The organism is Selenomonas sp. oral taxon 136 (genome assembly GCF_001554015.1).
GTDB classification, from domain to species: Bacteria; Bacillota; Negativicutes; order Selenomonadales; family Selenomonadaceae; genus Centipeda; species Centipeda felix.
In genome coordinates, this window is sequence record NZ_CP014239.1 from 1,127,672 (window position 1) to 1,185,342 (window position 57,671).

The 57,671-nt window shown below is 58.1% G+C and carries 55 protein-coding genes, 1 tRNA gene and 2 pseudogenes (2 of these 58 running past the window's edge); 23 read left to right on the forward strand and 35 right to left on the reverse strand.

Features of this window, described 5'->3' with window-relative positions:
* On the reverse strand, positions 1–733 hold the 5' portion of the coding sequence (locus AXE86_RS05425; protein ID WP_335338509.1) for a DUF2232 domain-containing protein. Its footprint begins 44 nt before the window's first position; 733 of the gene's 777 nt are visible here — the first part of the coding sequence; the start codon lies at positions 731–733; its stop codon lies beyond the left edge, outside the window.
* A gap of 366 nt (positions 734–1,099) precedes the next feature.
* Positions 1,100–2,881: a MutS-related protein gene (locus tag AXE86_RS05430; protein WP_061945382.1), complete on the reverse strand. Its 1,782-nt coding sequence runs from the start codon at positions 2,879–2,881 to the stop codon at positions 1,100–1,102.
* Positions 2,882–3,010: 129 nt separating this feature from the next.
* Between AXE86_RS05430 and AXE86_RS05435 the strand changes: the two genes are divergently transcribed.
* The 12 genes and pseudogenes from AXE86_RS05435 to AXE86_RS05490 all read left to right on the forward strand — a co-directional run bounded on the left by AXE86_RS05435 (position 3,011) and on the right by AXE86_RS05490 (position 14,754).
* The gene (locus tag AXE86_RS05435) at positions 3,011–3,211 is read left to right on the forward strand and encodes a hypothetical protein (RefSeq protein ID WP_061945384.1); all 201 of its coding nucleotides are present in this window, start codon (positions 3,011–3,013) and stop codon (positions 3,209–3,211) included.
* A gap of 56 nt (positions 3,212–3,267) precedes the next feature.
* The gene (locus AXE86_RS05440; protein ID WP_232294930.1) at positions 3,268–3,669 is read left to right on the forward strand and encodes a type II toxin-antitoxin system RelE/ParE family toxin; all 402 of its coding nucleotides are present in this window, start codon (positions 3,268–3,270) and stop codon (positions 3,667–3,669) included.
* Positions 3,653–3,958 carry a helix-turn-helix domain-containing protein gene (locus AXE86_RS05445; protein ID WP_061945394.1) on the forward strand — a complete coding sequence of 102 codons (306 nt, stop codon included), beginning with the start codon at positions 3,653–3,655 and terminating at the stop codon, positions 3,956–3,958. The genes AXE86_RS05440 and AXE86_RS05445 overlap by 17 nt, the downstream gene beginning before the upstream one ends.
* A 323-nt stretch (positions 3,959–4,281) precedes the next feature.
* Positions 4,282–4,557, forward strand: a complete 276-nt coding sequence (locus tag AXE86_RS05450; protein ID WP_039981208.1) for a hypothetical protein — start codon at positions 4,282–4,284, stop codon at positions 4,555–4,557.
* Between the two features lie 133 nt (positions 4,558–4,690).
* Positions 4,691–5,374, forward strand: coding sequence for a hypothetical protein (locus tag AXE86_RS05455; RefSeq protein WP_061945396.1), 684 nt, complete (start codon positions 4,691–4,693; stop codon positions 5,372–5,374).
* Between the two features lie 708 nt (positions 5,375–6,082).
* Positions 6,083–6,748, forward strand: coding sequence for a D-sedoheptulose-7-phosphate isomerase (locus AXE86_RS05460; RefSeq protein ID WP_061945398.1), 666 nt, complete (start codon positions 6,083–6,085; stop codon positions 6,746–6,748).
* Between the two features lie 374 nt (positions 6,749–7,122).
* Positions 7,123–8,631: a phosphoglucomutase gene (locus tag AXE86_RS05465; protein ID WP_061945400.1), complete on the forward strand. Its 1,509-nt coding sequence runs from the start codon at positions 7,123–7,125 to the stop codon at positions 8,629–8,631.
* A gap of 224 nt (positions 8,632–8,855) precedes the next feature.
* Positions 8,856–10,610 (forward strand): GGDEF domain-containing protein, encoded by a 1,755-nt coding sequence (locus AXE86_RS05470; RefSeq protein WP_061945403.1) that lies wholly within the window; start codon positions 8,856–8,858, stop codon positions 10,608–10,610.
* A 287-nt stretch (positions 10,611–10,897) separates the two neighbouring features.
* Positions 10,898–12,616: pseudogene (locus AXE86_RS05475) on the forward strand (diguanylate cyclase).
* A gap of 223 nt (positions 12,617–12,839) precedes the next feature.
* Positions 12,840–13,346: a DUF805 domain-containing protein gene (locus tag AXE86_RS05480; protein WP_061945405.1), complete on the forward strand. Its 507-nt coding sequence runs from the start codon at positions 12,840–12,842 to the stop codon at positions 13,344–13,346.
* Positions 13,347–13,355: 9 nt separating this feature from the next.
* Positions 13,356–14,510, forward strand: a complete 1,155-nt coding sequence (locus AXE86_RS05485) for a DUF805 domain-containing protein (RefSeq protein WP_061945407.1) — start codon at positions 13,356–13,358, stop codon at positions 14,508–14,510.
* Positions 14,491–14,754 carry a zinc ribbon domain-containing protein gene (locus AXE86_RS05490; protein ID WP_198145307.1) on the forward strand — a complete coding sequence of 88 codons (264 nt, stop codon included), beginning with the start codon at positions 14,491–14,493 and terminating at the stop codon, positions 14,752–14,754. The genes AXE86_RS05485 and AXE86_RS05490 overlap by 20 nt, the downstream gene beginning before the upstream one ends.
* A 92-nt stretch (positions 14,755–14,846) precedes the next feature.
* Here AXE86_RS05490 and AXE86_RS05495 read toward each other — a convergent pair.
* The 3 genes from AXE86_RS05495 to AXE86_RS05505 form a co-directional block, all read right to left on the reverse strand.
* A tRNA-Arg gene (locus AXE86_RS05495) sits at positions 14,847–14,923 on the reverse strand.
* A 270-nt stretch (positions 14,924–15,193) separates the two neighbouring features.
* Positions 15,194–15,412 carry a DUF2922 domain-containing protein gene (locus AXE86_RS05500; RefSeq protein WP_061945412.1) on the reverse strand — a complete coding sequence of 73 codons (219 nt, stop codon included), beginning with the start codon at positions 15,410–15,412 and terminating at the stop codon, positions 15,194–15,196.
* Between the two features lie 47 nt (positions 15,413–15,459).
* A complete protein-coding gene (locus AXE86_RS05505) occupies positions 15,460–15,675 on the reverse strand; it encodes a DUF1659 domain-containing protein (RefSeq protein ID WP_009753423.1) in 216 nt (71 codons plus the stop codon).
* A 252-nt stretch (positions 15,676–15,927) separates the two neighbouring features.
* Here AXE86_RS05505 and AXE86_RS05510 point away from each other — a divergent pair, with 252 nt between their 5' ends.
* The 3 genes from AXE86_RS05510 to AXE86_RS05520 all read left to right on the forward strand — a co-directional run bounded on the left by AXE86_RS05510 (position 15,928) and on the right by AXE86_RS05520 (position 17,472).
* Complete coding sequence (locus tag AXE86_RS05510; RefSeq protein WP_061945414.1) at positions 15,928–16,440, forward strand: hypothetical protein; 513 nt, start codon at positions 15,928–15,930, stop codon at positions 16,438–16,440.
* A gap of 66 nt (positions 16,441–16,506) precedes the next feature.
* Positions 16,507–16,944, forward strand: coding sequence for an Rrf2 family transcriptional regulator (locus AXE86_RS05515; RefSeq protein ID WP_198145294.1), 438 nt, complete (start codon positions 16,507–16,509; stop codon positions 16,942–16,944).
* 84 nt (positions 16,945–17,028) lie between these two features.
* A complete protein-coding gene (locus AXE86_RS05520; RefSeq protein WP_061945418.1) occupies positions 17,029–17,472 on the forward strand; it encodes a metal-dependent hydrolase in 444 nt (147 codons plus the stop codon).
* A gap of 65 nt (positions 17,473–17,537) precedes the next feature.
* Here AXE86_RS05520 and AXE86_RS05525 read toward each other — a convergent pair whose 3' ends face one another.
* Positions 17,538–18,722 carry an iron-containing alcohol dehydrogenase gene (locus AXE86_RS05525; protein WP_061945420.1) on the reverse strand — a complete coding sequence of 395 codons (1,185 nt, stop codon included), beginning with the start codon at positions 18,720–18,722 and terminating at the stop codon, positions 17,538–17,540.
* 173 nt (positions 18,723–18,895) lie between these two features.
* Between AXE86_RS05525 and AXE86_RS05530 the strand changes: the two genes are divergently transcribed.
* Together AXE86_RS05530 and AXE86_RS05535 are read left to right on the forward strand one after the other, a co-directional pair.
* Positions 18,896–20,443, forward strand: coding sequence for an SLC13 family permease (locus tag AXE86_RS05530; RefSeq protein ID WP_061945422.1), 1,548 nt, complete (start codon positions 18,896–18,898; stop codon positions 20,441–20,443).
* A 64-nt stretch (positions 20,444–20,507) separates the two neighbouring features.
* The gene (locus AXE86_RS05535; RefSeq protein WP_061945424.1) at positions 20,508–21,017 is read left to right on the forward strand and encodes a DUF3601 domain-containing protein; all 510 of its coding nucleotides are present in this window, start codon (positions 20,508–20,510) and stop codon (positions 21,015–21,017) included.
* Between the two features lie 61 nt (positions 21,018–21,078).
* Here the strand turns inward: AXE86_RS05535 and AXE86_RS05540 are convergent, their stop codons facing one another.
* From AXE86_RS05540 to AXE86_RS05560, 5 genes and pseudogenes are all read right to left on the reverse strand, one after another.
* A complete protein-coding gene (locus AXE86_RS05540) occupies positions 21,079–21,555 on the reverse strand; it encodes a deoxycytidylate deaminase (RefSeq protein WP_061945426.1) in 477 nt (158 codons plus the stop codon).
* A gap of 596 nt (positions 21,556–22,151) precedes the next feature.
* Positions 22,152–22,823, reverse strand: coding sequence for a cyclically-permuted mutarotase family protein (locus tag AXE86_RS05545; protein WP_232294931.1), 672 nt, complete (start codon positions 22,821–22,823; stop codon positions 22,152–22,154).
* A 54-nt stretch (positions 22,824–22,877) separates the two neighbouring features.
* A complete protein-coding gene (locus AXE86_RS05550) occupies positions 22,878–24,533 on the reverse strand; it encodes an FAD-binding protein (RefSeq protein WP_232294932.1) in 1,656 nt (551 codons plus the stop codon).
* A 77-nt stretch (positions 24,534–24,610) separates the two neighbouring features.
* Positions 24,611–25,294 (reverse strand): MgtC/SapB family protein, encoded by a 684-nt coding sequence (locus tag AXE86_RS05555; protein ID WP_050342216.1) that lies wholly within the window; start codon positions 25,292–25,294, stop codon positions 24,611–24,613.
* Between the two features lie 255 nt (positions 25,295–25,549).
* A pseudogene (locus AXE86_RS05560) lies at positions 25,550–26,052 on the reverse strand (CYTH domain-containing protein).
* A gap of 376 nt (positions 26,053–26,428) precedes the next feature.
* Between AXE86_RS05560 and AXE86_RS05565 the strand changes: the two are divergent.
* The gene (locus AXE86_RS05565; RefSeq protein WP_061945428.1) at positions 26,429–27,739 is read left to right on the forward strand and encodes an LCP family protein; all 1,311 of its coding nucleotides are present in this window, start codon (positions 26,429–26,431) and stop codon (positions 27,737–27,739) included.
* 127 nt (positions 27,740–27,866) lie between these two features.
* The gene (locus AXE86_RS05570; RefSeq protein ID WP_061945430.1) at positions 27,867–29,111 is read left to right on the forward strand and encodes an NAD(P)-dependent malic enzyme; all 1,245 of its coding nucleotides are present in this window, start codon (positions 27,867–27,869) and stop codon (positions 29,109–29,111) included.
* Between the two features lie 64 nt (positions 29,112–29,175).
* Here the strand turns inward: AXE86_RS05570 and AXE86_RS05575 are convergent, their stop codons facing one another.
* The 4 genes from AXE86_RS05575 to AXE86_RS13200 all read right to left on the reverse strand — a co-directional run bounded on the left by AXE86_RS05575 (position 29,176) and on the right by AXE86_RS13200 (position 32,233).
* The gene (locus AXE86_RS05575) at positions 29,176–29,982 is read right to left on the reverse strand and encodes a hypothetical protein (RefSeq protein ID WP_061945432.1); all 807 of its coding nucleotides are present in this window, start codon (positions 29,980–29,982) and stop codon (positions 29,176–29,178) included.
* A 10-nt stretch (positions 29,983–29,992) separates the two neighbouring features.
* Positions 29,993–31,717 carry an O-linked N-acetylglucosamine transferase, SPINDLY family protein gene (locus tag AXE86_RS05580; RefSeq protein ID WP_061945434.1) on the reverse strand — a complete coding sequence of 575 codons (1,725 nt, stop codon included), beginning with the start codon at positions 31,715–31,717 and terminating at the stop codon, positions 29,993–29,995.
* 21 nt (positions 31,718–31,738) lie between these two features.
* Complete coding sequence (locus AXE86_RS13195; RefSeq protein WP_071884733.1) at positions 31,739–31,864, reverse strand: secretion protein HlyD; 126 nt, start codon at positions 31,862–31,864, stop codon at positions 31,739–31,741.
* A 243-nt stretch (positions 31,865–32,107) separates the two neighbouring features.
* On the reverse strand, positions 32,108–32,233 hold the full coding sequence (locus AXE86_RS13200) for a secretion protein HlyD (RefSeq protein ID WP_071884746.1): 126 nt from the start codon (positions 32,231–32,233) through the stop codon (positions 32,108–32,110).
* Positions 32,234–32,450: 217 nt separating this feature from the next.
* On the opposite strand from AXE86_RS13200, the gene gyrA reads away from it, so the two are divergent.
* The 4 genes from gyrA to AXE86_RS13510 all read left to right on the forward strand — a co-directional run bounded on the left by gyrA (position 32,451) and on the right by AXE86_RS13510 (position 36,767).
* Positions 32,451–34,898 (forward strand): DNA gyrase subunit A, encoded by a 2,448-nt coding sequence (gyrA, locus tag AXE86_RS05585; protein WP_061945436.1) that lies wholly within the window; start codon positions 32,451–32,453, stop codon positions 34,896–34,898.
* A 59-nt stretch (positions 34,899–34,957) separates the two neighbouring features.
* Positions 34,958–35,179 (forward strand): type II toxin-antitoxin system RelB family antitoxin, encoded by a 222-nt coding sequence (relB, locus tag AXE86_RS05590; RefSeq protein ID WP_006690790.1) that lies wholly within the window; start codon positions 34,958–34,960, stop codon positions 35,177–35,179.
* Complete coding sequence (locus AXE86_RS05595) at positions 35,176–35,442, forward strand: type II toxin-antitoxin system RelE family toxin (RefSeq protein WP_061945438.1); 267 nt, start codon at positions 35,176–35,178, stop codon at positions 35,440–35,442. The genes relB and AXE86_RS05595 overlap by 4 nt, the downstream gene beginning before the upstream one ends.
* Positions 35,443–35,936: 494 nt before the next feature.
* Positions 35,937–36,767 (forward strand): CatB-related O-acetyltransferase, encoded by an 831-nt coding sequence (locus AXE86_RS13510; RefSeq protein WP_269465285.1) that lies wholly within the window; start codon positions 35,937–35,939, stop codon positions 36,765–36,767.
* 57 nt (positions 36,768–36,824) lie between these two features.
* Here the strand turns inward: AXE86_RS13510 and AXE86_RS05605 are convergent, their stop codons facing one another.
* The 20 genes from AXE86_RS05605 to dnaN all read right to left on the reverse strand — a co-directional run.
* Positions 36,825–37,667: a MurR/RpiR family transcriptional regulator gene (locus AXE86_RS05605; protein ID WP_061945440.1), complete on the reverse strand. Its 843-nt coding sequence runs from the start codon at positions 37,665–37,667 to the stop codon at positions 36,825–36,827.
* Between the two features lie 141 nt (positions 37,668–37,808).
* Positions 37,809–38,939: a cyclically-permuted mutarotase family protein gene (locus tag AXE86_RS05610; RefSeq protein ID WP_061945442.1), complete on the reverse strand. Its 1,131-nt coding sequence runs from the start codon at positions 38,937–38,939 to the stop codon at positions 37,809–37,811.
* 237 nt (positions 38,940–39,176) lie between these two features.
* The gene (locus tag AXE86_RS05615) at positions 39,177–40,076 is read right to left on the reverse strand and encodes an ROK family protein (protein ID WP_071884690.1); all 900 of its coding nucleotides are present in this window, start codon (positions 40,074–40,076) and stop codon (positions 39,177–39,179) included.
* Positions 40,077–40,094: 18 nt separating this feature from the next.
* Positions 40,095–40,544, reverse strand: coding sequence for a YhcH/YjgK/YiaL family protein (locus AXE86_RS05620; protein ID WP_061945444.1), 450 nt, complete (start codon positions 40,542–40,544; stop codon positions 40,095–40,097).
* A gap of 101 nt (positions 40,545–40,645) precedes the next feature.
* Positions 40,646–42,151 (reverse strand): sodium:solute symporter, encoded by a 1,506-nt coding sequence (locus tag AXE86_RS05625; protein WP_061945446.1) that lies wholly within the window; start codon positions 42,149–42,151, stop codon positions 40,646–40,648.
* Between the two features lie 102 nt (positions 42,152–42,253).
* Positions 42,254–43,129: an N-acetylneuraminate lyase gene (locus AXE86_RS05630; RefSeq protein ID WP_061945447.1), complete on the reverse strand. Its 876-nt coding sequence runs from the start codon at positions 43,127–43,129 to the stop codon at positions 42,254–42,256.
* Positions 43,130–43,217: 88 nt separating this feature from the next.
* Complete coding sequence (locus AXE86_RS05635) at positions 43,218–43,889, reverse strand: N-acetylmannosamine-6-phosphate 2-epimerase (RefSeq protein ID WP_061945448.1); 672 nt, start codon at positions 43,887–43,889, stop codon at positions 43,218–43,220.
* Between the two features lie 63 nt (positions 43,890–43,952).
* On the reverse strand, positions 43,953–45,101 hold the full coding sequence (nagA, locus tag AXE86_RS05640; protein ID WP_061945449.1) for an N-acetylglucosamine-6-phosphate deacetylase: 1,149 nt from the start codon (positions 45,099–45,101) through the stop codon (positions 43,953–43,955).
* Positions 45,098–45,844: a glucosamine-6-phosphate deaminase gene (gene nagB, locus AXE86_RS05645; protein WP_198145295.1), complete on the reverse strand. Its 747-nt coding sequence runs from the start codon at positions 45,842–45,844 to the stop codon at positions 45,098–45,100. The genes nagA and nagB overlap by 4 nt, the downstream gene beginning before the upstream one ends.
* A gap of 309 nt (positions 45,845–46,153) precedes the next feature.
* Positions 46,154–46,627: an IS200/IS605 family transposase gene (tnpA, locus tag AXE86_RS05650; RefSeq protein ID WP_061945451.1), complete on the reverse strand. Its 474-nt coding sequence runs from the start codon at positions 46,625–46,627 to the stop codon at positions 46,154–46,156.
* Between the two features lie 242 nt (positions 46,628–46,869).
* Positions 46,870–48,588, reverse strand: coding sequence for a hypothetical protein (locus tag AXE86_RS05655; protein ID WP_061945452.1), 1,719 nt, complete (start codon positions 48,586–48,588; stop codon positions 46,870–46,872).
* 364 nt (positions 48,589–48,952) lie between these two features.
* Entirely contained in the window at positions 48,953–49,582 is a 630-nt protein-coding gene (locus AXE86_RS05660; protein WP_061946952.1) for an NAD(P)-dependent oxidoreductase, read from the reverse strand.
* Positions 49,583–50,616: 1,034 nt separating this feature from the next.
* Positions 50,617–51,309: a DUF6882 domain-containing protein gene (locus AXE86_RS05665; RefSeq protein ID WP_061945453.1), complete on the reverse strand. Its 693-nt coding sequence runs from the start codon at positions 51,307–51,309 to the stop codon at positions 50,617–50,619.
* Between the two features lie 356 nt (positions 51,310–51,665).
* Entirely contained in the window at positions 51,666–53,723 is a 2,058-nt protein-coding gene (gyrB, locus tag AXE86_RS05670; RefSeq protein ID WP_061945455.1) for a DNA topoisomerase (ATP-hydrolyzing) subunit B, read from the reverse strand.
* A gap of 222 nt (positions 53,724–53,945) precedes the next feature.
* Entirely contained in the window at positions 53,946–54,341 is a 396-nt protein-coding gene (locus tag AXE86_RS13570; protein ID WP_083501205.1) for a HepT-like ribonuclease domain-containing protein, read from the reverse strand.
* Entirely contained in the window at positions 54,235–54,576 is a 342-nt protein-coding gene (locus tag AXE86_RS05675; protein WP_061945457.1) for a nucleotidyltransferase family protein, read from the reverse strand. Before AXE86_RS05675 ends, AXE86_RS13570 begins: the two co-directional genes overlap by 107 nt.
* A gap of 12 nt (positions 54,577–54,588) precedes the next feature.
* Entirely contained in the window at positions 54,589–55,497 is a 909-nt protein-coding gene (locus AXE86_RS05680) for a DUF721 domain-containing protein (protein ID WP_061945459.1), read from the reverse strand.
* Between the two features lie 196 nt (positions 55,498–55,693).
* Complete coding sequence (recF, locus tag AXE86_RS05685) at positions 55,694–56,812, reverse strand: DNA replication/repair protein RecF (protein ID WP_061945461.1); 1,119 nt, start codon at positions 56,810–56,812, stop codon at positions 55,694–55,696.
* Between the two features lie 2 nt (positions 56,813–56,814).
* Positions 56,815–57,027: an RNA-binding S4 domain-containing protein gene (locus AXE86_RS05690; protein ID WP_442983645.1), complete on the reverse strand. Its 213-nt coding sequence runs from the start codon at positions 57,025–57,027 to the stop codon at positions 56,815–56,817.
* 4 nt (positions 57,028–57,031) lie between these two features.
* On the reverse strand, positions 57,032–57,671 hold the 3' portion of the coding sequence (dnaN, locus tag AXE86_RS05695; RefSeq protein ID WP_061945466.1) for a DNA polymerase III subunit beta. 503 nt of this gene lie beyond the right edge of the window; 640 of the gene's 1,143 nt are visible here — the last part of the coding sequence; its start codon lies off the right edge, out of view — the gene reads right to left on this strand; it ends in the stop codon at positions 57,032–57,034.

A 57,671-nucleotide genomic window follows, 5' to 3' on the forward strand; every position in this document is an offset into this window, starting at 1 on the left:
CGAAAAGCCCCGTCCACGAGATGATCTGTGTCATCACGCCGTTGACGAAAATGAACACGTAGATGAGCGCGCGCACAAAGGGCGAGACACGGAAGCGCAGGAGCAAGAAATGCAGGAGTGCAAGGCCCTGCACGAGCCCTGTGAGAAACGCAATCACATAGCCGTTGAGCGCCACCTGATAGAGCAGCACGATCTCGCGCGTCGAGCCCCAGTAGATACCGATCAGAGAGAAGGCAAAGAGATAGGGGAAAACGACGGGCAGATGCCACGCGGCAAACGGCGGAAGCGCCGTAACGGCGACACCCATGCGGCGCAGCACCTTGCGCATGACAGCATAGCAGACGCCCACCTCGATCAGCGCACTGCCCACGAAGAGCGCAGGCAGCATCAGGAGAAAGAGCTCCAGCACCTCGCTCGCCGCCGCGCGCGTCTCCTCGATCTGTACCTCGGTCATGCCGAGCGAGCGGTAGATCCCGAGCGTCTCATCCATCGCCTGCTGCATGACGGCAGGATCCATCGCAAACGGATTGATGCCGAAGAGCAGGAGGATGAGCAGGCCTGCCGCCGCCTTTCCGAGGAGCGAGGCGAGCGTGCCGCCCACGAGTGCACGCAGGGTGCCGCCCTGACGGCGCAGGAGCAGCCCGAGGGCAAGCCCCGTCGGCGCAAAGGAGAGGACAAACGTCGCCCCCGCCACGGGGGTGGCAAAGAGCATCGTGAGGAGGAGTGCCGCCACGGCCGCGAGCGCGCCGAACCGCCCCCCGCGCGCACCGTCACGAGCGCGATAAACACGGGCCAGAGCATTCCCATCATCATGGTCAACATGGGCAGATAGATCGCCGCGAGCGCATAGACCACGGCGGCGGCAGTCATGACCCCTGCCGTGGCAGTGGGGCGTGCAGCATGCTCGTTCATTCTGTATCCTTTCAGCGGAGGGATCCCCCGCACTGCCATTCAGGAAGCACGGATAAATGCAGCGCCAATCCGAGGGTCTGTTTTATCAGCGATTCCTTCATTCTCTTATCGCAGGAAAGTATTCCCCATTATAACAGATTTCCGCCGTGCTGTCACCGTGTCCGCAAAGCCGAGGGAAATCCCCGCCTCACTCCCCCATAATGCCCGCCATGCGCAGGAGATACTGCGCGTTCGTCGTGTGGCAGCGCCCTGGTCGCATCTTGAAGTCAAAGAGGATCTTATCCCCCTCGTAGTGCTCCTCAAAATGCGCATTCGTCACGGGGATGCCCTCGCGTCCGAGATCGCAGAGCTCAAAGTCGTGCGTCGTCACCACCGTAATCGCATGCGGCAGCGTCAGACGACGGATCGCCTCGCGCGCACCGACAATGCGGTCGGCGGAGTTCGTCCCGCGGAAAATCTCATCAATCAAGATCAGCATCGGCTTGCCGCGCTTGCTGTAGACCATCATCTTCTTGATGCGCAGGAGCTCCGCATAGAACGTCGAAATCCCGCCTGCGAGATCGTCGCTGATCTGAATCGACGTATAGACCGCCATCGGCGTGAGCGTAAAAGAGCGCGCACATACCGGCGCACCTGCATACGCGAGGACGGCATTCGCGCCGAGGCAGCGCATATAGGTCGTCTTGCCGGACATATTCGACCCCGTGATGACGAGCGTCCCTGCCGTGAGCTGCGCGTCGTTCGGCGTCGCCGTCTCCTCCGTCAGGAGCAACAGCGTCGCGTCCTCCGCCACGAGCTGCGGCGCGCCCTCCTCCGCAAAGCGCGGGAACACATGCACCTCACGCGTATGCCCGACGCGCGCGAGCGAGAGCAGCACCTCCGTCTCCGCCCACACCTTCAGCCAGTCGGCCGCCGCCGCACCGTACCCCTTGCGCCAGTGGGAAAAATACGCCATGCAGTGAAAATCCCAGAGCAGAATCCCATTCGCCAGCAGAAAGAAAAAGAAATTGCGCCGCATCGCCGCACAGTCGGCGAGAATCGTCAGACGGCTCAGCCCGACGGTCGCGCGCACGGGCGCAAAGAGCGGCGACAGAATCGCGTGAAACGCAGCGCTGCGCAGCGGGGCGCGCTCGAGCGCACGAAAGATCCGCCCATAGAGCCGCAGTGCACGCGCCATGCGGCCGAGCGGTGCCAGCTCGCGCTGCGTCCGCGAGAAAAACGCCATCGCCATCGTGAGATTGAACGTAAAGAGCGCAATCGGAATCGCCCAGCTGCCGCCAAAGAAAATCGCCCAAAACAGTGACCAGACACAGGCATTGGCAAGAACGATGCCGATGCAGGAAATGAGCTTCAGCGACCCCTTGAGCGGCTGCGCGAGCTCCTTGGCAAGTGCACGCGTATCATGCGCATCGGGCAGGAGCGCCCCGCGCGCCTCCAGCTCCAAGGCGAGGAGCGGATGGGCGAGCAGCTCCGTCACCGCCGCCTGCCGCCGCCGCGTCCGCGTGAGATCCTGCGGCGTCGCCGAGAGCGCAGCGGCGAGACGGTCGCGTCCCATGCGCGTATGCGCCGCGCAGAGATACTGATAGAGCGACGCCGCGCCGAAAATATGCAGATCCCGATCGGGCGGACACTTCTCGCGCAGATAGGCGGCACCGTCCACAGGCGACTTCTTCCAGCTCCCATCAAAGCGCGCGAGATACTCCCCCACCACGCCGAGATACGCCTGCGTAAAGATGCGGCGCCGCTCAAGCCGCCGATGCCGCAGCACGAGCACCGCAAAGAGCAGGAGGAAAAACCCGCCGAGCATCAGCTCCTCCACCGAGCCGCGGTCATAGCCGTGGATCAGGGCGACAAGCATCAGCGGGAACACCGCCGTACGCGCGAGAATGAACCGCGTCCGCCACGTATCCTGCGTATGTGCGTGGGCGAGAGCATGCTCGCGTACATTTTCATAAAAGTCCTTCTTCATAAGGAACTCCTTAAGGGAATCCACGATTCTGGGCAACATTCTTAACAGTCATATTATATCATAACGATAATAGGAATGTAGACAGTTTCTGCCAAAACTGTTAGAATACTTATCAAAGGAGGGATGTGCATGGCACAGGAGCCATCGGACGCCATACGGCGCATCGAGGCGGAGATCCGCACCCTCGATGCACGGATGCTCCGCGCATCGGGTGACCTCGACTACGAAACCTGCCGCTACGAAAAGCGCGCCCTCGAAACCGCCCTCCATGCCCTGCGCAAACAGAGGGAGAAAGAAACATCCACGCGGCAGCCTGCGCAAACCAGCTAAAATTCAGTCATCCCTGATACATTACATATCAACCTCCTCCACGCCATATTGACGTTATGGGATATATCCCATATAATGAGGATAAGCTCATGGACTTTACCGTAGAATTTTACGAAATGGAAGATGGACGCCAGCCAGCGCGGGAGTTTCTGCTCTCACTCGACAAGAAGATGCGGGCGAAACTATTGCACCGCATCGTTCTCCTGCGAGACAACGGAACGGCACTCAGAGAACCGTATTCCAAGCCAATCGGTGACGGAATCTTTGAGCTGCGTACGGTATTTTCCTCCAACATCACCAGAGTCCTCTACTTCTTTTACCGTGGGCAGACCATCATACTGACCAACGGATTTATCAAAAAGACGCAAAAGACCCCGCCGGGAGAAATCGACCGTGCCAAGAAGTACCGCGCCGACTACCTGCACAGAAAGGAGAAGGCAGATGAGCACAAACTTTGACAATTTTCTCGAGCAGCAGCTGAGCGATCCCGAATTGCGCCGAGAATACGACGCACAGCAGCCGGAACACGCCATCATCCAGACGATGATCGACGCGCGAAAGCACGCGGGGATGACACAAAAAGAACTCGCCATCCGCACTGGAATCGCCCAGAGTGACATCTGCAAACTCGAAAAAGGGAATGCAAACCCATCGCTGCGAACCCTTCAACGGCTGGCATCGGGGATGGGCATGACCCTCCGCATCGAATTCTCACCCATGCGGGAAGTCCAGTATAGAAATGTGTAGGGAATCGCTGATAAAATAAGGGAATCACTGATAAAATGAGGTCTGCCAGATTGGCGTAGATTTTTTCGTCCGAACGAGGTGGAAAACCGGACGCAGAGTGGTGCTCTGTGGAGGATTTTCCGCCGAAGTGCGGGCAAAAAAGATGCGTCAAGATGGTTGTACCGAATTTATCAGTGCTTCCTAAGGTATGCCAGATTGGCGCAGATGTTCTCGTACGGACAAGGAGGCAAACCTACGTAGAGGAATTGCCGACGAGATACGGGAAAAATGTGCCAAGATGGCGCGACTGAACAAATCAATGCTTCCATAGAAAGGAAAACACTATGTCACAGCGTATGACCACGGACGAAGTCCTCAAAGAATACGGTGTCCCCCAGCTGCGTCTCGACGTACACGCGACGCGCAGCGACCTCCTGAAGCTCCGCGAAAAGCTCATGGCGATCCGCGACCTCTCCGACGGGCGCGAGCAGGGCTACCTCGACATCAATTGCAAGCTCTACATCGACGTGGACGACATCGACCGCTACCTCTCAGGCGAGCTCGACACCGTCGGCGAGATCTACGCCTTCCCCGAGGACATCAAGTCCTATCAGGAGTAAGGCATCTTCGTGTGCTCCTCGCAGAACACCTCGTTACGCAAGCGGTCGTCAAGGTATAAATCTGCGTTCTTCAATCCGGTTACGAATACCGGAGCTATCCCCGTATCGAATGATATATGAAGGAGAATATGGAATGAAACTAAAGAAACTCATCGCTGCGGCAATGGTCGGCTCGCTGGCCTTTACCGCACCCATCATCGTCCCGAACGCCGTGCAGAGTACGCTCGGTGCACAGGCAGAGGCCGCCAAGGGCGGCGCGCGCATCTCACCGAAGGCGACGCCCAAGGCCGCACCGAAGGCATCCGAGGGACAGAGCAGCAGCGGCAAATCCGTCTCGGGGAACGGCAACAGCTACGCCCCCTCGAAGAACGCGAACCAGCTGGAAAAGAATGCCCCCGCGGCAAACAGCAAGGCGAATGCAGCAAACGCCGCGACCCCCGCTAAGAGCAGCACAGGCTGGGGGAATACCCTGCGCAACATCGGCCTCCTCGCGGGCGGCATGATGCTCGGCGGGCTCCTCGCGAGCCTCCTCGGCGGCATGGGCAGCGGCCTCCTCGCCGACATTCTCGGCGTCCTTGTGAACGTCGCCATCGCCGTCGCCGCCTTCATGGTGCTGCGCTGGCTCTGGAACCGCTTCCGCTCCCGCAAGGAGGAGGAGAACGTCTACCAGCGTGCAGAGCAGCCGCCCATCACGGACATCCGTCCGCAGGGCAGCGCACCGCAAAACGCCGCGCCGATGGACGTCACGCCGCCGACCTCGGCACTCGATGCCGGCGACAGCCCGCGTGCCATCGCCGACCGCTATCGCAGCCGCTGAGATACACAGAGAAACGTGGGACACTGCACGAAGCTCCGGCTTCGTACAGTGTCCCTTTTCTTATGCCCATACACTTACTGAAGAATCCCATCAGAGAGATTTTCCCCCCTGTAAAAACACAAAAGCGAATCAGTAAAACAATATGGATAAATTCCATAAAATATCGATAAATAATTATAAATTAAAATCAATAACTTCAAAATGGAGTATTTTACACCTCAAAAGGCAGGAATGCGTATGGGAACCCCCCTCTAACCCCGCGTCATTTCTGACGCTTTGCCTTTTCTTACAGGCTGGACGCACCAGTACGCCAGCGAAATCCTCTGCATTGGACAACCTATCGCATTTCCCTCCCCTTTCTCTTGAAAAAAACATCATTTTCGTCCATAATAGAAGCGAACGGAGCATAAAGGAATCACTGATAAATTCGGCACAACCATCTTGACGCATCTTTTTCGCCCGCTTTTCGTTAGCAAATCCTCCACATAGCCCTCGCTATGCGTCCGGTTTGCTGCCTCAATCGGACAAAAAATCTACGCCAATCTGGCTGACCTCATTTTATCAGTGATTCCTTAAGAAAGCAGCATTTTCTTGATTCGCCCTCCGCATACAACATACACGGTACATTTCCGCAGCACTCACGCGCGCAGCTAGCTGTCCGCGTGAGGCTCGCATCAATCGTAACGAAATCACAAAGGAGCAACAACTATGAAATCATCTACCCTCGCCGCCGTTGACACGCTCATCGCACGCTATCCCGCACTCGAGGCCTGCGGTACAGACATCCGCGCCGCCATCAAGGCACTCTGCACATCCTACCACGCAGGCGGCAAGCTCATCGTCTGCGGCAACGGCGGCTCTGCGGCAGATGCCGAGCACATCGTCGGTGAGCTGATGAAGGGCTTTCTCCTGCCGCGTCACCTCGACGAGGACATCCTCGAAAAACTCCACGAAGCGTGCGACGCCGCTGACCCCTTGACCGTCGACTATTTCATGCGGCACCTGCAGGGTGCACTCCCCGCCATCTCCCTCCCGTCCCAGCTCGCGATCAGCACAGCGTTCGCGAACGATCAGGCACCCGATCTCACCTTTGCCCAGCAGGTACTCGGACTCGGGCGCGCGGGCGACGTCCTCCTCGGCATCACCACCTCGGGCAGCTCGAAGAATGTCCTCTACGCCTTTCGCATGGCAAAGGCGCTCGGCATGACCACCATCGCCCTCACAGGCGCATCGGGCGGCAAATGCGCGTCGGGCTTCGCCGACATCGTCATCAAGGCCCCCGAGGAGGAGACGTACAAGATCCAGGAGTACCACCTCCCCATCTACCACACCCTCTGCATCGCCGTCGAGGAGGAATTCTTTGGCGCGGAGTGAGGCTGTGTCGCTCGCGGTGCAGGCTGATGTCTATGGATAAAAAGGTGTAGCCGCTCATGGCGCCCCCACCGCCGCTGTCGCAGCACCTCCCCCGCACCGGCGGGGAAGGCTCGGGGCACTCGTGGCGTAGTAGTATCCCCAAAGCAAACCTTAGTGGAACAAGTGAAGATAAGCGCACGTTCTGCCCCCTGCGAATTTCGTCGTTCAAGCGCAGCGCGTTTCGGAATTCGCAGGTATTTAGGCAGATAAGTGCGCGATCACTTGTGAAACGAGGCGTTTGCGTGGGGATACTCATGCATAACTCACGCACAATGCATAATATATAAACACACACACATCACAAACACACAATCATACACAAAGGAGGAATCCCCATGCCCCTGACCCAGGACGACTTCAAAAAACTCGCAAACGGCAGCGACATCCGCGGCGTCGCCGTCCCCGGCGTGCCCGGTGAACCTGTCACCCTCACCCCCGAGGCAGCAAACCGCATCGCTGCCGGCTTCGTCCGTTTCCTCAGCGAAACAACGGGCAAGAGCCCCGCAGAGCTGCAGATCGCCGTCGGCCATGACTCGCGCATCTCCGCGCTCGCCATCAAGGACAGCGTCCTCACGGGACTCACCTACACGGGCGCGCACGGCATCGACTGCGTCCTCGCCTCCACCCCCGCCATGTTCATGGCGACCATCTTCGAGGACACGGCGGCGGACGGCTCGATCATGATTACCGCGAGCCACCTCCCATACAACCGCAACGGACTGAAATTCTTCACCGCCGCGGGCGGCGCAGACAAGGCGGACATAGAGAAGATCCTCACCTATGCCGCCGAGGCAAAGGAAGAACACGGAACGCTCGAACACGTCCTGAAGTTCGACCTCATCGGGCGCTACAGCGAACACCTCACGAAGAAAATCCGCGACGCGTTCGGCGGCGCGGAGCGACCGCTCGCGGGCATGCACATCGTCGTCGATGCGGGCAATGGCGCGGGCGGCTTCTTCGCGGGACGCATTCTCACCCCGCTCGGCGCGGACACGACGGGCAGCCAGTTCCTCGACCCGGACGGACACTTCCCGAACCACATCCCGAACCCAGAGAACGCTGATGCCATGCGCGCCATCAAGGATGCCGTGGTGAACAACCATGCCGACCTCGGCCTCATCTTCGACACCGACGTGGATCGCATGAGTGCCGTCCTCGCCGACGGCACGGACGTGAGCCGCAACGCCCTCATTGCCATGATGGCCGCCATCCTCGCGCCCGACTACCCCGGCTCCACCATCATCACCGACTCCGTCACCTCCGACGGGCTGCACGACTTCCTCGAGGATCACCTCCATCTGAAGCACCTGCGCTACATGCGCGGCTACAAGAACGTCATCAACGAGTGCATCCGCCGCAACGCGGCAGGCGAAATCTCCCCGCTCGCCATCGAGACCTCGGGGCACGGCGCACTCAGCGAGAACTACTACCTCGACGACGGTGCCTACCTCGCGGTAAAACTCCTCATTGCGGCGGCAAAGGCACACGCCGAGGGTAAGACGCTCGGCGACCTCATCAAGGATCTGCGCCATCCCGCCGAGGCACGCGAGATCCGCATCAAGATCACGGGCACCGACGACGTCAAGGCATACGGAAAGGACGTCCTCGCCGCATTCGAGCAGCGCGCCAAAGACAAGGGGCTCAGGATCGCCGCTCCCTCCTATGAGGGCGTGCGCCTCATCTTCCCGGGCGGCTGGGCGCTGCTGCGCATGTCGCTGCACGATCCGAACATGCCGCTCAACATCGAGGCGGACGCAGCGGGCGGCGCGGACAGGATCGAGCACGAGGTCAGGGAGCTCCTCGCGGGATTCGACGCGCTCGACCTCTCCGGCTTTCACGCATAGAACACATCCATGTCAGCCGCCCACGTGAGGGAAAGGCACAAGAGACTGTCGTACGAGGTGAACACCTTCGTATCGCAGACTCTTTTCTCTTGGTAAACGTACGACCTGCTCTTTTCTCATTTTTCCCCAACACGCCCCCGTATTTTATGATATAATGCAGTGGTATATTGACATTTATTTCATTTATCCCTTATTGGAGAACAACGCAGGAGAAATGAGCCCCTATGAAGGAAGCCGCACAGCACGCGCTGAAGAATGCCATTGGACTGGCTGCGTTCGCCGCAATCATCGGGTCCATGGCCTTTGCCTGGCAGCTGCTCAATACCATGCCGTATACTGATCTGGCTCGCTCGTACGCCCTCGTCGGCAAGGATCTCACACATAACGACATCCTTGGTTTCCACGCGGCGGAGCATGACTGGCAGTCCTATACGTCCCCCGTGCCGCCCCTTGCCGACGATGTGAAGGCGGTCTATCTCTCGTGGGAGATCCCGCAGGATATACCTCTCTCCATTGATCACATCCTCGCGGCGACGACGAATCAGAACCTCTGCGTCTACCTCGATGACCGTCTGATCTACACCACCCGTCAATGGGACGGTTTCCACAACCCCTATGGGCGCACCCTGCACTTCATCGACGCGAAGCAGTCCCTCGCGGGGAAACGCATCACTTTCCTCCTGCATACGAACTATGCCCGGTGGATTGGCAGCGTAGACTATTTCTTCATTGGCAGCGCGCTGGCCCTCTTCCAGAAAATCAGCATCAGCGATGCCATCTACACGGCGAGCCTTGCCATCGCCGCTGCACTCATCGCCTTCCTCGTCATGGATCTCATCTGGCGCGGTTATATCCGACGACGACATCTGCAGCTTTACCTCATTGCCTTCCTCCTGAGCATCATCTTTTGGGCGACGGGCACCTCCTCACTCTTCCCCCGACTCTTCGGCACGATGCAGGTCTGGACGGAGCTCCACTTCATCATGCTCTACCTCATGCCGATGCTTTTCATCAAAATCATCGAGCACATCAGCCCGCCGAACTACAAGCGTCCTCTGCGCGGCATCTTTGGTCTCTACGGCGCACTCTTCGCCGTCGCAACGACGGCGGAGGCACTCGGGCTGAACGGCTATATGAATATGCTCTTTGCCTTCTACCCCATCCTCGCCGTCACCTTCCTCTATCCCATCTTCGTCCTCCTGGGCTCCTCATGGGCAAAGCATCCCGCCTGCCGCTACGGAGCGATCGCAGCGGTCTCGCTGATGATCTTTGTCGCGATCGATGCCCTCCATTTCGAGTATCATCTCTTCACCTCGACACTCTCAGCAACCGTTTTCTCGATCTACGCCATCATCCCATTCGTCTTCTACCTCATCCGCGAGCAGATGATGCAGGAGGCGCAGCTCATCCGAGAAAACAACGCCCTCGTGCAGGAGCTGCAGGAGACACAGGACGAGGCAAAGCACGACTTTCTCACGGGTTGCTACAACCGCTTCCAACTCGAACCAAGTTATGAGCGGTTCGCCTCACTCGCACACGAGAAGGGCTTCTCCTTCTCCTACGCCATCTTCGACATCGACCACTTTAAGGAGGTCAACGACACGCGCGGCCACCTCGGCGGCGACCATGCGCTGCGCGGCGTCGCCGAGATCGTACAGGAGAAGATCGACCGCCGCCACATTTTCATCCGCTACGGCGGCGACGAGTTCATCCTCCTCGCCCTCCATCACGACCTCACACAGATGGCAGCGTTCTGCGAATCCCTGCGCTGTGCCATCGCAGAGACCATGGACGGCATCACGATGAGCTTCGGCGTCTCCACATGGCACGGTGCAGATGACTCGATGCACAGCCTCATGGAGCGTGCCGACCGTGCGCTCTACTGCTCCAAGGAAAAGGGACGCAACAGCGTCTCCACCGAGAGCGAGGCAGCGTGCTGCGATATCTGTGCGAACGCGAATGCGGAGCACCATCGCTGACGAGTAATATAAAGGCAGCGCTGATAAAATAAGGTCTGCCGGATTGACGCAGATTTGTCCGAACGCGGCGAACGCCGATGATACCAGCGCATTAGAGGACTGCTGTGCGAAGCGCAAAACTTCGCGCAGCGCCTTTTTTGTATCCCTTCCACTGTATACTTAGATCACTGATCCTGCGGGAATCGTCTTTTCTATTGTTTTATCGCACCTAAATATGCTATAATGTTAGAAAATCCACACAAATTCCTGCGAAAGTCCTTCTCTCCCCCAGAAGGAAGGTGCTCCCCATGATGAAACTCCGCACATTCCTGCAGGACAATGCCGCTGCTCTCCTCTGCACGGTAGCGCTCGCCGCCATTTGCATCATTTCATGGCGTCTCCTCGCAGCGCCCCCCGACTGTCAGCTCCCCCCCACGTATGCCCTCGCGGACACGACCTCCCCGATGCTCCGCGACTTTCGCGCTGACGCGCTCGACTGGCAGCCCTATGACTATCCCGTCCCGCCGCCGCTGCCCACGGATGCATCGGCGGTCTATCTTTCGTAGGAGATCCCGTATGCCTCACAGTTCATGGACGGCAATCTGCTCTTTACCACAACGAATCAGGATATCGCCGTCTACCTCGACGACGACCTCCTCTACCGCTACGGCGACTGGTCGGGGCGCACGGAAACGCGCGGCCGCACGATCCACTATGTCCCCCTCGACAACAAGGCGGCAGGACGGCGGCTCACCATCCTCCTGCACACGACGGATATGGGGCGGCGTGGGAGCATCGACGACTTTGAGATCGACACGACAACGCAGTTCATGAAGAACATCTCCTTCGCCGACGCGATCTACACCTCGGCGCTCTCCATCGCCCTCGCGATGATCGCGTTCCTCAGCCTCAACCTCTCGTGGCGCGCCCTGCACGACGTGCACCGCCGTGCACACATCTACCTCATCGCCTGTCTCGCCGCATTCGCCCTGTGGACGACGGGCAACACCACCCTCTTCCCGCGCATCTTCGGGATGCCCGCACTCTGGTGGGAGCTCCATCTCGCGATGATCTATGCGCTGCCGATCTGCTGGGCGCTCGTCGTGCGCGATATCGCCGCGCCGCAGTACCACGCGCGTGTGAAGAGCATCCTGCACATCTTCGTCGGGATCTTCGCAGCGGTGACCCTCGCCGAACTCATCGGACGAAACGCATACGAAAACGTGCTCCCGTTCTACAACATCCTGCTCTTTGCATCAGATCTCATCCTCATCCATGCACTCCTCCGCTCCCACTGGGCATACCACCCCGCGTGCCGCTACGCTGCCTTTGGCCTGATCGCCTTCGCCGCGCTCTCCATCTTTGACGTACTGCACTGGGAGCACCATCTCTTCACGGGGATTCTCTCCATGGCCGTGTTCTCTGTCTACGCCATGGTTCCGCTCATCCTCCACCTCATCCGCACCCAGATGATGGAGGAGGCGACACTCGAGCGCCAGAACGAGCGCCTCTCACAGGAGCTCGCCGCATCGCAGGACGCCGCCAAGCGCGACTTCCTTACGGGCTGCTACAACCGCCATCAGCTTGACGCGGGCTTTGAGCGATTCTCTACCCTCGCGCACGAGCGCGGGTTTAGGTTCTCCCTTGCCCTCTTTGACATTGACCATTTCAAACAGGTCAACGACACGCACGGGCACCTCGCAGGCGATCAGGTGCTCAGAGACATCGCCGCCATCATCCACGACGAGATCGACCGCCGCCACATCTTCATCCGCTACGGCGGCGACGAGTTCGTCCTCCTCGGCCTGCACTACGACCTCGAGGCGATGACCGCCTTCTGCGAGAGACTGCGCGCCATCCTTGAGGAGCGCATGGGCGGCGTCACGCTCAGCTTTGGCATCTCCACATGGCACGGGGGATGCGACTCCCTCCCCGGGCTCATCGCACGCGCCGACCGCGCCCTTTACCGCTCCAAGGAAAAGGGGCGCAACGCCGTCTCCGACGAGAGCGAGATCGATGCGGCTTAGCGGTATGCGTTCGCCGCCAAGTCAAATGCTGCCGACAAGGGGGCTGTTGCACGAAGCTGCAAACTTCGTGCAACAGCTCCTTTTTTATTCTCTCTTTTGTCTTTAATACTAGATCATATCTTTTTCTTGTGAATCACAGGCGACTATGCTACAATAGCCGCATATTTTGGGAATCGTTTTCCATGAAACAGTGATTCCCTCATCAACGAAAAGGAGAATCATCATGTTCCAAATCGATACCATTCGGGAAATGTTCTTCTCGTGGGAGGGGCGTCTCAACCGCAAGCCCTACATCCTGCGCTGCCTCGCCCTCGGTCTTATCATGACGGCGATCTACAACCTGCTGATGGTGATCGCCTTTACCACGGCGGCGGCACCGATGGGGAATGACCTCCCCATGATGGGCGCATTCAGTGCGACCTATATCCTCTACCTGCCCTTCATCATCTCGGGCTACCTCCTCGCGATCCGCCGTCTGCACGACCTCGACCTCTCGGCATTCTTCATCCTGCTGAGCTTTGTCCCCGTCGTCAGCTTCTTCTTCGCGCTCTACCTCATCTTCAAGAAGGGCACAGAGGGACCGAACGCCTACGGCCCGGATCCGCTCGGCACGGGGGATGAGATCCCCGTATTCACGGCGCCTGTCGCCCATACGACGAACAGCACAGGAATAGATACTGCACAGACAGACAGTGATACATCGCATGACAGCGGCGTATCGCGCAGCTGAGGACTGCGTATGAATCACGCACTCTTTTCTCGCACGGGCAGGCTCACGCGGCGCGACTTCGCTCTGACGCTCGGCGTCATCAGCGGCGGCGTCTTCTTTGCCATGCTCGCGCTCTGCTATCTCCTCTTCCCGCTCACCGCATCCGCTGCGGTGGGCTTTTTCCGTGATTCGACAGAGGTCTTCTTCACCGTCTACATCGCGACGTTTCTCGGGCTCAACCTCCTCCTCTACGCACTCATCCCGCCGCTCGCCATCCCCGCCGTCGTACGGCGTCTGCACGATCTGGGACACGGCGGCGGCTGGGCGGCGCCCATGCTCCTCCTCTGCGTCCCCGTCCTCCTCCTCATGCTCCTGCCCGTATGCATCTTCATCGGCATCCTCAACGAGATGATAGGGCCGTCTTTTCCCCTCTGGAACGGAACAACGGAGGCATTCGCCTCCGCCGTCGCCGCGAGCATGGGCATCGCGCTGCTCCTCTTCTTCCTCCTCTTTCTCCCGCTCGCCTGCTGGCTCGGCTGGCTCTTCCTCAAAAAGGGAAAACCCGAGGCGAACCGCTGGGGCGATCCACCCGTCGAGGAGGTACTGCCGTCCACGCGCGCAGCGTATTTCTCCTGTGCGGGGACGGTGACGCGCACGGCGTTCATCCGCCGCAGCCTCCTCCTCCTCCTCGTGCTGGGGCTTGTCCTCCCGCCGGCGGCACAGCTCATCCTGCAGTCCATGGCCGGCGTGTTCATGATCCTTGTCGCGGCGATTCCGGAGGCAGCGCGGATCCTTGCCACGGTCATCATCATTCTCTTTGTCCTCCCCTTCGTACTCTTTCCGCTCCCCCTCCTGCCGCTCGTACGGCAGCGCCTGCGCACGCTGGGACATTCCCCCTATGAGGCGTTCCTCCCCTTCACCGTACTGCTCCCACCCCTCATCACACCGCTGCCGTTTGCCCAGCTTTTCTCCTCCGAGGTTCTGACGGAGAGTAGTGCCGTCGCGGACGGCGCACTCCAGTCGGCAGTGGACAGCATGATCGGCGTGCCGAGCATCCTCCTCTGGACACTCTGCGGCATCCTCTCGCTCATCGGTATAATCCGACTGCTCGCAAATGACGATATATCCTATAGAAGGGAATCATCCGACGAAAGCGAGGTCCATGATGTACTGCCCAAAATGTGAAAAATTCATCCCCTCCACCGCCACTGCCTGCCCGCACTGCGGCATCCCCATCATCTCGGGATTCTCGCCGAACTACGGCGCGGGCTTCTCCCTCGGCGACGACGACACAGAGAGCCGCAACGACGCGCCCCCGGCGAAGGTCATGAACTCCGACCTCTACGACGACGTGCCCGACACGGATGCACCGCCCACAGAGGGCATCGGCAGCAAGCTAAAGTCGCTCTTCGGATTCGGGAAGAAGTAACACGTCCATAGACAGAAAGCCCCTCGACCGTGTGCGAGGGGCTTTTACACGTAAAAAAGACTCCTCACGATGAGAAGTCTTGTCTGCTTTCATGGTGCGATTGGCGCGAGTCGAACGCGCGACCCTCTGCTTAGGAGGCAGATGCTCTATCCATCTGAGCTACAACCGCAGGAACTACTAGAGTTTACCAAAAACACGCGAAAAGTGCAAGCCGTTCCACGTCTCAGTTCTTTACCAAAGCGTCACATATCTCGCAGCAGGCGCCCCCACCCCCGCTTCGCGGTCCCCCTCCCCCGTGCCGCACGGGGGAGACTTGTGACTACAGTACATTAGCTTCCCCCGCCGTGCGGGGGAAGTGGCGACAGAGCACAAAAAGGGACACTGGACGAAACATTTCGCTTCGTCCAGTGTCCCTCATCATGTCCTGCAAATGCAGTACTCAGGAAAGCTGAGCGCTGTCTACCGTCTGGACACTGATGTCCTTAATGGAGACAGGGTATGCCTCACCGAGCATGATCGCCTTCTTTGCGATGACATCCTGCAGGCAGGTCTCCACCGCCGCCTTCGTCAGATCATCCTTCGGATCCATCAAACTGACCGTGTGGTTCTTGCCCGTCGAGAGTGCCAGCGTCATGCGGAGCTGTTTCTTCGTCGACATGGTCGTACCTCCTTTCTATGTCCTCACATCATCTGCCGCGCGGGGGCTCAGTCCGTCAGGACAGCCGTATCCGTGCGCATCACCTGATCGAGCCCGTGCTTCTGCAGATTCGCGAACCCGCGTCCGACCGCGAGCGCATCCGCATCCGTGAGCACAGGCGCAAGCCCTGCGATCGTGCGGTTCTTATAGAGGTTCTTGCCGTCTGCGCCGACCCCCGTAATCACCTTCAGCGTGAGCTTGCTCGCTGCTTCTTTGCGTGCCATAGATGTCACTCCTTTCCGTTTTGTTCGTCCGCTGTAAGCTGCTTACACCCAAATACCTGCTGCGGCGAAAAAAAAGAAGAGCCTCCATGCAAAATTTTCTTTACATACGAACATATTTTCTCTATAATAGCATTCAGAAAGGAACAGGAGATCCAGAATCGTGTCCCGTGCCTGTGCGCCCCGCCAGCGGCAGGCAGGAGTCATGGAGTCACAGCATTTTGCCGTGATTCCCCCAAACAAAGGAGATCCACTATGAATCGTACGAAAAGAGAATGCCTGATGCAGCGCCTGCCCGCTCCGGCGGACATCCTCGCCCTCATTCCGGCACAGGAGGACGCGACGCGCACTGCCGTGATCTGCGCGCACGGGAGCAGCCTGATGCTCGGCGCCACACCGGAGCACGTGCTCGCCTGTCTCGCCGAGCGCGAGGACAAGGCACTCCGCCTCATCCGACGCAACGCCGCCCGTCTCATGGCACGGCGGCGCAACATTATCCTCCCCATCCTACATGGCTGCGTCCTCACCCCGATCAAGATGTATCACATGCGGCGCGGCGGTATCGGCTACGTCAACACGGCATACGCCGCCCTCGTCCTGCGGCGGCGCGGCACGGGGAGCGACATCGCCCTGCAGAACGGTGACATCATCCACAGCCTGTGGGCGTTCGGCACACTGGAGCGTCACGTGCGCGAGGGGCGCGCCCTCCACTACAAACTTCTCAACGACGTGCGCCGCCAGCTTCGCTTTGCCGAGGACTTGGCGTAGAGAAGTCCCTTGCATTTCTCCTCCATCCATTGTATGATACGAATATCGAACAACGGAGGGTACAATATGCAGATTTCGAGCCGCTTTACCATCGCCGTCCACATCCTCATCTGCGTCGATCTTTTCGGCAAACGTGAGCCCGCGACAAGCGAGTCGCTCTCGGGAAGCATCGGCGCACATCCCGTCGTCATCCGCCGCATCCTCGGTCAGCTCCGCCGCGCGGGGCTCATCACCGTCGCGCGCGGGCGCGAGGGCGGCGCACATATCGCCAAGGAACTCACGGACATCACGCTCACCGACATCTTCTGTGCCGTGGAGAGCATCAGCGGTCAGTCCCTCTTCAGCTTCCATGAGAATCCGAACCCTGCCTGTCCCGTCGGCAGCCACATCCACGATGTACTCGACCATCGCCTCGCAGACATCCAGCACGCCATGGAAAAGAAAATGGAGGAGACCACTCTCGCCGACATCATCAAAGAGGCACGAGAAAGAGCAAACACATAGTTACTTAACGGCTATTGTCTGCACAATATCTATCCGTATAGATTCGATGCCCGTCCCCATTTTCAGAGGAGGAAATACGCCATCATGACATGGGTATCGCACGCTGCACTCACGGGTACGATTGCCTATGCGGTGAGTGCCGATCCACTCGCGGCGGCGGCGGCATGCGTCGGCGCCGTCCTGCCGGACAAGGTGGAGGGCACCCCCGGCAGTGTCGGATGGCGTACATGGCGCAGCCGTCATCGCGGCTGGTCACACTGGCCAATGCTCTATCTCGCCCTCATCGGTGCGCTCCTCCACAGCGAGACGTACATCGGGAGCAGGATGTTCCTCACAGTACTCCTATGGATCTTCCTCGGTGCACTTCTCCACATTGCAGAGGACGCGGTCTGTGGCAAGGTGCCCGCCGTTCTCCCGACGCAGAAGATCGGGATACGGCTCTTTACTGTCGGTTCGCTGCGGGAATACCTATTCACAGCCGTATGTATCGGCATTGTCTATGCAGGAAGTTGTTTTCTGGGGAATTAGTGATAATAAAAAGACCTGTCCGATGAAGCCAAATAGCTTCGTCGGACAGGTCTTTTGCTGATGGCTTAGTGATTTGCCGCCGTGTAGATGGCGATGGCGTCGGCGCGTGTGAGCGGATGGAATACGCCGATGCGGATGCGATCCTCCTGCGTCGCATCATCGGCGAGCTGCTCGATCGTCCCCGCCGAGAGGGTGCCGATCCCCAGCCCGCCGATGCTCGTCGGCATCCCGATGGAGGTGAAGAACTCCTCCATGTGACGGATGCCCGCGCGCGCCCGCTCCTCATCCGTGCCCGCATCAATGTCGAAGAGGTCGGCAGCGAACTGGGCAAAGCGCGCCGGGTCGTAGGGATAGGCAAACCGCGCCCACGATCCCCAGAGCGCAGTGAGCGCACGCCCGTGCGTCACATCATAGTGTGCAGAGAGCGGATGGCTCAGCTTATGTACGGAGAAATCCTTACCGCGTCCAAGTCCTGTCAGGTCATTGTGTGATACACTGCCGCAGAACATGAGTTCACTCATCGCATCATAGTCCTTGCGCGAGACGAGGAGGCGGCGCACGGACTCCATCACGGTGCGCAGGAGGTCAATCGCGACGCGGTCGGTGAAGACGTTCGGCTCCTTGACGTCCGTGAAGAACCGCTCCATCGTGTGCATCATGATATCCGATGCCCCCACGGCGATCTGCTCACGCGGCAGGGTAAAGGCGAGCGTCGGGTTCATAAAGGCGAAGACAGGGCGGTTGAGCGGCGCGTTCAGCCCCAGTTTCTGCCCCGTATCCTCATTCGTCAATACGGCGGAGTCGCTCGTCTCGCTGCCTGCGGCAGGGATGGTGAGCACGGACGCAACGGGCATCGTGCGCGTCAGCTCTGCCTTTTTCGTCCAGATATCCCAGATGTCCACGTCAGGATTTGCGATGCCGTGAGCGACTGCCTTCGCCGAGTCGATCACGCTGCCGCCGCCGATCGCAAGGATGAAGTTCACATCCGCCGCGAGCCCCTCGCGGATCGCCTCACGAACGAACGTAACGCGCGGGTTCGGCTGTACACCGCCCATAACGAGGAACGCCAGCCCCGCCGAGGTCAGATTCATCTCGATGCGCGAGAGCAGCCCCGAGCGCTCCGCGCTGCCGCCGCCGTGGAGAATAAGCACGCGGCGCGCCCCTGCCGCACGCAATTTTGCGGGAACGGCATCCTCCGCCCCCCGCCCGAAGATGATCTCCGTCGGACAATGATAGGTAAAGCTCTGCATGAAACTCCTCCTTTAATTTGGAACGAAACATACCGTATCCTTCTTTATTATAGCAGAATAATCAGGAAAAAATCATATTGGTGTGAAGAAAAGTGTTGCAAAAAGACTTCAAAATTTCGTATAATAAAATACACATAGAAATTATCATTACTTCCGGTAAGGAGGCTGAAAAAATGAGTGGAGATCAAAGCAAAGAAGCCCAACAGATACATGAGGCTGAGCAGAAATTTGATCGCACGCGTCGTCTCGTCGGCTTGTTTGGCGCGCCAATCCTCGCGATTCTGGTGCTCCTGACGCCGATCGACGGACTCACGCTCGCATCCCACAAGCTGCTCGCCATCATGGTTCTGGTGGCACTCTGGTGGATCACGGAGCCCGTGCCCATCCCCGTCACGTCCCTCATCGGACCGACGCTCGCCGTCGTGACAGGTGTGGTCCCGGCAAAGGATGCCTATGCGGCGTTCGCCAATCCGATGATCTTCCTCTTCATGGGTGGATTCATCCTCGCCAAGGCGATGATGGATCACGGGCTCGACAAGCGATTTGCCTACTGGCTGCTCTCGCGCTCGTGGGTCGGCTCGAATCCACGCCGCATTTTCCTCGCGATTGGTCTTGCCGCAGCGCTCTGCTCCGGCTGGGTGAGCAATACGGCGACGGCCGCGATGATGTTCCCGATCGCCCTCGGCCTGCTCGCCGCCGTCAAGGAAATGATGGCCGCGAACGGCAAGGAGATCGACCTGCACGACTACAAGTACGCGACCGGGCTGATGCTCATGACCGCGTATGCCTGCTCGATCGGCGGCGTTCTGACACCGATCGGCACCCCGCCGAACATCATCATGCTCGGCTTCCTCGATCAGATGGCGAACATCCACATCTCCTTCTTTGAATGGATGACATGGGGTGTCATTGCGATGGTGGCCTACTTCATCATCGCCTATGTGGTTCTCATCCGCATGTTCCCGCCCGATGTCGAGCGCATCGAGGGCGCAGAGGAGTTCATTCGCGCACGTGTCGCAGAGCTCGGCGACTGGACGCGCGCACAGAAGAACACGCTCGTCTGCTTCCTCGTCGCCGTCTTCCTCTGGGTGTTCCCGGGCATTCTCTCGATGACGCTCGGCAGCACCTCCCCCCTCCTCAAGATGTATTCGCTCCTCTTCCCTGAGGCAGTCGCAGCAATGGCAGGCGCGCTGCTTCTCTTCCTCCTGCCGATCAACTTCAAGGAACGCAAGTTCACGCTCGAGTGGAAATCGGCCGTGCAGGGCATCGAGTGGGGCACGCTCATCCTCTTCGGCGGCGGCCTCGCGATGGGCGGCATGATGTATAAGACGGGGCTCTCGCAGTGGGTCGGCGACCGCATTGTCGGGATGCTCGGCGGTGAGCCGTCCGAGTTCGCCCTCGTCGCGATCTTCTGCGTGATGGCGTTGCTCCTCTCCGAGCTGACCAGTCACACGGCAGCGACGAACATGATCGGCCCGCTCGCCATTACCGCAGCGGTATCCGCAGGGTTCAGCCCGATCCACGTCGCGATCGGTATCGCCCTCTCTTCGTCGCTTGGCTTCATGCTTCCTGTGTCCACACCGCCGAATGCAATTGTCTATGCATCGGGCTACATTCCCATCACAAAGATGATCAAGACCGGTGTCTACATCGACTTTATCGGCATCTTCTGCGTGACCATCCCGCTCGTGCTCTACTTCGTGGTATGGCTCGTCGGGTAACATCGATACAACGAAACAAAAAAGGAGCTGCTGTGCAGCTCCTTTTCCATGCATGTGAGGAAACATGACCCCCTTTCTCTTCTTTTCCATCATCGCCGCCATCCTCTTCGGCTCATTCTTTCTTGCCGCCTATCTCTACAGTGTAAGGCGACGGCACAAACGAGAGGCACATGATGCATATCTCCGGCAAAAGAAGGAAGAACTGTCCCCCTATGCGTTCTACCGTACGGTGCAGAGTGCCGACAATCAGATATTTTCCTTCGGACACATACAGGCAGGAGACCGTTTTCGTATCCGACGGGACTTCGTCGACCACGGCGGGCAGACGTTTCATGCGGGAGAGACGTATGATTTCGCATCAGCCTTCTTCCTCCCCTATGAAGGCGCCTATACCCTCTTTCTCTCAAGCGACGGCAAAGAGATCACCCGCATGTATCTCCATATCCCCTACGCGAGCATCAAAATCTCCGTCTCTGACCGCAGAGGAGAACTCACACATGAGGAGCTCCCTGCCGAAGAGGACATCTGCTGTCATACGGAGGAATATTTTGAGCTGCTTCTCGCGAGAGAATGACCGCCGCAGCGCCGTATACAAAAAGAGCCGCCATGCGGCTCTTTTTGTACAAGGGAACGACTTACTCCGCCGGCGTAAAGTGAACCGGCACCTCCGTCAGCTCCGTCTCCATGCGGCGGCAGGTGACGTTCGCCGAGGCGAGCATCCGCTTTGAGGCCTTCGTGCTGTCCGTCCCGGCGTACTTGTCCGAGAGGTAGATGACCTCACGGATACCGCTCTGGATGATCGCCTTGCAGCATTCGTTGCACGGGAACAGTGATGTGTAGATACGACAGCCCTTCAGTGAGGTGCTTGCATTGAGGATGGCGTTCAGTTCGGCGTGTACGACATAGGGATATTTCTGCTCGGCGAATTCGCCCGTCCGTCCCCACGGATACTCGCGGTCATCGCAGCCGTTCGGCATACCGTTGTAGCCGACGCCGACGATGTGCTTGTCCTCGTTGACGATGCAGGCGCCGACCTGCGTATGCGGGTCCTTGCTGCGATAGGCGGAGAAGATCGCAACGCCCATGAAGTATTCGTCCCAAGAGATAATCATGCTGCTCTCCTTGCACTGCATACACTTGTTTGCTATAATGAGAAAAGGCACTGCTATCAAAAACGGTAGGCGGCTAATCTCGCCCCCGAAAGGGGGAATATACACATGGATACCTATGAGTTCCTATCATTCCTCATAGTATATACCATACTGATTCTGTCAGTAAAAAGATAAACGAGAAAACCCCGCCTTTCGCTCCAAACCGTAGGCGGGGAATCTCTTTGCTTTAGCGTTAGGGGGCGGCCGCCCATCGGCAGTGCCCTTTTTCTATGTTTATTTTACTTCAATTCGCGCAGTTCGTCAAGGCTTGCACTGCATACACTTGTTTGATATAATGAGAAAAGGCACTGATAGGCGCAGTGGTGACTCAGCCCCCGAAAGGGGGGATCTGTATGGAGACCTACGAGTTCTTGACGTTTCTTGTAGTGTTTACCATCTTAGTCTTATCCGTTAAACGATAAATGAGAAAGCCCCGCCTTGCGCTCCAAACTGCAGACGGGGAACTTCTCGCGTGTATAAGGGGCAACCGCTGAGCGGCAGTGCCCTTTTTCTATGTTTATTTTACTTCAATTCGCGCAGTTCGTCAAGCGTTGCGCTCACTTCACGAAGATTCCGCGATAGAGGCGCGGGCTGCGTACCCCGGGCTTGATCTCGCCGCTGATGGAGTAGAGTGCGCCCTTTGCCATGACGAGTGCCTCACCGCAGGGGGCGGGGAACGGCAGCTGTCCGACGGTGCGCCATGCGTCGGTCTTGGCGTTGTAGACGAGGATGTCGCGATTCCAATGGTAGTCCTCGGGGGACATGGTGAAGTAGTGGGCGCGGAATGCGTCCTTTTCCTCGCCTTGCAGGGTGTTTAGGTTCGATACTGCCCAGTTGTAAATCTCGTGGTTGAAGCCGCCCACGACCAGCATTTCGTCCGCATTGAGACGTACGGAACGCGCACCGAGGAGCGAGACGGGTGTGCCGTTCACGTTCGGCCCCTTGACCTCTGTCCACGCGCGCGTCTTCGGATCGTAGGCATAGCCGTCCGTGTACGCTACGTTCGCGCCGCCGCTGAATACATAGAGCCGCCCACCAAGGAACTCCGCAACGGACTGCTCGCGTGCCTCGCCGGGGAAGTCGGGCAGTGCGGTGAGCGTTCCCGTCCGTACATCGTAGGTGTAGAACTTCTTGCTGAGTGTGCCGTCCTGCTTGCCGCCGCCGAGGTACACTGTGCCCTTGTCATAGGCGGCGACACCGTTCTGGAGGGCAAAGGGCAGGGTGCGCAACTAAGTGTTTGCGTGGAGCATGCATGTTCGTGACATTTGACAAAGACGCTCATATTATTCATGTGTGCGTTCTTCGGAACTTTCGTGCCGCGCCGTGATCGCGCCGTCCGTTTCGGTAACGATGATCCTCTTTTGCTCCGATTTCAGTGTGTCGGGGTGATCCGTGCGGTAGTGTGCGCCCCTGCTTTCCCGTCGGAGCAGAGCTGCTGTCAGAATAGCCGTCGCTGTCTGCAGCTGAGCAGACAGGCGGAGGGCTGCGGCGGCATCCGCTGCAGTCGTCGCGGGGGCATTACGCTCCATCTCCTCCAGTGCATCCGTGCAGAAGCGAATTGCCCGCGTCAGCCCCTCCGCGCTGCGTGCGATCATGGCGTTCTCTGTCATCACGCTGCGGAGACGGCTGCGTATGCCGTGTGCATCGGGGATGCTGCGCACGTGCAGGAGGATCGCATCGTCCGCAGCCATTGTGCTGCCCGCCTCTGTAGCGGCGGATTTGCCCGCGATCTCTCCGAACACCAGCCCGTTTGCACTGGACAGCCCGCCGATCCGATCCGCCCCGTGCATTCCGCCGGTCACTTCGCCGCAGGCATAAAGGCCGGGGACATCCGTTGCGGCATCGCTGTCGATCACGATGCCGCCGTTCGCTGCATGGGCGTACATCCCGATTCGCACGGGATCGTCCGGGGTCAGCCCCTTGTTCTCGCGCAGCCAGTCGAAATAGGTTGCGATAAACTCGGGCGGATTTTGCTTCATCTCGTCCGAATAGCTCACATACGCCCCGCCGCTCTGCTCCGTGCGTGCAATGGCAAAGTCGACCGCGCGATCCGCGCCCGCAGCGGTAAACGGCCCGTGCGTGGAGCGCTGCGCCAGCAGTGCAGCGCGGTTCGGCAGATGCGCCAAGATGTCGTTTCCGTCCGCGTCGCGGAAGGTGGCAAAACGAAAGGTCTTTTCATTGAATACGGTCTTTGGCGCAGGGGAGAGGAAGCCGGGCATCATCTGCATGAACTCCATATTGATGAGCCGCGCCCCTGCCCGCAGTGCCAAGGCGTGCCCCGTCCCCGTGACATCGGCGGTCGTGAGGAAGTTCTGAAACAGCCCGCTGTAGCCGCCCGTGGCGAGGACGACCGCCTTGCTGCGAATGGCGAGGAGCCGGTTCTTCGCCGCGAACACTGCGCCGCACACGCGTCCGCTGCGCTGAACGAGTTCCAATGCCTCATGATGGGGGCAGAGCCGCACCCCGTATTCCGCCAGTTCCTTTTGGAAGACGGTACGCATACGGGCGGCTTCCAGACCGTTCCAATTTCGCCGCTTGTGGTCAAAACAGGGGATAAACTCTTTTTCATCCGATTTTTCCGCCGTCCGCAGCTTTATGCCGCGTGCTTTCAGCGCGTTGATCGCGGGATTGATCTTGTGTACGAAGGTTTTGACGAGCGCGGGTGTCGTCATCCCCGCCCCGACCCGTGCAATGCTTGCGGCAAGGTCGTCCTCGTCCGCCGCGTCCACAGGACCGATCAGCCCCAGTCCCCACGTCCCCGGGAAAAAGCTGGAGCCGGAAAAGATCTCCGTACTGCTCGTGAGCACGACGGCGCAGCCCTCTTTTGCCGCCGCAATCGCCGCACAGATCCCGGCGATGCCCGCGCCGATCACCAGCACGTCACAGTGGTCTTGGGATGGAACAATCATGTGGTCTTTCATCATGTGGTCTTTCATCATGTGGTCTTTCTCCTCATTAGGACAGGTGCTCGGTCAGAGGGACGACACGCCCCCGCAGTTCGGCATATGCTTTGCGTTTACACGACGTCGACGCGCAGCACGCCGTCCACCTGCCGCAGGGCATCGGCGATGAAGGACGGCTTGATGTTCTCACGGTTGTAGACCTCAAAGGTCAGGTAGATGCGCCGCTCTCCGCCCGTCTCTGTCTCCGCCTCGTCCTCGTCCGTCCTGACCTTCATCCCGCGTGAGCGCAGATGGAGATCCTCAATGCAGGCACTGACGCGCATGATCTGCCCGGGCCGATCAATCGTGTGGATGGAGAGGGAGAGGAGGCGTTCATGATCGACCCATGCATCGAGCCGCGAGAGATTCCCGAGGATGAGGAACACAATCGCGGTCGTCACGCTCGCGCCGAGGTAAAACCCCGCGCCGACCGCAAGCCCGACCCCCGCGACCACCCAGAGCGTCGCCGCCGTCGTCAGTCCTGTGACCGTCAGCCCCTCCTTCATGATCGCGCCCGCACCGAGAAAACCGATACCTGAGACCACCTGCGCCGCGAGACGCGCGGGGTCGGCATTCGTCTTGCCCTCCACATTGTCATAGAGCGCCTGCGACATAATCATGATAAGACATGAGCCGAGCGCCACGAGCATATTCGTCCGCAGCCCCGCCGACTTGTTCCGCATCTGCCGCTCATAGCCGATGATCCCGCCCATCACACACGAGAGCACGAGCCGCAGACATACCTCCCACTCCGCCATCAAAACTTCCTCCTAAAATAAACAGAATATATCGTATACGACCTTTTCCATAAGTTATCCCCAACTGTGTAAAACTCTGTGGATAAAATTGTTCAAAAGCCCCCAACTGCCTTTATCCACACATCTTTACACAATGTGCATAATTTTTACGAACGATCCTCCGATTTCTGTGGATAACGTGGATAAATCAGTGGATAACCCCATATATGGGAGTTGATCGGCTGACATTTTCCATATTTTGTAGCAGAATCGGAGCTACTTTTCCACAGGGACACGTGGATATCCGGACTTCTCCTCCGCCGTCCAACAGCGATAAGGATGTACAATCAGTGCCGAATTGTAGTAGCGTTTCTCCCCCGTCACCTCGCGTTCCACCCACTCGGGCAGCGTGACCTCCGCCGTCTCCGACGGCAGTTCCACCTCCGCAACGACAAGCCCCGCGTTCGCTCCGTGGAAAACATCGACCTCCCAGCGGCGCCCTGCGGCATCCATGACATAGCGCGTCTTCTCCACGAGCGGTGGATCGCAGAGCGCGAGCATCGCCCGCGCATCCGTCGGGGGATCTCATACTCATACTCCGCGCGCACCATCCCGCGCGTCTCCCCCTTGACCGTCAGATAGCCGCGCCCGCCGGCGAGACGCACGCGCACCGTCCGCTGCGGATCGCGCGAGAGATAGCCCTGCGCCATCTCCGTCCCCGCACCCTGTGGGCAGAAGTCCACCCGCACCGTAAACTTGCGCTCGATCTCAACGCCCATATTTTCCCTCCTACATTATAGCAGGTTTTCTTTCAAAAATGATGCGGCAAAATAATTTTGTCGGCACGAATCGGCATTTCATCCGACCATGGAAAAAGTAGCGCAGGCTGCATGTTTTTTGCGATTAAACCGAATGGAACAATGAATACAGCCCCATCCTGGCGCCTAGCGCCGGCAAAAACAGCAGATTTCCGCCATTTTCCAAGGAACAATCCCTTGCATATTCGCCGCGTTTGCTATATATTATGTGATACTGAGTAGATATGTACCATCCCTGCGATTTCTACAGTATAATCCACACGCACGCGAAGCGCAACCGCACGGCGCGGAATACACGCGCCCTCCTGCGATGGGGGAGGAAAGGACAGATTCTGCATTGACGACACTACCACCGAAGAGACCAACGGCGAAAAAGAAACGATGGCCCTACATCGTGCTCGGCACGATCCTCATCTTCGTCCTTGCGGCGCTCGCAGGCGTCTTCTTTGCCCAGAGCAGCCTGCTCGACCGCGCCAAGGAGACGCCGAAGGACGAGCTGCTCACCGCCAAGGACAAGGCAACCATCATGATCATGGGCATCGATGAGCGCTCCGACGACGTCGGACGCAGCGACACCCTCATGATCGCAACCATCGACCCGCAGAAAAACGAGGCCTCGCTCCTCTCCATCCCGCGTGACACACGTGTCGCCATCCCGAAAAACGGCTACGACAAGATCAACGCGGCGTACGCCTATGGCGGCGAAAAACTCACCCAGCGCACCGTCGAGGACTTCCTCGGCATCCGCATGGATCACTACGTCATCATCAACACCCACGGCTTCCAAAAGATCATTGACGCCATCGGCGGCATCGACATTGATGTCGAAAAACGCATGTATTACGAGGATCCGTGGGACGACGACGGCGGCCTCGTCATCGACCTGCGCCCGGGACGCCAGCACATGGACGGCAAGACCGCCGTCACCTACGTCCGCTACCGCGACGAGGAGGGCGACATCGGCCGCGTCAAACGCCAGCAGAAATTCATGCGCGCATGCGTTGACGCTGTAACCACCCCCGCCATCCTGCCGCGCCTGCCGGGCATCATCTCGAGCGTCATCGACAGCGTCAAGACCGACCTCAGCGTCCGCCAGATGCTCGAGTTCATCGGTACACTGAAACAGGCACAGGCAAAGGGCCTGCGCACCGACATGGTGCCGGGACGCCCACTCTACATCGAGGGCATCAGCTACTGGATCCCCGACATGGAGCAGCTGCGGCGCAACATGGTCAACACCCTCGGCCTCAGCCTGAATGAGAACGAGCGCAGCCGCATGGAGCGCGCCATCCGCGACTACGAGAACTCCATCCCCGCCGGCGCCACGGAGGTGCCCGAGGGGGACAACAGCATCGGCCGCCGCGTCAGCGGAGACGAGGCACTCGACACACGGAGCCGCAAACACTCCTCCTCCGAGGACAGCAGCAAGACCGAGCGTAAATCCACCGACCAGAAGAGCAGCGACAAGAGCAGCAAAACCCAGAGCACCGACACATCCCCACCGAAAAAATCGGCCGACACCGACACTGGAAGTGGAAACGGGAGCAACAGCCGCCACGCGAGCACGCGCCAGAGCAGCAGTGCCGACAGCGGCGGCGACACCGCAGCACCGCAGCGCAGCGGCGGCAGCCCCGGCAAGGAAAACTAAGAAATCGCTGCACCGATCCAATCACAAAGCATAACGCCCTCTTGCCTCCCCGATGGGGAAGGGGCGCCCTAGAAACGGCGGCAGAGGACATATAGAGAGGACATCCCCAAGGAAAGGAAAATGCACTATGGGAAGCAAATTTGATGCAGAATCACTCGACCTTCATAAGAGCCATCACGGCAAGCTCGGCGTCACGCCGACCGTCCCGCTGAAGACCCGCGACGACCTCAGCCGCGCCTACACGCCCGGCGTCGCCGCACCGTGCCTCGCGATCAAGGAGGATCCCGAGAAGATCTACGACTACACGAGTAAGGGCAACATGGTCGCCGTCGTCACGAACGGCACCGCCGTCCTCGGTCTCGGCAACATCGGCGCAGGCGCAGGCCTCCCCGTCATGGAGGGCAAGGCGATTCTCTTCAAGGGCTTTGCGGGTGTCGACTCCGTTCCCGTATGCGTGAACAGCGAAAAGGTCGAGGACGTCGTCAAAGTCTGCCAGCTCATCGCCCCCACCTACGGCGGCATCAACCTCGAGGACATCAAGGCACCGCAGTGCTTTGACATCGAGAACGAGCTCAAAAAGACCCTCGACATCCCTGTTTTCCACGATGACCAGCACGGCACAGCGATCGTCGTCGTCTCCGCCCTCCTCAACGCGTACAAGTACCTCGGGCGCGACCTCAAGGCGGCGAACATCGTCATCAACGGTGCAGGTGCGGCAGGACAGGCGATTGCGCGCCTCCTCTTTGCCTACGGCATCAAGACCGTCGTCCTCTGCGACACGACGGGCGCGATCTACGAGGGACGCGAAAAGAACATGAACCCGTACAAGGAGAGCCTCGCCAAAGTCTCCAACCATCAGAAGGAGCAGGGCACCCTCGCCGAGGTCATCAAGGGCAAGGACATCTTCATCGGCGTCTCCGCGCCCGGCAGCCTCACCCCCGAGATGATCAAGAGCATGAGCAAGGACCCCGTCGTCATGGCGATGGCGAACCCTGTCCCCGAGATCCTGCCCGACGAGGCAAAGGCAGCAGGCGCACGCATCGTCTGCACGGGACGCTCCGACTTCCCGAATCAGGTCAACAACCTCCTCGCCTTCCCGGGCATCTTCCGCGGTGCACTGGACGTCCGTGCAAAGGAAATCAACGAGGAGATGAAAATCGCCGCCGCTGGCGCGATTGCCTCCCTCATCCACGAGTCCGAGCTGAACGAGACCAACATCATCGCCAGCCCGCTCGACCCGCGCGTCGCACCGACCGTCGCTGCTGCTGTCGCTGAGGCGGCACTCAACACGGGCGTCGCACGCCGCACTGACATCACCCCGTCCGCCGTCGCCGCCCACACGCGCGAACTGCTCGGGCACACCGTCAGCTGAGTAATATAGAAAACGAAAGGGACTGCTATACGAAGCTGCAAACTTCGTACAGCAGTCCCTTATTTTATTTCCGATAATCTCTCACGTGTGCCTTCGCCGCCTTCAGCCGCACCTCAAAATACTGTGCCAGCCGCTCCTCTAGGAGTGCGGCATCCTTCTCCCCCGACGAGTGCCCCGGGTTTGCCTGCAGCGTCTGCGCCCAGTCCTCTCCCGCCCGCAGATAGAACGTCATGATCGGCACCGCGCGCGCCTGCTCCTCTGTGCCCTCCGGCAAACAGCAGAATGTTATCCTGCGCCCATGTGCCTCCGTGAGGAGTGTATCATCGCCCTGCGGGCGATAGAGCGCGTGCAGCGCACGGCACAGATCCACAGCATCCGCTCCGCGTGCCTCATGGAGAAAGATAAAATCGCCCTGATCAAAAAGCGGCTCTCCCTCGTGCATCACATGATTCCCGCGCAGCGCTGCCGCCTCCTCGGGGGACGCCGCCGTGAGATGAACGTCAGCCGCGGCAGCATTCACTGCGGGATAGAGATGGGCGAAATAGCCTCCCGCATACGCCGCAGCGGCATCCGTATCGCGGTAAAGGAATGGATAGGGGAACTGTGCACGCCGAATCTCCGCCGCAGCGGTAAAGCGGATCCCGTTCCCCGCATCATAGAGCGCATAACGATTCCTCTGAAACGGCTTTTCCCGCAGCGTCTGCACTCCCTCCGGCACGACCTGCGCCCCATAGGCATGAAATTTTCCATTCACCATCGCGGCGACCTCATCCGCCGTATAGGGATCGCTGTTTTCCGTGACGAAAAAATCGCAGCCCGACAGCACGGAGCAGAACAGCGCGAGCACCGAAAGACAGAAACGACGCTTCATATCACACCTCTCACGTAGTGCCCGCCGCGCGCACAAATCTCGCCCAGATCGACCGATACGCGTCCTCCACATCATGTACATAGCCTGCGGCATCCGTCAGCGGTGCGTGCCGCAGCATCGTGCGCAGATTCATCCGCAGAGCACGCAGGGTCGCAGGATCGGAGGCAAGCCCCGCCGCGATCCGCACATAGTCCGCCGGCGTCTGCGCGACGAGCTCGGGGAGATGTGCATTCGTGAGGAGACTCGCACCGAACCGTGCGCCGTGGCTCTCCCCTGCAAGCGTCACCACGGGTACGCCCATCGAGAGTGCCTCACAGGTCGTTATGCCGCCCGTATAGGGAAACGGATCGAGCGCGATATCCACATCCCCGTACTCTGCCAGATAACCGCGGCTGAACCCGCGCATCTCGACACGCACGGCGGGAATGCCACAGCGCACGAGACGCTCCGCGACCATAGCGCGCCCCTCCCCATGGTCAAAAATCTTGCCCTTGACGAGGAGACGCGCCCCCGGCACCGCATCCAGCACCTGCCGCCAGAGGCAAAGCACCTCATCCGTCACCTTATTGAAATTATTAAATGAACCGAACGTCACGTGTCCCCTCTGCTCCATCGGCGGAGGCATGACAGGGGGCAGATCATCGGGCAGTGAATAGCAGAAATGACTGTGCGGCAGACGGAGGATCTCCTCCGTCATCGCATCATCTCCCGCCCCCGGCGGATCGACATACACATCCGAGAGCACATAGTCCACCGCAGAGAGCCCCGTCGTGTTAAAGTAGCCGATCCCCGTCACCTGCACGGGCGCTGGGCGGAACGCGAGAACGGGCAGAGAATTTCCCTTTGTATGCCCCGCAAGATCGACGAGAATATCCACCTCGTCACGGCGGATGAGCGCCGCCGCCTCTGCCGCAGAGCAGCCGCGAATATTATGCCACACATCCACAGCGGCACGAAACGTCTCGGAGAGCGCATCCTCTGCGCAGCGCGCGTAGCAATGGACGGCAAATTGAGTGCGGTCATACTGCGTGAGGAGCGGACGCACGAGCCGCCCGACGGGATGCACGCAGAGATCGGGCGAGATATAGCCGATGCGGATGCGCGCATGCCCGCGCACGGCGTCCGCCGCCTCCGCCCGCGGCAGGACATCGGCAAAGAGCGCATCATAGACGTGCGCAAGCCCTGCATAGGCGGGGCGCAGATGGATCGGAAGATAGTTCACGGCAAAGAGCGCGTTGCTGTACTCCACCGCCCCCTGTGTGCGCTCCGTCTCCAGCTGTGCGGACGCGAGAAACGCCGCGACCGCCTCCTGTGCCTCCCCCGCCTCCGTCAATGCCGAACCGAGGAGACTGTACGCACTCGCAAGAAACACCGCATTGTGCGCACGGCACTCCTCCTCCTCTGCCATGCGCCGTTTCAGCATATCGATCAGCGCGCGCAGATGTGCGATCTCCGTCGCGAGCCTCCCCTCCGCGCGGTCGATATAGACCTCCTGCCGCGCGGCGCCCGCATGGTCGGGGCACACAGCGCGGATGCGTGCGACCTCCGCCCGCGCCGCATCGTACGCCCCCGTCTGCGTCAGCGCGGCGGCGAGAATATAGCGCATCTCCGCATCCTCGGGCAGAACTGTCAGCAGCTCCTGCGCGACCTCCGCCGCACGCGCATACTCCCTCTTTTCATAGAGATCATTGGCACGCAGGAGAATCTCCTGCCGCAGTGCCTGCACATCGTCCATACCATCCCGCCTTTCGCAATATTAAGGAAGCACTGACAAATTCGGCACAGCCATCTTGACGTATCTTTTTCGCCCGCTTTTCGTTAGCAAATCCTCCACATAGCCCTCGCTATGCGTCCGGTTTGCTGCCTCAATCGGACAAAAAATCTACGCCAATCTGGCAGACCTCATTTTATCAGCGATTCCTAACCTCTATTCGACGGGAAGAAGAAGAATCCCTTTTCTCCCCTCTCTCAGCAGAGAAGCTCCGCCTTCTAACAAACTATTGCGGAATAATGCAGTGCGCCGCTCCTAAGCGAACCTTAGTGAAGCAAGTGAGTAAAGTATGCGTTTCGCCCCCGGCGCACTTCTTTCGTCCAAGCGAAGCGCGTTTAAGAAGTGCGTCGGTATTTAGGGAAGCACTGATAAATTCGATACGACCATCTTGACGCATCTTTTTCGCCCGCTTATCGTTAGCAAATCCTCCACATAGCCTCTGCTATGCGTCCGGTTTGCTGCCTCAATCGAACAAAAAATCTACGCCAATCTGGCATACCTCATTTTATCAGCGCTTCCCTAGGCGAATAAGCATACGATCACTTGCGCAACGAGGTGTTCGCGTGGAGCGCGCACAGAGAATATCTCCGCCTTGCGCAATACGGTGTTACCCCACGCCCCCAAACATAGACTTTTCCCCGCGAAAATGCTATACTTAGTATGTATTTTTATGAAACGAACACGGAGAGGTGACATTTTGGATCTGGACTTTGGACAGGGGCGCATCGTCCCCGTCAACCTCGAACACGAGATGAAAAACTCCTACATCGACTATGCGATGAGCGTCATCGTCGCGCGCGCCCTTCCTGACGTACGCGACGGCCTAAAACCCGTACACCGCCGCATCCTCTATGCGATGCAGGGCTCGGGCATGACCAGCAGCAAGCCGTACAAAAAATCAGCGCGCATCGTCGGTGAAGTGCTCGGTAAATATCACCCGCACGGCGACAGCTCCGTCTACGACGCCATCGTCCGCATGGCGCAGGACTTCTCCATGCGCTACATGCTCGCGGACGGCCACGGCAACTTCGGCTCCGTCGACGGCGACTCTGCCGCCGCCATGCGCTACACCGAAGTGCGCATGTCGAAAATCGCCGAGCTCATGCTGCGCGACATCGACAAGGAAACCGTCGACTTTACGGACAACTACGACGGCTCGGAGAAAGAACCGACCGTTCTCCCCGCGAAATTCCCGCAGCTCCTCGTCAACGGCACCGCGGGCATCGCCGTCGGCATGGCGACCAACATCCCGCCGCACAACATGGTCGAGGTCATCAACGGCACCCTCATGCTCATCGACAACCCCGACACCACCATCGACGAACTCATGGGCGTCATCAAGGGCCCCGACTTCCCGACCGCGGGACTCATCCTCGGCACCGAGGAAATCCGCAAGGCATACACCACCGGACGCGGCGTCATCAAAATGCGCGCACGCGCCCACATCGAAACGATGAGCAATGGCAAACCGCGCATCATCGTCACCGAACTCCCGTATCAGGTCAACAAGGCACGCCTCATCGAGAAAATCGCCGAACTCGTCCGCGACAAACAGATCGACGGCGTCACCGACCTGCGCGACGAATCCGACCGCAGCGGCATGCGCATCGTCATCGAACTGCGCCGTGACAGCGCGCCGAACGTCATCCTCAACCAGCTCTACAAACACACCCAGCTGCAGGACAGCTTCGGCGTCATCATGCTCGCGCTCGTCGACGGACAGCCCGTCATCATGAACCTCAAGCACGTCCTTGAGCACTACATCGACCATCAGGAAATGGTCATCACGCGGCGCACCCGCTATGAACTGGCAAAGGCAGAGGCACGTGCCCATATCCTCGAGGGACTGACAATAGCACTCGACCATCTGGACGCTGTCATTACAACGATACGCGAGAGCCGCACGGCAGACATCGCACGCACGGCACTCATGGATGGCTTCAAACTCACCGAGAAACAGGCGCAGGCCATCCTTGACCTGCGTCTCCAGCGCCTCACCGGCCTCGAGCGCGAAAAGATCGAGGAGGAGTACCAAGAGGTGCTGAAGCTGATCGAGGAGCTCAAGGGCATCCTCGCCGACCGCATGAAGGTGCTTGCCATCATCAAAAACGAGCTCATCGAAGTACGTGACAAATACGGCGACAAACGCCGCACAGAAATCACCTTTGATGCGAGCGAAATGGACATCAAAGACCTCATCGCTGAGGAAGACGTCGTCGTCACCCTCACCCTGAACAACTACATCAAGCGCATCCCGCTCGACACCTACCGCCGGCAGCGGCGCGGCGGTGTCGGCGTGCGCGGCATGGGGACCAAGGAAACCGACATCGTCAGCGACCTCCTCATCACCACCACGCACCACGACATCCTCTTCTTTACGAACCGCGGGCGCGCCTTCGTCCTGAAATCCTACGAAATCCCTGAGAGCGGACGACAGGCAAAGGGCACGGCCATCGTCAACCTCCTCGCCGTCGAAAACGACGAGCGCATCACTGCCGTCATCCAAGTCAAGGAATTCCGCGCCGACCGCTACCTCTTCCTCGGCACCAAGCACGGCGTCGTCAAGAAAACACCGCTCTCCGAGTTTGGCAGCATCCGCAGGAATGGCCTGAGGGCGGTCAACCTCGACGAGGACGACGAACTCATCGGCGTCAAATTCACCGACGGTGAGAACCGCATCATGCTCGGCACGCGCGGCGGCAAGGCGATCACCTTCCCCGAGGACGGCGTACGCTCCATGGGGCGCGTTGCGCGCGGCGTGCGCGGCATCACCCTCGCCGACGGCGATGAGGTTGTTGCCATGGACGTCCTGCGCAGCGACTCCGAGGTGCTCACCGTCACCGAGGGCGGCTACGGCAAGCGCACTACCGCCTCCGAGTACCGCACCCAGACGCGCGGCGGCAAGGGACTCATCAACATGAAGGTCACCGAAAAAACCGGCCCCGTCGTCGGCATCCGCGTCGTGCGTGAGAACCAAGAACTCATGCTCATCACCACCGAGGGAATCGTCATCCGCACCAGCGTCGACGAGATCTCCCTCATCAGCCGCAACACCCAGGGCGTCAAACTCATGACCATCGCCGAAAGCGACCGCGTTGCCTCCATGGCAACCATGAACCGCATCGTCGACAGCGCAGGTGAGTGAGCGGACTCCATGCAGATCACATCATAGTATAGGGCATCACGGGAAAAGGAGTTGATTTCATGTCCGTTGCCATCCATCTCAAAACACACGAAGCAAAACTCTTTAAAAAACACGCTGCACGCCGCGGCATGACCCTCTCCGACTTTGCTGCAGCATCGATGCGCGAGCGCATAGAGGATGAACTCGATCGTCAGACCTATGAGGAAGCCATGGCGGACTTCCGTGCAAACCCCGTCACCTATACACTGGAAGACGTCGAAAAAGAATTAGGCCTTTCATGAGCTATCACGTTGTTTTCAGTGCACAGGCAAAAAAATCTATAAAAAAACTTGATCGCCATGTCTATACGACGATCATCGCTTGGATTCGCAGAAACCTCGAAGGATGCAGCAATCCACGGATTCATGGAAAACCACTGACTGCCAATCGAAGCGGACAGTGGCGCTACCGTGTGAACGACTACCGCATCATTGCCGATATTCAGGACGATAAGGTCATTATCCTTGTCCTTGCCGTTGCACATCGCCGTGAAGTCTACGACTAAAAAGCACTCCGTTTCTCACCGCGAGAAACGGAGTGCTTTTTCATTCAAACAAATGCATGACGATGGTCACCGATATGTCCCTCAATACTCCTCCCAAACCTCCGCCGGAACGAGCCGCCCGCCCGTCGCCCATGCGATATGCGTCGCACGATGGAGGCGTTCCTCCGTCAGACCATGCGCTGCGCAAATGACGTTTTATCTGTATTTTCCTAGGCGAATAAAAGAAATTATGGTATGATGAGAATGAGCGCTGCGCTGTTGGTTGGGGAGAAGAGAAAATGAACATCAATTTAATGGATTTTAAATTTAAAAAAAGAAAAATACTTACCGATAACAATATCCCCATTGTAACCTCAGGAGAAAAAACTTATATTGTCGATGCGAACGTCGAAATAGGAGGTCCTGCTTGTCACATTCTCATAGGAAAATACTCTACTCTTGCCCATCGCCTCCTCTTCGAGATTGCAGTCAACCACGACTACCGTTGTGCAACAATGTATCCCCAACACAAGCTCCTAGACGCGAACGCTCTTCCCGGAGCGGATGGTGTGACAAACCCGCATTCTGATCCAATCAATTATCATCAGGTCGTTATCGGCAGCGATGTATGGATCGGCTGCGCTGCTATGATCCTGAATGGTGTCCGCGTTGGCAACGGCGCCATCATCGGTGCGGGTTCCGTTGTGGCAAAGGACGTCCCCCCATACGCCATTGTCGTTGGCAATCCAGCACGTATCATCAAGTATCGATTTGATGCGGAGACCATCGCTGCACTGCAGCGCATCAAGTGGTGGAACTGGCCCGAAGAGCAGATCGTGGAGGCAGCCCCCCTTCTCTACGGAGATATACAGCAATTCATTGACGCATTCGATGTTCCTCAACCGATCGAGGAGCCAGACGAAATCATGGAGACCATCAACGATCTGCGTGAAAAGAACTATCACATCTCCTACTTCATCCCGGACTTTGAAATCGAACCGAGCGCAGCAGTATGGCCACGCGTCGTTTATACCTTTCTGAATACCTACCATGCAGAGGATCGGGCAGCACTCATCATGGCGATCCCGCCACACGATCAATGCGGGGATTGCCTCAATATCATCCTGAATGCCATCGCCGAGCACGGCGAACAGGCACCGCTCATTCTAACGCACGAGACAAACGGCGACCTCCCCTTCTCCATCCCGGCCCTCCGCGCATCCAGCGACTACATCACCACACGTGAACATATCTCCTCCCTTGCCGTGGACTACGCCTCTGATACCAATGTGCGGATCCGTTACGGCCTCGATCAGGGTACGCTTCTCTTCCCGTCACTGAAATAACAAAAGCTCCGCCTCCACAATGGAGGGGGAGCTTTTCTATGCCTGAATGGACCGTTTCTACTCCTTTGTCTCCCGCACGGCTGCCGTTGTTCGGATGCGCTTTTCCATGGCGCTCGGCGGGAGGATCTTCAGCACCTCGGTGTAGACGAGGTCAACGAGGAAGAACTGCGCCGTCTTGGAGGCGATGGAGCCCGTTTCAAGAGGGGTTTCCGCCGCAATGTAGGTAAGACTCACATCAGAGACGCTGCGCAGCCGCGAGGGATGATGCTCCGTCAAGGAGATGACCCGCAGGCCGCGTGCGCGGGCGATATCGACCGTTGCAAGGATGTCCGCTGTCTCACCCGAGTGCGAAATGGCGACAATAACATCGTCCGGTTCCATGATGGCGGCGATCATCCGCATCGTGTGATTATCGCGCGGCGCGATGCAGTTCATGCCAATGCGCAGAAATTTGAAACAGGAGTCCTGCGCAATGATCCCCGAATAGCCCAGTCCGATGAACGCGATCCGCTGTGCGCCGATGAGAAGACGGGCACAGCGGTCAATCGTTTCATCCGCGATGATGTCCTGCGTCTTTTCGAGGGCGATCACGTTCGCGGAGAGCAGCTTGCGCGCCGTCTCACGCGGTGTCTCCCCATTTTGGATATTCCCGCGGTCGAGATAGCGTCCCAGCTCTGCTCCCTCCGCGGCAAGTGCCGCCTTGAAATCACTGAGTCCCGCAAAGCCCATCTTCCGCACGAAGCGTGTGCAGGTCGCCTCTGCCGTGCCGCTCGCATGGGCGATCTCACGAATGGTCATGCGCGGGATTTCCGTGAGATGAGCACGGATGCAGGCGATAATCTTGCGGTCGCCCTTCGAGACGCGAAACGGCAGATCATCAAGCCGGCTGAGTATCTTCATTGGATCACCTCGTGCAATTCTTGCCTTTCATCATAGCAGATTTTTTTGAAAAAGAAAACGCCGTCCACGCAGAACGGCGTTTTTCCTCAGTCCCTTCGTCGGGCTGTCCGAAGGATGCGGCAGGGCAAAGAGCGGCGTTCGTCACTTCACAAACAGTCCGCGATAGAGACGCGGGCTGCGTACGCCGGGCTTCACCTCACCGCTGATGGAAAAGAGTGCGCCGCGTGCGATGACGAGTGCCTCGCCGCATGGGGCAGGGAACGGCAGCTGTCCGACACTGCGCCATGCGTCGGCCTTTGCGCTGTAGACGAGGATTTCCCGGTTCCAGTGGTAGTCCTCGGGCGGCATTGTGAAGTAATGTGCGCGGAATGCGTCCTTTTCCTCCCCTTGCAGGGTGTTCAGATTCGATACCGCCCAGTCGTAGATCTCGCGGTTGAAGCCGCCGACAACGAGCATCTCGTCCGCATTGAGACGCACGGCACGCGCACCGAGAAGCGATACGGGCGTACCGTTCACGTTCGGCCCGGCGACACTCATCCATGTCTGCGCCTTTGGGTCATAGGCATAGCCGTCCGTGTACGCCACGTTTGCACCGCCGCTGAATACGAAGAACCGCCCGCCGAGGAATTCCGCGACCGACTGCTCGCGTGCCTCGCCGGGGAAATCAGGCAGTGAGGTAAGCGTTCCTGTCTTGATATCGTAAGTGTAGAACTTCTTGCTGAGCACGCCGTCCTGCTTGCCGCCGCCGAGGTACACGGTATCCTTGTCATAGGCGGCGACGCCGTTCTGCAGGGCAAAGGGCAGGGCGGGCAGCGTCTCTGTGCGGAGCTTGCCGTTCGGCGCAGTGAGCCGTGTCACGGCACGCGCTCCCGACTCGTCTGTGCTCCCGCCAAAGTAGAGTACGCCGTCCGGTGTTGTTGCGGATACGCCGTATCCGACGGGGTACGGCATCTGTGCGTGATCGGTCTCGGTGAGTCCTGCCTCCGCGGCACGCAGGACGTAGACGTCGGGGTAGGTCACCTTCGCCCCGCCTGTGAGCGGCCCGCCCGCGGGAAAGTTCGCGCCGCCGCCGACGATGATATAGTCACCAAATGTGCCCTGAAGAAGTCCCGCAACGCCGATGTTCTCCTTCTGCCCCTCTGCGGGTGAGAGAGTTCCCATCGACTGCCACGCGAGTGCGGGACTTCCGACGGCGGCGGGAGCAGCCGCAGCGGAGAGCGGCGCAAGTGCAACGAGTGCCGCGAGCGCAGTGCGATTCCATAAGCGTTTCATATTGTTTTCTCCTTTGTGTACCGGTCGTCTGCCCCCGAAAGAAGCTTGATGACGCCGACTTTTAGGGAATCACTGATAAAATGAGGTCTGCCAGATTGGCGCAGATTTTTTCGTCCGAACGAGGTGGAAAACCGGACGCAGAGTGGTGCTCTGTGGAGGATTTTCCGCTGAAGTGCGGGCAAAAAAGATGCGTCAAGATGGTTGTACCGAATTTATCAGTGCTTCCTTAGGGGCATCTTATCCAGGAATCGCTGATTCCTGTTCCTGAAGGAAGTGGTAGAGTGCGCCGAGCATACCGGCGTTATTCTGTGTGGCTGCGAATGCGATGGTGGTCGCCTCATCGACGATGGGTGGGAGGCGATCGCGCAGTGCCGCCTCAAGGAGCGGCCGCAGCACGGCCTCCTGCGCCATGATCCCGCCGCCGAGCACGATGCGCTCCGGATTCACGACACAGACAACGTTCGTGATGGCATCCGCAAGAGAGTCAATGAGCAGTGCCACCTCCTCCTGCGCCGCAGGATCGCCCTTGGCGAGGAGGTCAAAGACGAAACGTCCATCAATACTGCCTGCAGGAAGCCCATTTGCGCAGCAGACGGCTGAGACAAGCCCCGCTGCCGAGCAGCGCTCATGGAGGCGTCCGCCCGGCACGCGCATATAGGCGATCTCGCCTGCACTGCGCGAAACGCCATGCACAACGCGGCCATCCATGATGAGGCAGCCGCCAATACTCGTACCAACGGTCATGGCAAAGAGTGAGGATGCACCGCGCCCTGCCCCCTTCCACAGCTCACCGAGCGCGGCGCAGTTGACGTCGTTCTCGACAGAGGCCGGGAGATCAAAGTTCTCGCGCATGATGGCTTTCCAGTTGACCCCACGATACTGTGGAATAGATTCCTCCAGTGCATAGACAATCTCTCCCGTGGCGGGATCGACCATCCCTGCCGTAGAGATGGCGACACCACGCACATCGTATGTCCCGCATGTCTCACGGACGAGATCCGAGACCTTACGCACGATGCCGGGACCGCCATACGCCTTTGCCTCGGTGGGGAGAGTTCCATGCACAGCGAACTCCCCCGCCGCATCCATGACGCCGTATTTGATATCTGTCCCACCGATGTCAATGCAGATATACAAAGTCTGTTCCTCCCAAGATTACACGCGAACCTTAAAGATCCCCTTTTTGAGCGGCGCCGGTGCATCCACCTTCACCCCTGAGCGGTGCACATCCTCGGGGAAGCATACGAGGAAATCCCCAGGCCGCATGATGGTGGTCTGTGTGGCGGCACCATCGGCGGGCACATAGTCCTTGTCCGCCTCGTAGGGATGTGTCTCCATGCGCTCGATGAGGCTCACGTCGATCTTCTCCGTCCCCTCAGCAAGGACGTGGATGTCGATGTAGGCGCGGTGCGCCTCCCAAATCTTTTCGCTGCGCTCCCCCGTCGTATAGTGGGCGATGTTGACGTAGACATCGTCGCCTGCGATCTCGTTGCGCCCCGTCGGGAGCGCACCAAGGTCATGCGTCCGTGCAAAGTCAAGTGCCTGCCGAATGCGCGGCGGGAGGAAAGAATAGGTATCCTCATGATGGATGCTGCCGTAGATCATAATACTCTCCTTTGACAAATGCCCGACGCAGCTGCGTCGGGCGAATGGATAACAACAAATGATTGATGGACGTGACACACGGATGTATCCTTCTGCACATTTCAGTGGGACGCGCCGCGCGTATCATAGACCGTCGTACCCGCAGGTGCCGTATAGCCGGGTGCTATGAGACGGCTGACGATCGTACCGACCCCAAGCGTGAGAGCGATGGTGATGAGGGTATACGACCAGAACGAGACAGAGGGGACGAAGTACTTCAGGTAGATGACCACTGCCGTCGACACGAGGAAGCCTGCGACAGCACCTGCCGCATTGGCGTGGCGGCTGAATGCACCGAGGACGAAGACACCTGCGAGTGCACCGAGCGCAAGCCCGATGAAGCTGTTGAACCACTGATACGCCGAGCGGATGTCGCTGCCTGCCATGATGATGGCAACGACGATGGAGAGGATACCGATGCCGAGCGAGATGAACTGCGCGATGCGCGTCTGCTTTTTCATCGGCATCTCAGGATGAAGCACGGACTGGATATCGAGCACCCAGCTTGTCGCCACAGAGTTGATGCCCGTGGAGAGCGTGGACTGCGCGGCGGCAAAGAGCGCGGCCAGCAGGATGCCCGTCAGACCCGTAGGAAGCTCGTATGTGATGTACGCCGCCAGCACGAGATCGCGCCGGTCGGTCATGAGAAGGCCGGGGTTCTGCTGATAGAACACGAAGAGTGCAGTACCAACGAGGAAGAACACCGTCGCGGCAAAGATGGAAATAACTCCATTGCCAAGCGTCATCTTGCGCAGCTGCTTCATATCGGTCGTCGTGGTAAACCGCTGGACGATGTCCTGACTGGACACATAGGAGGCAAACGTGACGAGACCGCCGCCGATAAAGGTGATAAAGACGCTGCTTGATACGATATCGGGACTGAACCAGACCTCGTTTTCGAGCAGGAACTTATGCCCTGTGGTGAGCGTATCCCAGACCGTTCCCCAGCCGCCGTGGATGCTGCCGATCATGACAACGAGCGAGAGGGCGATGCCGACAATCAAAACCGTTCCTTGGATAAAGTCGGTGTAGAGCACCGCCTTGAGTCCGCCGGAGTAGGAATAAATGATGGCGATGACCCCCATGACGACGATCAGCAGGTTGACATCGATCCCCGTGACTTCCGCAAGCGCGATAGACGGCAGATACATGATGATGGACATACGTCCGAGCTGGTAGACGATGAACATAAGCGCACCGAGAATACGGAGTTTGCCGCTCTCAAAGCGCTTCTGAAGGTAGTGATACGCCGTATCGATCTCCAGACGGCTGTAGATCGGCAGGAAGTAGCGGATCGTCAGCGGGATGGCAAACAACATACCGAGCTGCGCCCACCAGAAGATCCACGAGCCGTGATACGAGTTGCCCGGGATGGCGAGGAAGGAAATCGGGCTGAGCAGCGTCGCGAAGATGGAGACGCAGGTAACGTACCAGGGGATGGTGCCGTCGCCCTTGAAGAACTCCTTGCCCTTCATTTCCTTTTTTGAATAGTAGAGACCTGCCAGGAGGACGCCGAGCAGGTAGATGATGAGGACTGCCGTATCAATCCAGGTAAATCCCTCATGCATGAAAATCTCCTCCTATCGTGATGTGAATGGGGGAAGCAGCGCGCCCCTCCCCTGCCGTGCGGGGAAGGCTTTGGAGGCGGCTGCACACGATACCAATCTTTCTCAGAAATACTTCTTGTAGATCTCCTTGGCGCGTGCACGCATCTCCGGCGTATACGCCTTCATCGGCTCACGGCAGTATCCCGCCTCGACGCCCTGCTCCGCGAGAAGCAGCTTGATCGTTCCGTAGAGTCCATTATCGAGAATATCCGTGATGAGGTCATTCGTGACGTGCTGTACCTCGAGTGCCTCGCTGATCTTGTTCGCATGGGCGAGGTCATAGATCTGACGGGCACGTGCCGCGTTGACGTTATAGGTCGAGCCGATTGCACCGTCGATGCCGAGTACCGTCGCGGGGAGAAGCATCTCGTCGAACCCGGCAAAGATGAGCTTGTCCGGGAATGCCTTGCGCATGCGCTCCAGGAGGTAGAAGTCGCCCTGCGTAAACTTGACGCCGACAATCTTCTTGTTCGAGAACAGCTTCTCAAACTGCGGAATACTGATGTTGACGCCTGTGAGGAACGGGATGAAGTAGATGATCATGCGGTTGTCCACATCCGCGATGATGCTCTCGTAGTAGTGGCGTACCTCATCAAAGCTGAACTTGTAGTAGAACGGCGTGACCGCACTGAGCGCATCATAGCCGAGATCCGTCGCAAACTTCGCTAGCTCGATGGACTCCTTGAGATTGATCGAACCAACCTGCGCAATGAGGGTGACATCGTCCTTTGCCTCGTCCTTTGCGATCTCAAAAATGCGCTTTTTCTCATCGGTCGAGAGCATGAAGTTCTCGCCCGTGCTGCCGCCGACATAGAGCCCATCCATCTTGTTGTGGTCGATGTTGTGGCGGATGATCTGGCGCAGTCCTTTCTCGTTGAGCGTGCCATCCTCATGGAACGAGCAGAGCAGTGCGGAATAAAGTCCCTTAAGATCTTTCATGATAATTTCTCCTTTGAATAAAATAATAACATCTCTCACTGAGCAATATCACTTGCAAGAGATTGCTCAGTAATTTTATCTCTATATATTATGCAATCGCCTCGGTAAACCGCCGTGCAATCATCTGCGGGCGTGTGATGGCAGAGCCGACGATCGCGCCGAAGACGCCCGTCTGCATCGCCTGTACCAGTTCCTCCGGCGTGTTGATGCGCCCCTCCGCAAAGACAGGCACGGGCGCATCCTTTGCAAGGCGTTGCATCAGCTCGAAGTCCGGCCCCGCGATCTGCGGGCTGTACGGCGTATAGCCCGACATCGTGGTCGAGACGGCATCCGCGCCGAGCTCCGCTGCCTTCATACCCTCCTCATAGGTCGAAATATCGGCAAGCACAAGACGATGCGCCGCATGAATTCGTGCAATAAGGTCACGCACATCCGTCTCCTGCGGGCGCTCGCGTGCCGTCATGTCCAGCGCAATCATCTCGCAGCCCGTCCCGATCAGCGCCTCCACCTCGCGCATCGTCGGTGTGATGTAGATCTCCGAGTCCGCATAGTTCTGCTTGATGAGACCAATCACAGGCAGCTGCGTGACGGCACGGATCTCATCGATGTCCGCCACACTCTGCGCGCGAATGCCGACGGCGCCGCCTTCCTTTGCCGCGCGTGCCATCCGCCCCATGATAAACGGACTGCAGAGCGGTTCATCCGCGAGTGCCTGACAGGAAATAATGAGCTTTCCCTTGACCTTGTCAAAGAAATTCATTGAAACAGCCTCCAATTTATTTTAATTTATTTCTATTTTTAGTAATTGTTTTATATTTATTCTTCAAAAACAATCCCGCCCGCCAATCACTGTGCGGTGTATCCGGAACTGCTCATCGAAGATCGCAATATCGGCGTATTTTCCGACCGTGAGCGAGCCGAGTCGGTCATAGACACCGAGCTCCTCGGCCGGGGTGCGCGTCGCCGTCTCCACGACAGCGGGGATGGATGCCCCCGTATTCTCACGAAAAATCGAAAGTCCGTGATTCAGGCAGAGCACACTGCCCGCGATGGTGCCGTCTGCGAGTGTCGCAAGCGTCCCCTTGACGAATACCTTCTGCCCGCCGAGCTCCGAGACGCCGTCGCCGCACCCACAGGCACGCAGGGAGTCCGTGATGGGGATGATGTGCGCGCCGCGCTTCGCCGCGTAGATGATGCGCTGCATAGCGGGGTGGACGTGGACGTTATCGACGATCAGCTCGCAGTTCGCATCGCTGTCGAGCGCCGCGCCGAGAACACCGGGACGGCGGTGATTCAGCCCCGTCATGGCGTTGCAGAGATGCGTAATATGACCTGCACCACGGCGAATCGCGGTGCGCGCCGTATCATAGTCCGCCGCCGTATGGCCAAGCGAGACGATGATGCCGTGCGTGCGGCACTGCGCAATAAAGTCCTCCTCTGTCAGCATCTCGGGCGCGATCGTGATGATCTTGATGACATCCGCATAGGGCGCGATCTTCGCGAATGCGGGCGGCAGAATGTACTGCTCATCCTGTGCTCCCTTCTTCGCGGGACTGATGAAGGGGCCCTCCATGTGTGCACCGAGGACGCGCGCCCCCGTGCCATCGGCGTTCATCGCGCGGCGGATACGCACAAGTGCGCGCTCTACGGCATCAAAGGCACAAGTCATGGTGGTCGGCAGGAAGGAGGTAACACCCGTCCGCGCCTGAAATGCGGCGATGCGGCGGAGGGCATCTGCGTCCTCATCCATTGTATCCGCGCCGTCACATCCGTGAATGTGGACGTTCAGAAATCCGGGAGCAACATACGCACCTGCCGCATCAATCACCATTTCGGCATCTGCCGCATGAAACTCTGCCGCCGGCAGGATGTTCGTGATGCGTTCATCATAGCAGAGGACAAGACCCTCCTGCGCGGTAAAATGTCCGTCCGCGCTCGGCAGGATGAGAACGCCGTTTTGGATGGCTCTCATTTCGTATCACTCGATTCCCGCAGCAGCGCGCCCGCCTCACGGTCAACGATGAGCGTGACCTGCGGATGCAGCTGGAGGATGGAGGCGGGGACGCGCGGCGTAATCGTTCCGCATACCGCATCGCGCACCGCCTCTGCCTTCTCTGCGCCGCTTGCCATGAGGACGATATGGCGTGCATGAAAGATCGTGCCGATGCCCATGCTCATCGCCTCACGCGGCACCTCATCAGGAGAGGAAAAGAAGCGTGAATTTGCCTCGATGGTGCTCTCCTTGAGCACCACCTTGTGCGTCGTCCGTGCGAACGCCTCGCCCGGCTCATTGAAGCCGATGTGCGCGTTGCGCCCGATCCCGAGGAGCTGCATATCGATGCCGCCCGCCGCCGCAATCGCCGCCTCGTAGCGCGCCGCCTCGGCGTCTGCATCCTTTGCCATGCCGTTTGGGAAGAAGATGTGATCCTTCCGTATATTCACATGGTCAAAGAGATTCTCGTGCATAAAGCGGTGATAGCTCTGCGGATCATCCTCAGGCAGGCCGACATACTCGTCCAGATTGAATGACGTTGCCTCGGAGAAATCCAGCCCCACGGCCTCATGCAGCCAAACCAGATTCTGATAGAGCTCGACCGGCGTACTGCCTGTGGCAAGTCCCAGAACCGAGTCCGGTTTGACCCAGAGCTGCCCCGCAAGGATCTTCGCCGCCTCCTTGCTCATATTCTGATAGGTGTCGGTATAAATAATACGCAATGCAATTCTCCTTTCGATAAAACTCGTCCGAAATCTCCTACAATATAACATAATCTGTGATATTTTTCAATTATTTTTCACAAAATAATTGAAAAATATCTTTTTATCGTTAATAAAAGAAAATATTTTTCGTTTTCATAGGATAAACATATTGCGATCGACGATTCTGCCGATTTTATCAGCAGTTTCTTAATAGAAAACAATAAATATCCACCCGCATAGCGGGTGGTTTTTCATTTTCGGGCATAGCCCTTATGTAATTGGCGGCGTACAAGTACGCCTTTTATTGGCCTGCCAGCCATGCACAGATTACTTGCCACCCATAAATGGGTCTCTTGGGTCAAACAAGCTCAGTTGATCCTGCTCCCGATCCTTCTTCAGCTGGTCAGCTATGTACTCCTTAATCGCCTTGGTGTTCTTTCCTACGGTATCGACATAATACCCTTTGCACCAAAATTCTCGATTTCTGTATGCAAACTTCATGTTTCCATACTTTGGGAATATCATTAAGCTACTCTTGCCCTTTAGGTATCCCATAAAGCTCGCTATGCTGATCTTCGGCGGGATACTTAACAGCAGGTGGATATGATCCGGACAGATCTCCCCTTCAATGATCTCTACCCCCTTCCACGCGCACAGCTTTCTTAGGATCTCCCGGATTTCCAGCCGTTTCCCTTCGTAGAATACTTTTCGCCGATACTTCGGTGCAAACACAACGTGATACTTACAATTCCACTTTGTGTGTGCTAAACTATGCGTATCGGCATTTTGTTGTTTCGACATAATGCTGTTTCCTCCCTAGTGTCTTCACTATTTTTAGGCTGGCAGGCTTACGCATAGTTTAGCACACTGGGGATTTTCTGTTCACCGCTTAAGCTCTTTCCAACCACGCGACTATCGCGTGGTTTTCTTTATACAATAAAAAAGAAGGACGATCATGCGAGGGGCTGCATCCTCCTCATATCATCGTCCTTCTTTTATACTCATCCCGCCGTTTTGTGATCCCCCAGTGAAAAGATATCACCTCATACCTGTACGCGCCGACTGCCGTCCGCTGATGCCATAAACTGTGCCGGATTCAGTCCCTGCAGGAAGTCAATGACCTTCTCGCTCTCCGCATCGAGCCGCGCGATCTCCGTACGGTAGTCCACAATCTCCGCGATCACCCCGCGGAGCATCTGCGTCCCCTCCTCCTCCTGTTTCTGATACTCCTCCGTAATGCGCGCATGGATGCTGTCCATGCGTTTCTTCGCCTTGATGTACGCGTTAAAGATCACCCCGCCGGCGGCGATGCCGAGTGCCGTCCAGTATACCTCCCCACCGTAGAGACCGAGCAGCACGGGAAGGAGCCATATCCATCGGAAGAGTTTTTCCTGTGAGGACAGCTCATAGGGACGCATGCGGATCATGCGCTTAATATCGTTCCATGTGACAAATAACCGCAGCAGTTTTTCCTCATTGGAGCCGTCCTCCGTCTCGTTATCAAATGCAAGAATCCTAAATTTGATGGTCTGCGGGATGTCGGCGCGGTTCTCCGCGACAATATCGCGAAAGGCGGAAAGAATCGAATCACGCCCAAGGGCAAGTGCCATTTTCTGCAGCGCGGGGCTCGCCTGCATCTCCTGCGGGTGCATCGCCGCATCCGACAGGAGCTGCATGAAGTCGCGCCGCTCGTCGAATGCCTTTACCTTCTCCGCCAAAATCTTGCGGGCACGATCCTCCCTGCCGCCCTCATGGATAACCAGCTTCTCAAGGATCGACTCCATGTGCAACGGCTTTTCCGCCGCATCGAAATCGGCGGCCAGACGCTCCAGGATGCTGTCCAGCTGCTGTTTCAGCGTGCGGGGCGGCGCCGTCTGCGTGACGATCTGCTGAAAATGTGTACTGAGTTTCTCATAGAGACGCGCACACGAGAGCGTATGCTCCAGTGCCCCCGACACCGATCTGGCATGCACCCTCAGATAGGGAAAACTGCCCTCTGCGGGCGGAGCGGGGCACATCGCCTTCATCGCCTCATACCAGCGTTTTTCCTGCGCATCGGCAAAACTATATACCCGGCTGAACCGATCGATCCAGCCGTCGATCCGGCGGCGGATGAGCCCATCGGCATCGCGGCCGAGGAGGCCTGACACATAGGCATCAATGACGATGGCCGCCTTGCGGTCGAGCGCCCCGCCATCCAGTCCGGCAAAGTAGCGCTGCAGCCAGTGCAGGCTTGCCTCTTTTCGTCCAAAACGGCGGCAGACGAGTGCAAAAAAGATCGACGTTCTCTCATCGTCACGATGGAGTGCCTCCGCGCATGCGCGGTTTGCAACCTCCTCCTCGTCGCTGATCCACGCCGCGAGTGCAACGAGTGCCGGTGCCAGCCAGTAGCCGGGCGCATGGAGCATGAGCTCCTCTGCCGCCGCACGCAGCGTGTCCCGCCGCACGACCGCGAGATCATTCGCCTCCAGAATGCCGCGCGCCATGCGGCGGATCTCCGCATAGTGTCCGAATCGATGCTCGATCTCCTGCCGCAGCTTCACCAGACGGATCTCCGCGAGCTGGATGCGGTTCGTCCGCTCCTGTTTTGCCGCATAGGCATGAAAATCCTGCGTCAGCGTCTCCACGTCCCCACGCAGATCATCGACACTGCGCCCGACAGCATGGATCTCCGCGTGTGCCGCACCGACAAAATCACCGAGCGCATCCAGGCGATCCTCCAGATATGACAGATCCGGCTCGATGTAAATGGTATCGCTCATCTTCTCGCCCCATATTTTGTGTTATTATTTATTATTACTACTTTTATTATTTTTATGGACATCGTGATACAGAAAATAGTATAGCATAGGCACACGCATGGGACAAGAAAATCGATCGGATGCAAAAACTAAGGAATCGCTGATAAAACAGTCTCTCAGATTGGCGTAGATTTTTTGTCCGAACAAGGAGACAAACCGGACGTATAGCAAGGGCTATGTGGAGGATCGCGGGCGAAAAGCGGGCAAAAAAGATGCGTCAAGATGGTTGTGCCGAATTTATCAGTGCTTCCTAGAGCACTCTCCCCCGTTGTTCACGAGGGAGAGCGTTACAGACAGCATCCTTTTCAGTGTCAGTCAATCGGCCTTACTTCTGAACGAGCGAGACACGCGTACCGATGTGTTCACCGCTCTCGATCAGATCCACCATACCGACGGCATAGTCCGCATAGCTGATGATGCTCTCGCCTGCTGCACTGAGCGTCAGTTCCTCACCGCCAAGAAGGTACGCACCGGTCTTCTCTCCATCCGGACGGAAATCTGCCGCCGGGCTGACAAAAACCCACTTTGCATCCTTCCGCTCACGGAGGGCAGCCAGTTCCTCGGTCTGTGCCTTGGCGATTGCGTAGAACACCGCCGGGAACTCCGGCGTATCGAGTAGCTGCATCTTGTGCGATGCATCGACATAGAGACTTCCTGCGCCGCCGACGATGTAGAGACGCGTATTCGTCCCTGCAACGAGATCGGCGAGATGCTGGCTCGTCTTTGTATGCAGCGGCAGCGTCTCCGGCGTAAATGCACCGAATCCGTCCACCACAACATCAAAGCCCGCAAGATCTCCCTTTGTCAGATCCAGAATGTCCTTCTGCACAAAATGCTTCGCCGCACTCTGATTCTCATGACGTGCAAATGCCGTAACCTCATGTCCGCGTGCCACAAGCTCCTCAATAATCGCACGGCTCGCCTTTCCATTGGATGCCACAACTGCAATGTTCATCATCAATTCCTCCATTTGATTTATATTTTGTAATTTTATTAATTACACTAGTACTGTAACACATATAAAATAGAATTTCAATAGGTACAATATATTTTTTACCGACCTCTCTGCATCGACGCAAAACGTCATTGAAAAAGAACGAAGCACGTGCTATCATAGAAGAGAAGAAAATGGAAGTGCTCCGGCACGGGCGCAAAGCCACATTCCGCCGTTTTGTCTTTCCAAAATGGTGCAGCCCGCACCGCACAAGGGACAGCGCCGATGGATCCCCCACTTTTCGGGGCAGAGTTCATCCGCAAACGCCAAAAACGGCGCAAAAAAGCGCGTCTTTCCAAAATGCCTTCTCAGCCCGCGCGGGACAAGGGCTGCGGGACACAGTGTCCCAACACACACAATGCTGCGTGCGGCATTGAAACTCCCTTCTCGTGCCGTTTCGGCAACTCATGGTAGTCCCGACACACACAATGCTGCGTGCGGCATTGACAGCAAAACGGCTCTGCGTGTCCTTTCGGTCACACAGAGCCGTTTTCGTATGCAAAAAGCGCACAGCAATCTTGACGATGCGGCGCACAGATGTTAGTATAGAGATACAAAAGGGCACTGCCGGATAGACGGTTGCCCCTCATTTTTGGCAGAGAATCCCGCCTACTCCTGGAAGCGTAAGGCGGGTTTTCTCATTTATCGTCGAACGCTGATCATCAATACGGTAAACACGACGAGAAATGTAAAGGAAGCACTGATAAATTCAGCACTACCATCTTGACGCATCTTTTTCGCCCGCACTTCGGCGGAAAATCCTCTACATAGCCTTTGCTATGCGTCCGGTTTTCCACCTTGTTCGGACAAAAAATCTACGCCAATCTGGCAAACTTCATTTTATCAGCGATTCCCTAGAAATACCACAGACAAAATAGAATTTCAATAGGTACAATATATTTTTTGAAAAAAATTGCACGATCACAGAAACACGTATATGGCATAAATAAATCCCCCTGATGCTATGCTGCATCAAGGGGATTTGCTGATCGGAGTCAGATGCTCCGCATGGTGGAGATGCGCTGCGCTCCATCCACATCCTCAAAGGCGATGATGAGATCCTGCGTAAAGTGTGCCGTGATGCGTGACCCGTGCCACTCGTACGGCGTCTGATTCCACCGCAGGAATCCCTCGACCAGAATGCGGTGATCCACATCGAACTGCTGGATGCACTGCGACACCGTCGAAATAAAGCGCGGAAAATCAACGGGATCAAATACCGCATCCGGTACATGGAAGATGCCGACGAAGAATGCGCCACCGTCATGCGGACAGCGATAGTAGGCATACCCGTCCGCCAGTCCGCAGGCAACGATGGAGAGGTTGTGCCCGTTATAGGTATCGTTCAGGTCGAATTCGTCCGTGGTCAATGCCTCGATCTGCTGCGCTGCACCGAACTCCCTCGTCTCACGTGCGAGGCGTATGATCTTTTCGGGGAAATCATTGATGTTCTCCCAGCCCCAAAGCCATGTGCCGCTCGATGCAGACTCGCTGCCGATGAACTGAAGCGGGTATTCGCGCGTGCCGAAACTGATCACACCGCGCGCAAGATCGACGTTCCAGTCCTCGTTTTTCACCACGTACTCGGCACAGGCTTGCTGAACACTGATCATCTTGCCGAGGCAGGCTGAAAAGAGCGCTGTCCAGTCCCCGCGCGGCACAGCGAGTTGGTCGAGAAATTGCTTCATCGTAGTTCCTCCGTTTCTTATCCTTGACGATTTCACGCTCACATGATAAAATTATAGCATAAAAAGGGCACTGCCGATAGATGGCTGCCCCTTATGTTTGGCAGAGAACCCCGCCTACAGTTTGGATGCATGAGGCGGGTTTTCTCTTTTATCGTTTAACCGACATGATCAATACGGTGAACACAACGAGAAATGTTAAAAACTCGTAGGTCTCCATACGGATCCCCCCTTTCGGGGGCGAGATTGCCGCCTACCGTGAATAGCAGTGCTTACATTTAGTATAGCACAGGAACATACGCAACAAAATCCCCTTGACGCACATGGCGTCAAGGGGATTTTTCTATCTCAATTCTAAATCAAATATCCAGATTTCGTACGAGTTTCGCGTTCTCCTCGATGAACTGGCGGCGCGGCTCGACCTTGTCGCCCATAAGGATGGTGAAGAGCTCGTCTGCCGTCTCGGCATCCTCTGCGCCGACCCGCAGCATCGTGCGCCCCTCGGGGTTCATGGTCGTCTCCCAGAGCTGCTCGGGGTTCATCTCGCCGAGTCCCTTGTAGCGCTGGATGGTTACGCCGTCGCGCCCGATCTCGTCGAGCTTTTTCGCCTGCTCCTCGTCGGAGTAGGTGTAGAAATGCTTCTTGTCCTTGCGGATCTGATAGAGCGGCGGCTGCGCGATGTAGACGTGCCCGTGGTCGACGAGCGGCTTCATGTAGCGGTAGAAGAATGTGAGGAGCAGCGTGCGGATATGCGCGCCGTCCACGTCTGCATCGGTCATGATGATGATCTTGCTGTAGCGGCGCTTCGCGAGGTCGAACTCCTCGCCGATGCCTGTGCCGAACGCCGTGATCATCGTGCGGATCTCGGCATTGGCAAAGATCTTGTCGAGGCGTGCCTTCTCCACGTTGAGGATCTTGCCGCGCAGCGGGAGGATCGCTTGGAACCTTCGGTCGCGTCCCTGCTTCGCAGAGCCCCCCGCAGAGTCGCCCTCGACGATGTAGATCTCGCACTGGTCGGGATCCTTGACGGAGCAGTCCGCGAGCTTGCCGGGGAGGCTGGAGACCTCAAGTGCGTTCTTGCGGCGCGTCAGCTCACGTGCCTTGCGTGCCGCCTCGCGGGCGCGCGATGCCATCAGCGCCTTATCCAGCACCTTTTTCGTGACGGCGGGGTTCTCCTCGAAGTACTCCGTCAGTCCCTCGGTGACGATGGAGTCGACGATGCCGCGCACCTCGGAGTTGCCGAGCTTCGTCTTGGTCTGCCCCTCGAACTGCGGCTCGCGCACCTTGAGGCTGATGACGGCAGTCAGTCCCTCGCGCACGTCCTCGCCCGAGAGGTTGCCATCCTTGTCCTTCAGCACGTTCAGGCGGCGCGCAAAGTCGTTCGCCGCGCGCGTGAGGGCGATCTTAAAGCCCGCGAGATGCGTGCCGCCCTCCTCGGTGTTGATGTTATTGACAAAGCTGTAGATATTTTCCTGATAGCTGTCGTTGTACTGCATGGCGATCTCAACGACGGTGTCGTCCTTCACGCCGTTGAAGTAGATCGGCTCCTCGTTGATCGTTTCCTTTTTTCGGTTGAGGTGGGAGACGAAGGAGCGGATGCCGCCGTCAAAGTGGAAGGTCTCGCTGCGCACCTCGGCGCCGCGCTCATCGGTGAGCGTGATCGTGATGCCGTGGTTGAGGAAGGCGAGCTCGCGCAGGCGATGCTTCAGCGTGTCAAAGCTGTAGGTCGTGACGGTGAAGATCTCGGGGTCGGGGACGAAGTGGACGCGCGTGCCCGTTGTATCAGATGTGCCGATCTCGTGCAGCTTCGTCGTGGTGACGCCGCGCGAAAAGGAGATCGCAAAGATTTTCCCGTCGCGGCGCACCTCGACGTCCATCTCCGTGGAGAGGGCGTTGACGACGGAGACGCCGACGCCGTGCAGACCGCCGGAGACCTTGTAGCCGTCGCCGCCGAATTTGCCGCCCGCATGGAGGACGGTCAGAACGACCTCGACGGCGGGCATGCCGCTCTCGTGCATATCGACGGGGATGCCGCGTCCGTTGTCCGTGACGGTGATGCTGTTGTCCTTGTGTACCGTGACGCCGACCGTGTCGCAGTAACCCGCGAGCGCCTCATCGATGGAGTTGTCCACGACCTCATAAACGAGATGATGCAGGCCGCGCTCTGATGTCGAGCCGATGTACATGCCGGGACGCTTGCGTACCGCCTCCAGTCCTTCGAGGACTTGGATCTGTCCCGCGCCGTAGTCGGCGTCGACGGCGGTCACCTCATCGCCCATCTCCTCCTCCGAGATCGCGATACCCGTAAGATCGGGCGCATCTGCCATCTCAGCGGCTTCCTTTGCCTCCTCGGGGGTCAGCGGACGGATCTCCGCCTGCTCGTCCGTCGTTTCATTTGGGTTATTTTTCTTTGCCATTATGTCCTCCTTGGGGGTCGATCATCGGTGCTATACGAAATACATCACAGTGATTTTCTTTTAGTATATTAAGGAAGCACTGATAAATTCGGTACAACCATCTTGACGCATCTTTTTTGCCCGCACTTCGGCGGAAAATCCTCCACAGAGCACCACTCTGCGTCCGGTTTTCCACCTCGTTCGGACGAAAAAATCTACGCCAATCTGGCAGACCTCATTTTATCAGTGATTCCTTACACAATATGCCTTAAGCAAAGGAATATCTCGATGAACCATCATCCATACTTTATCCATATCAATCGAGATATGGTAGGAATGTGCAAAAAAATTTCGCATCCCTTTGATGAGTTTCCACGCGACTTCTTGATGTTCTGTAATAAATGCGTCGGAGAAACTCCGCGACGCTTCCCCTATCGTCTGTAATGCCATAGAGCAAGCATGCTGAAAGAGACGATCCTTGATAAAATCATCCCGTGTTTTGCCAAAACGTTCCTGTGCCTCGTCGATATCCTCACAATACTGAACGATAATTTGCAGAATCTGTGCGTCCTTCGGACTGAGCATCATAGAGCAGCACCTTGTCTCTTTCCACATATTTTGCAAAAATCGGATACTCATTCGGAATGCGCGTAATCATATCTACATCCTTTGCAACAGCATCCTCTAGATCCATGCGAAATGCAATCAAATCCAACAAACTCACATGATTCCCCGACGCGGCGTAGACGTCCACGTCACTGTCCTCACGCGCCTCACCGCGTGCATACGAGCCGAAGAGCCATACCTTTTCAATTTTGTATTTCTCGCAGATGGGGCGGATTTTATCACGGATTTCGTCAATACTGAGAATCATGGGTGTCACCCCCTACGATTTCTTCGCCCTGCGTTTTTTCATCTCTTCCCAGAACTCACGTGTGGTGATGAGCTCGTTGCGCAGTTCCCAGAAGGTGCTCTGTATCTTCTTCGGTGTGACCTGCTCGGGCGGCAGGCCGCGATGCAGCATAGTGAGGAGGCGTGCATTCTCGCTGTCCTGTGCCGTGTACTCCGTGCGTCCCGCAATGCTGCGGATGAGATCGGCACGCTCACTGCCGACCATGAGTGCATCCGCCGATGGGATCCGCCGCGTGATGTCCGCGAGCTTTGCCCACGGCTCACGCCGCAGGATGGCACGTACCTCGCGCCGCAGGCCGCGCTCCTCGCTGCGGCGGCAGTCCATGCAGACGCCGCTGGTGAGCCGCCCGCAGACGGGGCATGGGGTGAGTCCTCGTGCCTCCTTGAGGTTCCGCGCCTTGCGCGTCGTCAGATACGCGCGCTCAATGTGCGTGCGCAGGTCGCTGTCCTCAATCCGGGCAGCGAGCGACGCCCCACGCGCAATCTCTGCATCCGTCAGCCCCGTCTGTGCGAGCGCACGCCGATAGGCAGCAGGCGTCTCCGCCGCGGCATCGTCTGCTGTCTGTAGGGCGGGGCGCATCGTGCGTGCAAAGGCAATTTCCGTCACCATACGCCCGCCTGCATAGTTGTTGACGCGCTGGACGATCTCGGGCGCACTCATGCGCATCTCGTTCTTCCAGACGGCATCGGGCGCATAGAGAAAGAGCTTCTTGTCCTTTACCGCGACCGCATGCACGCGGCGTGCGACCATCTCCCCCATGATGTCCGCCCAGTGAGAGAGAGTCGTATGCGTTATGTAGTCGCGCTCAAAGGAGGGACCGAGGCGACGAATCGCGGCGCGCACATCGTCGTCCGCGCCCGCCGTGCCAAGTGTCGTACGCACGTCTCTTCCTCCTCTGTGTCAATCCCGCATCAATACATCGGATTGGGTATCCCATACGTCCATGGCGCCCCCTCCACCGCTTGCGCGGTCCCCCTCCCCCGTATCGTACGGGGGAGGCTAAGGCAACATGGATACATTCCGCTGCATGGCATTGACGCATCTTCTCCACACATCAACGGAAAATCTATGCGAATCCTTAATTCTCCCGCACTGTCCCCGCCTCCACATACCGATACGTCCCCATGCGCTCTGCGGGGAAATACGCCGCATCGGTCGCCGTGATAAAGGTCTGGATGTGCTCGTGGCGGATAAAGTCGAGGAGGGCGCGGCGGCGGTCGGCATCGAGCTCGCTCATCACATCATCGAGGAGGAGGATCGGCGCCTCGCCGATATTCTCCTGCAGGTAAAAGAGTTCCGCGAGCTTCAGCGCGAGCGCCCCCGTACGCTGTTGCCCCTGCGAGCCGTAGCTCCTGAGGCTCATGCCGCCGACGCGCAGGACGAGATCGTCGAGATGCGGCCCGACGCCCGTCGCCGCCCGCGCTATATCGCGCGCACGCCCCTCGCATAGCATCTTATTATACCATAGATGGAGTGACTCTGTCATGTCGTCTTCGGCAAAGTCCTCTGCCCCCGCGCCTGCGATCTCATAGGCGAGCGCGAGCTCTTCCCCGGCCGCGAGCACCGCCTGCACGCGCGCGGAGAGCGCACCGAGCTGCGCGACTGCCGCGATGCGCCGCGTCACGATGTAGGCGGCACTCCTTGCGAGCTGCGCATCCCACGGAGGGAGATCGTCCGGTGCGGCGAGACGCTCGCGGATATCCTTCAGCACGGCGTTGCGCTGCTTTAGGATGCGCGTATAGCGCAGGAGCTCACCGTAGTAGGCGGGACTCGCCTGCGAGAGCTCCGCATCGAGATAGCGTCGGCGGAGCGCCGGCGCGCCCTTGACGAGAAAGAGATCCTCGGGGGAGAAGAGCACCATCGGCAGGAGACCGACGAGATCGCGCTGGCGCAGGCTCTCCCCCGCGTAGGTAATGCGCCGCCGCGCCCCGCGGGCAAAGGTAAAGGAGAGCTCGCCCGGCACATCGTGCCGCCGAAACGAAAGCCCGATGTGCGCGCCATCTGCCCCCGCGCGAATGAGCTCCGCATCGCTCGATGTGCGATGGGAGCGTCCAAAGGCGGCGTAGTAGAGCGCCTCGATGATATTCGTCTTGCCCTGTGCATTCGCGCCGAGAAAGATCTGCACCCCGAGATCGAACGCGAGGTGCAGCGTCTCATAGCTGCGATAGCTGCGCAGCGTCAGCTCTGTGATCTGCATTGTTACACGCGCACGACGCGGTATGCATCACTGCTATTGATTGTGATGACATCACCGGGGACGAGCTTGCGCCGCCGTGCCGTCTCCGGCACATCGTTGCGCAGGATTATGCCCTCCGCGAGGAGCGCCTTGACCTCGCCGCCACTCGCCACGGCCCCCGCCAGTTTCAGAAACTGATCCAGCTGGATCGTATCGGTATGAATCGCGATATCCATCACGTCAGTGCGTCCTCACAGGCGTTACCACATAGATATAGTTCGGATCGGCCTCCTCGCGGATCGTGATCGGCGAGAGGTTGACCCCCTGCTCGTTCGAGCCCTGCAGAGAAAGGATACACGTATCGCTGTCGAGCGACTTCATCGCATCCATCAGATAGGAGGCGTTGAACGCGATCGTCACATCATCGCCCTCGACCTGTGCCGTGATTGTCTCCTCCGCCTCACCGATCTCGGGGCTGTTCGAGGAGATGCACATCATCCCGTCCGCAAAGCGCAGCTTGACAATATTGTACTGATCCGTACGCGCAATGAGAGAGGCGCGGTCGACGGCAGCAGAAAATGCCGCGACATCAAGCGTCACCTTCGTGCGGATATTCGCATCCTGCGGAATGACGCGGCGATAGTCGGGGAATGCCCCCTCAATGAGCCGCGAGGTCATATAGATGTTGTCGAACGAGACACTGATCTGATTATAGGAGCACGACATATGGACATCAGACGGCACATCGCTGTTCATTGTCCGTGTTACTTCCTCTAAAAAGCGTGCAGGGATGATGACGCGGATCTGACCGGCCTCCTCCTCCAGCTGCTCGCTTTTGACCGCGAGACGATGAACGTTCGTCGCAGCGAACGTGACCTCG

Coding starts and splice junctions, on each gene's coding strand:
- AXE86_RS05430 (WP_061945382.1), bottom strand. CDS start 2,881: ATGAAGAAGGACTTTTATGAAAATGTACGCGAGCATGCTCTCGCCCAC.
- AXE86_RS05435 (WP_061945384.1), top strand. CDS start 3,011: ATGGCACAGGAGCCATCGGACGCCATACGGCGCATCGAGGCGGAGATC.
- AXE86_RS05440 (WP_232294930.1), top strand. CDS start 3,268: ATGGGATATATCCCATATAATGAGGATAAGCTCATGGACTTTACCGTA.
- AXE86_RS05445 (WP_061945394.1), top strand. CDS start 3,653: ATGAGCACAAACTTTGACAATTTTCTCGAGCAGCAGCTGAGCGATCCC.
- AXE86_RS05450 (WP_039981208.1), top strand. CDS start 4,282: ATGTCACAGCGTATGACCACGGACGAAGTCCTCAAAGAATACGGTGTC.
- AXE86_RS05455 (WP_061945396.1), top strand. CDS start 4,691: ATGAAACTAAAGAAACTCATCGCTGCGGCAATGGTCGGCTCGCTGGCC.
- AXE86_RS05460 (WP_061945398.1), top strand. CDS start 6,083: ATGAAATCATCTACCCTCGCCGCCGTTGACACGCTCATCGCACGCTAT.
- AXE86_RS05465 (WP_061945400.1), top strand. CDS start 7,123: ATGCCCCTGACCCAGGACGACTTCAAAAAACTCGCAAACGGCAGCGAC.
- AXE86_RS05470 (WP_061945403.1), top strand. CDS start 8,856: ATGAAGGAAGCCGCACAGCACGCGCTGAAGAATGCCATTGGACTGGCT.
- AXE86_RS05480 (WP_061945405.1), top strand. CDS start 12,840: ATGTTCCAAATCGATACCATTCGGGAAATGTTCTTCTCGTGGGAGGGG.
- AXE86_RS05485 (WP_061945407.1), top strand. CDS start 13,356: ATGAATCACGCACTCTTTTCTCGCACGGGCAGGCTCACGCGGCGCGAC.
- AXE86_RS05490 (WP_198145307.1), top strand. CDS start 14,491: ATGTACTGCCCAAAATGTGAAAAATTCATCCCCTCCACCGCCACTGCC.
- AXE86_RS05500 (WP_061945412.1), bottom strand. CDS start 15,412: ATGTCGACGAAGAAACAGCTCCGCATGACGCTGGCACTCTCGACGGGC.
- AXE86_RS05505 (WP_009753423.1), bottom strand. CDS start 15,675: ATGGCACGCAAAGAAGCAGCGAGCAAGCTCACGCTGAAGGTGATTACG.
- AXE86_RS05510 (WP_061945414.1), top strand. CDS start 15,928: ATGAATCGTACGAAAAGAGAATGCCTGATGCAGCGCCTGCCCGCTCCG.
- AXE86_RS05515 (WP_198145294.1), top strand. CDS start 16,507: ATGCAGATTTCGAGCCGCTTTACCATCGCCGTCCACATCCTCATCTGC.
- AXE86_RS05520 (WP_061945418.1), top strand. CDS start 17,029: ATGACATGGGTATCGCACGCTGCACTCACGGGTACGATTGCCTATGCG.
- AXE86_RS05525 (WP_061945420.1), bottom strand. CDS start 18,722: ATGCAGAGCTTTACCTATCATTGTCCGACGGAGATCATCTTCGGGCGG.
- AXE86_RS05530 (WP_061945422.1), top strand. CDS start 18,896: ATGAGTGGAGATCAAAGCAAAGAAGCCCAACAGATACATGAGGCTGAG.
- AXE86_RS05535 (WP_061945424.1), top strand. CDS start 20,508: ATGACCCCCTTTCTCTTCTTTTCCATCATCGCCGCCATCCTCTTCGGC.
- AXE86_RS05540 (WP_061945426.1), bottom strand. CDS start 21,555: ATGATTATCTCTTGGGACGAATACTTCATGGGCGTTGCGATCTTCTCC.
- AXE86_RS05550 (WP_232294932.1), bottom strand. CDS start 24,533: ATGATGAAAGACCACATGATGAAAGACCACATGATTGTTCCATCCCAA.
- AXE86_RS05555 (WP_050342216.1), bottom strand. CDS start 25,294: ATGGCGGAGTGGGAGGTATGTCTGCGGCTCGTGCTCTCGTGTGTGATG.
- AXE86_RS05570 (WP_061945430.1), top strand. CDS start 27,867: ATGGGAAGCAAATTTGATGCAGAATCACTCGACCTTCATAAGAGCCAT.
- AXE86_RS05575 (WP_061945432.1), bottom strand. CDS start 29,982: ATGAAGCGTCGTTTCTGTCTTTCGGTGCTCGCGCTGTTCTGCTCCGTG.
- AXE86_RS05580 (WP_061945434.1), bottom strand. CDS start 31,717: ATGGACGATGTGCAGGCACTGCGGCAGGAGATTCTCCTGCGTGCCAAT.
- relB (WP_006690790.1), top strand. CDS start 34,958: ATGTCCGTTGCCATCCATCTCAAAACACACGAAGCAAAACTCTTTAAA.
- AXE86_RS05595 (WP_061945438.1), top strand. CDS start 35,176: ATGAGCTATCACGTTGTTTTCAGTGCACAGGCAAAAAAATCTATAAAA.
- AXE86_RS13510 (WP_269465285.1), top strand. CDS start 35,937: ATGTATCCCCAACACAAGCTCCTAGACGCGAACGCTCTTCCCGGAGCG.
- AXE86_RS05605 (WP_061945440.1), bottom strand. CDS start 37,667: ATGAAGATACTCAGCCGGCTTGATGATCTGCCGTTTCGCGTCTCGAAG.
- AXE86_RS05610 (WP_061945442.1), bottom strand. CDS start 38,939: ATGAAACGCTTATGGAATCGCACTGCGCTCGCGGCACTCGTTGCACTT.
- AXE86_RS05620 (WP_061945444.1), bottom strand. CDS start 40,544: ATGATCTACGGCAGCATCCATCATGAGGATACCTATTCTTTCCTCCCG.
- AXE86_RS05625 (WP_061945446.1), bottom strand. CDS start 42,151: ATGCATGAGGGATTTACCTGGATTGATACGGCAGTCCTCATCATCTAC.
- AXE86_RS05630 (WP_061945447.1), bottom strand. CDS start 43,129: ATGAAAGATCTTAAGGGACTTTATTCCGCACTGCTCTGCTCGTTCCAT.
- AXE86_RS05635 (WP_061945448.1), bottom strand. CDS start 43,889: ATGAATTTCTTTGACAAGGTCAAGGGAAAGCTCATTATTTCCTGTCAG.
- nagA (WP_061945449.1), bottom strand. CDS start 45,101: ATGAGAGCCATCCAAAACGGCGTTCTCATCCTGCCGAGCGCGGACGGA.
- tnpA (WP_061945451.1), bottom strand. CDS start 46,627: ATGTCGAAACAACAAAATGCCGATACGCATAGTTTAGCACACACAAAG.
- AXE86_RS05655 (WP_061945452.1), bottom strand. CDS start 48,588: ATGAGCGATACCATTTACATCGAGCCGGATCTGTCATATCTGGAGGAT.
- AXE86_RS05660 (WP_061946952.1), bottom strand. CDS start 49,582: ATGAACATTGCAGTTGTGGCATCCAATGGAAAGGCGAGCCGTGCGATT.
- AXE86_RS05665 (WP_061945453.1), bottom strand. CDS start 51,309: ATGAAGCAATTTCTCGACCAACTCGCTGTGCCGCGCGGGGACTGGACA.
- gyrB (WP_061945455.1), bottom strand. CDS start 53,723: ATGGCAAAGAAAAATAACCCAAATGAAACGACGGACGAGCAGGCGGAG.
- AXE86_RS13570 (WP_083501205.1), bottom strand. CDS start 54,341: ATGAGTATCCGATTTTTGCAAAATATGTGGAAAGAGACAAGGTGCTGC.
- AXE86_RS05675 (WP_061945457.1), bottom strand. CDS start 54,576: ATGATTCTCAGTATTGACGAAATCCGTGATAAAATCCGCCCCATCTGC.
- recF (WP_061945461.1), bottom strand. CDS start 56,812: ATGCAGATCACAGAGCTGACGCTGCGCAGCTATCGCAGCTATGAGACG.
- AXE86_RS05690 (WP_442983645.1), bottom strand. CDS start 57,027: ATGGATATCGCGATTCATACCGATACGATCCAGCTGGATCAGTTTCTG.